Source organism: Hymenobacter arizonensis (assembly GCF_900115775.1).
Classification (GTDB): Bacteria; Bacteroidota; Bacteroidia; order Cytophagales; family Hymenobacteraceae; genus Hymenobacter; species Hymenobacter arizonensis.
The window spans coordinates 1-57,671 of sequence record NZ_FOXS01000005.1 but is presented as its reverse complement, the minus strand read 5'-3'; the positions used below and the strand labels follow the sequence as shown (position 1 = coordinate 57,671).

The following is a 57,671-nucleotide window of genomic DNA, read 5'->3' as shown; positions in this document are numbered from 1 at the left end:
GCGTGGCCGGGTAGCCCGATGGCCGCGGCGGAATCTTGGCAATCAATGCCTCGGGCAGTTGCAACGCGGCCGGCGAAATGGTGGCAAGCAGCGCATCGAACGCCTGCCACTGCACGGCCGGGTCCACCATCTGGGTGGGCGCCTGGCCGTCGTTTTTCACGGCGTGAGTGAAGTACTGCCCACCCAGGGATTTGGCCACGGCCTCCACCTGGTAGCGGTGCAGCAGATAAATCGGCACCAGCACTTCTTCCAGTGTGGCCAGGGGCGCATCCGGGCGAATGGCTTTCTCGGAAAACTTGTCGAGCAGTTCTCGGCGCACCGTCATCAGCGTAGCCAGCTGCGCTACGGGGTCAGTGCCTTCGTCCCACTGGTTGGCGGCCGGGTGAGCGTAGCCGCCAATGTCCGGAATAAAGCGGTGCCCCTGTTGCAGGGTTTCCTGCATGATGCGGTCAAGCGCCTGCTTTTCGTCGGTGCCCTTGGGGAAGTCGGCGTAGCCCCACAGCACCGCGCGTTTGTCCCAGCTGCCGATGCCGGTGGCGTAGGCCTGCGACACGTCGAGTCTACCATCGGGCTGCCAGGTGAAGCGCGGGAACGGGTAATCCATCACCGAAGCCCGCTCCTTGGTGCTGGCCGTGAAGTTGTGGTGTATTCCCAGCGTGTGGCCAATTTCGTGAGCCGACAACTGCCGGATGCGCGCCAAGGCCAACTGCTCCATTTGGTCACTCACAGGCTTGCCGTCTTCGTAAGGCTGCAGCAAGCCCTCCGCAATAAGAAAGTCCTGCCGGTGCCGGTCGGCCCCCAACGACACCACCCCTTTCAGAATTTCTCCCGTGCGCGGGTCCACGTAATTGTACCCGTACGAGTAAGCCCGCGGGCTACCAGACCGGTTTATCCAGTTCACCATGTTGTAGCGGATGTCCATGGGGTCGGCCCCGGTCGGCAGCTCTTTTATTTGAAAGGCATCCTTGAACCCCGCTGCCTCAAAAGCCTGGTTCCACCAGGCGCCGCCTTCCAGCAGCGCTTTTTTGATGGCGGGTGGCGCGCCCCGGTCTACGTAGTACACAATGGGCTTCACGGCTTCGCTAACAGGCGCGGCCGGGTCCTTCTTCTCGAGCCGGTGCCGGACAATAAACCGTTGCGCCAGCGGCTGGCTCATGGGAGCGGCAAAATCCAGATAGCTGAAATCCTGAAAGCCCGAGCGGGGGTCAAACTGCCGAGGCCGAAAGTTCTTGTCCGGCAGCTCAATAAAGGCCTGATGCATCTGCACAGTCACGGCATTCGGGTCCGGAGCCAGGGTTGGGTCGGAGCCCCGGCCGGGCGTACTCGTGAACGTGACCATGGCCTCAAACTCCGTGTTTTTGGGGAAGTTGCGGGTGTTCTCCAGGTACACCGCCGAGCGCGACTCATCGACTCTGTAGCTGCTTGCAGGCCCGCTTCCGGGCCCGCCCATCAGGCTGGCGCCGGGCCCCTGATAGCCGCTCCGGCCCAGTCCTTCGGCAATCTTCTGGCTGTCGCGTACCAGAAACGGGGTCAGGTCTATTAGCACTTTCGTGCCTTCGGTAGCCACCGGCACAAACCCCCAAATGACCGATTTAGCAAAGGCGTTGTCAACGGCCTGTTGTTCATCCGCGTTGCCGTTCACGGCTCGGTACTCGTAGTTGGGCTCAATCAGAAGGACCTTCCCTCCCACTCGGATGAACTTGGCAATAGCCGCATTACTCTGGCCTCTTTCGATGCCTTTGCCTATGCTGCTGGCCAACGACCCGAAATACAAAAACTCCTGGTCAAGCCGGTCAACTTCCAGCAGAATTCTGCCCGTTTTCTGCTCGTAGTAAAACGGAAAGTAGCCGTCAAACTTCTGCATGCCCTTGGTCATCGTTGCCAACACGCCCACGGGTTGGCTCACGGCCGCACGGCGCGCCGGTGCTTTAACAGTTGTCGCCCGTTGAGCAAGAGCGACTGGGCCACACAGGGCCAAAAGACCGGCCAGCGCCGGAGCATATGGATTGAGTAACACGTATTTCATGCACAAGTGAGTAAGGAACGCAGCCAGGCAAGATTACAATACTTTCAGCAATGAATCATGCTTGGGCTGGTTTGGCTAGAACCCGGGCCCATTCTACCGTGGCAGTAGCGGCCCGGAACCTGTCCTTACTTCTTTATCCCTCTTTCGACCTCAAGCGGCAACTCGCGCTTTATGGGGCGCGCTTCAATCCTAACTCTATTCAACACCGTTAGCCCTGGGCCACAGAGGAGCAGGAACACGAAACAGCCGTACAGAGCTGAAACCTGACAAAGACATTGCTAGCCATGTCGATTCAAGTGGTTACACAAGCAAATGCAGCGTTTCAGTTAGTGTTTTATTTTATCTGGAACAGCCACACGGCCTAGAAGCTGCTGAACCAACCGGAGCAGGCCACCACAAGCACCGGGTAGTACCCGTTAGGCCATGTAGTAAAAGCGGAAAGAGAGGCCTCCACCGCCAGAGCAGCAACTACGGATTTACTTGAACCACTGTGGCTGTTGCGAAATCTCCCTGGCGGGCGGAATTCATTGATTTGCCCAGGTAGCCCCTACCTGCCCAGGTAAGCTCCTAGAGCCTCCTTGTTAGCTAGACGCACTCGCTTTTGCGAAACCAACGCAGGCGCTGAGCAGCTTCTGCCACAGCCACGACCGTTTTCTTGAACGTTGATTGACGCCTTGCTGGCTATTTTCTGGATTAGCCAATAGCCTCCCGGAACGATTCTTAGCACTAAGTAGCTCCCGAACACCAATAAGTCGCGGTGGCGGGTAACGGTGCGCTCGTAAGAAAACGTGGGCACCAACGCCTAGCTAATCATTTGTGCACGCTCCGCACGCCGGGGCTGTGGGCTTGGCACCGGCTCGCCGGCAACCCGCTAGTGTTCAACTAAGCGGACTACGGTCTTAGGCGGGTACACCGCGAAACGGGCTTCTTGTTTGACGAGGGAGGCGTCCGCGTCTTCGGCCCAGTAAACGTGCCGGACTTCCCAGCCAATGCGCGTCGTGTCCGCGCCCCCGATTGCGCGCCCCGGGGTGCTGCCCCGCCCGGCCGCGGCCGCAGCCGAATCCTGGCGCGTGTAGGGCTCCACGTCAAACCCAATGGATTTGTAGGCGACCGGGTTGGGGAGGCTGGCCTGGACCTCTTCCCTCACCAGGGACTCGGCAACTTCCTGGGGGGAGGGGTTGGCGCAGCCCGCCAACCCGCTTGCTAAGAGCAGGTAATGAATTTTCATGCCGCCAAGCTACGAAAAAGCACCGGCCCATGAAACAGTCGGGACTGCCCCATTCTCATTCTCACTCAGCGCTACGCAAGGAGAAATTATCAGCAGTAAAAAGAGCGGTGTGAGGGTAGCTGCGCGGGCATAGAGAGGGAGGTGAATGAGCAGGCAGGCAAGCGGGCATCTAAATGGGTAGGCACCGCCCGCTTTCCTGATTAAAAATCTTGATAACCAACTACTAGTAAAAAAGATACAGCCAACGAAACACGTGACCAGTGAAAACGGCTGAATCCTGATTGCCTTTCAAGACTAATGCGAATGCCTCAGCCTGCCGCTGCACGAGAGCCGCGACCATGCATATTACATGGACGTCGAAGGGGAATGGTTTGTCGTGTAGCGCTTACGGACAGCCTTGCCCTCAGCTGTATATCCTACAATTTCACTGAGCAGGACAGCTCCGCCTGCATGCTATTGCTCAACTTTAGCACCCAATAAGCAAGCTTCATAAAGCTTTGAGGGGGCCCCGCGATACAGCGGCTTTCACCACGGGTATGTCGTCCGCCACGAATCGCCCATCTTGTTTCATGCGCGACACGAAGATGGGTTTGAGCTATGCGCGGACTCACAGAGTCCGCGCTACATGGCCTTGTACTCGTTCCAGCTCTTAATCTTCAAATCCTGCAGCTCCAGCGTGCAGAAGGCCTGAATGAAGGCCTTGGCCAGCCGCGCATTGGTCAGCAGCCCGACGCCGAAGTCCACGGCCGTGCGGCGGATTTGGTAGTCGTTGTCGAGCTCGCCTTTCGAGAGGTTTTTGGGGATGTTGATGACCAGGTCGATTTTCTTCTCCTTCAGGTACGTGAGCACGTTGGGCTCCTGCAGCTCGTCGGGCCAGAACACGAGGCGGCTGGGCACGCCGTTGTCGGCGAAGAAGCGGTGCGTGCCCTGCGTGGCGTAAATGGTGTAGCCCTTTTTGACCAGCAGCTCGGTGGGGGCGAGCAGGGCCACCTTGGAGATGATGGGGCCGCCGGAAATCAGCACCGACTGCTGCGGGATTTTGTAGCCTACGCTCAGCATCGCTTTCAGCAGCGCTTCCTCGGCCGTGTCGCCCAGGCAGCCGACTTCGCCGGTGCTCACCATGTCCACGCGCAGCACCGGGTCGGCGCCGGGCAGGCGGGTGAAGGAGAACTGCGGGGCCTTCACCCCCACGAAGGGCAGGTCGTAGACCCGCTCGCTCTCGTCGCGCGCCACTTTCTTGCCCAGCAGCACCTGCGTGGCCTTTTTAATCAGGTTGTGGCCCGATACTTTCGACACGAAGGGGAAGCTGCGCGAGGCCCGGATGTTGCACTCAATCACGCGGATGACGCCGTTTTTCTCCAGGAACTGGAGGTTGAACGGGCCGCTGATTTGGTAGCGCTTGGCTATTTTTTCGGCGATAATTTTCAGCTTGCGAATGGTGCCCACGTACACCCGTTGGGGCGGGTAGTACATGGTGGCGTCGCCGGAGTGCACGCCGGCAAACTCCACGTGCTCGGAAATGGCGTAGCTCACAATATCTCCTTTGTCTGCCACCGCGTCCAGCTCAATTTCCTTGGCTTCCTGAATAAACTCCGACACCACTACCGGATATTCGGCGCTCACGGCCGTGGCGGCTTTCAAAAATTCCTCCAGCTCGAAGTTGTTGGAAACCACGTTCATCGAGGCGCCCGATAGCACGTAGCTCGGCCGGATGAGCACGGGGAAACCTACTTCCTTCACAAATGCAATCATGGCATCGAGCGACGTCAGCTCTTTCCAGCGCGGCTGGGCGATGCCCAGCTCGTCCATGATGCGGGAGAACTTGTGGCGATTCTCGGCTGCGTCGATGCTGGCCGCGGTGGTGCCGAGAATGGGGGCGTTGGCCTCTTCCAGGCGGGTGGCGAGGTTGTTGGGAATCTGGCCGCCAGTGGAGAGAATCACGCCGCTGGGCTGCTCGTAATCCAGGATGTCCATCACCCGCTCGTAGCTCAGCTCTTCGAAATACAGCCGGTCGCTGACGTCGTAGTCGGTCGAAACGGTTTCGGGGTTGTAGTTGATGATGATGGTTTTATAGCCTTCCTCCGCGGCGGTTTGCACGGCTTGCACCCCGCACCAGTCAAATTCCACCGAGCTGCCGATGCGGTACACGCCGGAGCCGAGCACCACCACCGACTTCGCGGTTTCGGGTTCCAAGTCGTTTTCGGTGCCGTGGTAGGTGCTGTAGAGGTAGTTGGTTTTGGCCGGGAATTCGGCCGCCAGCGTGTCAATCTGCTTGATGACGGGCAGCACGCCCAGCGCCTTGCGGCGGGCGCGCACCCGCAGCTCATCGGCCTTCACATCGCCTTCGCCGAGCAGCTTTACCGCAATTTGTTGGTCGGAGAAACCCGCTTTTTTGAGGTCGCGCAGCAAGCCGGTTTCCAGGCCATCCAACCCATTTACGCGTCCTTCGGCAAGCTTATTACCGAGTAGGAAAATGGTGTAGAGACGCTGCAAAAACCAGTGGTCGATGCGCGTCAGCGCGTGCACTTGCTCCAGCGTATAGCCAGCTTCAAACGCGTCATTAATGGCGAAGATGCGCTCTTCGTTTGGCTCGTTTAGCAGCTGGTCTATCGTGGTGGCATCAATGTTTTCGGGCTTGTTGGCCACAAACCCGCGCCTGCCGGTGTCCAGCATCCGCAGGCCTTTCTGGATGGCTTCCTCGAAGGATTTGCCGATGGCCATGACCTCGCCCACGCTCTTCATGGCACTGCCAATCTGCCGGTTTACGCCCTCGAATTTGCTCAGGTCCCAGCGCGGCAGCTTGACCACTACGTAGTCCAGGGCCGGCTCGAAAAAGGCCGACGTGGTCTGCGTCACGCTGTTTTTGAGCTCCGACAGCGAGTAGCCCAGGCTGAGCTTGGCGGCCACAAACGCCAGCGGGTAGCCCGTGGCCTTCGAGGCCAGGGCCGAGGAGCGGGAGAGGCGCGCGTTCACCTCAATCACGCGGTAGTCCTCCGAAACGGGGTCCAACGCGTACTGAATGTTGCACTCGCCCACGATGCCCAGGTGGCGAATGGTGGCGATGCCGATGGTACGCAGCTTGTGGTACTCGCGGTTGCTGAGCGTTTGGGACGGGGCTACCACGATGCTCTCCCCGGTATGGATGCCGATGGGGTCGAAGTTCTCCATGTTGCAGACCGTGATGCAGTTGTCGTACTGGTCGCGCACCACTTCGTACTCCACTTCCTTCCAGCCCTTGAGCGATTCTTCCACCAGAATCTGGTCGGAGGTGGTGAAGGATTGCTGGGCCAATGCCCGCAGCTCGTCCAGGTTGTTGGCGAAGCCGCTGCCCAGGCCACCCAGCGCAAAGGCCGCTCGCACGATGATGGGGAAGCCGATTTTCTCGCCGGCGGCCAGCGCGTCTTCCATCGTCGTCACGGCCACGCTACGGGCACAGTGCACCCCAATCTGGGAAAGCTTATCCTTGAAAATATCCCGGTCTTCGGTGTCAATAATCGACTGCACGGGCGTGCCCAGCACCTGCACGTTATACTTCTCGAACACGCCGCCGCGGTACAGGGCCACGGCGCAGTTCAGGGCCGTTTGGCCGCCGAAGGCCACCAGAATGCCATCGGGCTGCTCCTTTTTGATGACTTCCTCCACGAAGTAGGGCGTCACGGGCAGGAAGTACACGTCGTCGGCCATGCCGTCGGACGTCTGCACGGTGGCAATGTTGGGGTTGATGAGGACGGTGCGGATGCCTTCCTCTTTCAGGGCCTTGAGCGCCTGCGAACCGGAATAATCGAATTCCCCGGCTTCGCCGATTTTCAAGGCGCCGGAACCGAGGACGAGAACTTTGTTGGGTTTGGTCATTTTAAGGGTTAGGTAACAGACCGTTTTTTGAAGTGGTCATGTTAAAAAGAACTTCATGCAGAGCGCAGCGAAGCATCTCGCCCGCTTCTTTGGGAAGTATTAACTGCGCTTCTGTCCGTAAGACATCACGCCAATCATATTGAATTTCATGGCCTTTGTGAATGACGTATTGCAGAGGTATACATCCGTAGTTCTCATCAGCGTGCTGACCTTCTTAAGCGCTTCCTCCAATGTTGATAGGTGTGAATCATGACGACCAATCACTACATACACTTCTGGTTCGTCGAACAACGAGTGAGCGTAACTTGCCACCTTATCAGTTTGGTATTCATTGGCCTGCTCGTGGTCAAGGCCGATATAAATCATTTCTGACCAGTCGAAATTCCGTAGACGATGCTCACTCGAAATGAATATATTTTTCGCGTCCATTGGCTCGTTCGGATCTATGTGTTTGAGTGGTTCATCTTGAATTGGAGTAGTTGGTGTTAACCTCAGGATGCAAATTTCTTCAGCAACTATAGCAACTTCCAGTCCTACACTAGAATCGAATAGGCATTTGATGTTGTTGCCAACTGCTTCAAATTCTAAACCGAAAAGGACGTTTTGGAAACTGAAAAACTTAAAATCTATCTCTTCTATCCCAATAAATTGAAATTCGACGTCGCAGTGTTTAATTAACTTGTAGTAACCTCTCTCATCAACTTCGCTTGTCATTTCGAAAGCGGCAATTACAAAGGTGACAGAGTAACGCCCAGTTGGATGGGTTTCAAAAGTTGCTTTCGTGATTTCGGCGTCATGGAAATCCGGCCAATAACCGAAGTGTTGAATAACCTCTTCAGAATTGATTATTTGGCTGATTATAGAGGCTTCACTTTCGGCCATTACTTTTTATTTTATGCAGACGACGCGGGCAAGATGCTTCGCTCCGCATGACGTTCTTTTATCATTGCTGATTGGCAGTTTTATACTCCGCCACCGCCGTCAAAAAATCATCAAACAGATACTCCGTGTCCTGCGGGCCGCCGGCGGCTTCGGGGTGAAACTGGGTGGAGAAAAACGGCTTGGTTTTGTGTTTGATGCCTTCGCAGGTGCCGTCGTTCAGGTTCTCAAACAGCATGTCCCACTCCTCAGGCAGCGTATCGGTATCCACCGCGAAGCCGTGGTTCTGGCTGGTGATGTAGCAGCGCTGGGTGCCGGTGAGCTTGACGGGCTGGTTGTGGCTGCGGTGGCCGTATTTGAGCTTGAACGTGTCACCGCCGGCGGCCAGGCCCATGAGCTGGGAGCCCAGGCAGATGCCGAAGATGGGCTTGTCCTGCTGCAGGGCGGCTCGGAGGTGGCCGATGGTGGCCTCGCACATCTTGGGGTCGCCAGGGCCATTGCTCAGGAACAGGCCGTCGTAGTTGATTTGGGTGAAATCGTAGTTCCAGGGCACGCGGATTAGCTCCACGTCGCGCTCGAGGAAGCAGCGGATGATGTTGGTTTTGGTGCCGCAGTCCACCAGTACGATTTTGTGCTGGCCGGTGCCGTAGTGCTGCACGCCCGGTTGGCTGACCTGCGCTACTAAATTATCCAGGTTGGGGTCGTGGAAAGGCACGTCGTCGGCGGCCACGATTTTGCCCAGCATGGCGCCTTTCTCGCGCAGCTTCTTGGTGAGCAGGCGGGTGTCGACGTTGAAAATGCCGGGGATGTTGTACTCCTTCAGCCAGTCGCCAAGGCTTTTGGCGGCGTTCCAGTGGCTGTGCTCCTCAGAGTAGTAGTTCACCACCAGCCCGGCAATGTGCACCTTGTCGGACTCAAAAATTTTCGAAATCGACTCGTAGAGCTCCTCGCCGGGCACGCCGTAGTTGCCCACCATGGGGGTGGTGAGCACCAGAATCTGGCCGGCGAAGGACGGGTCGGTCAGGTTTTCGGGGTAGCCGGTCATGGCCGTGCTGAACACGACTTCGCCCGCGACCGAAGTATAGGCCCCGAAGGAAGTGCCCTCGATTTCGGTGCCGTCTTCGAGGATGAGTTTTACTGTTTGGGTCATGTTCTGTTGGTTCGACTAGAAATGATGAACCTATTTAGGAAGTAGGCAGAACGTCATGCGGAGTTTGTTGAAGCATCTCTACCGCTTCATTGCAGCCGGTTGAATTACTTGCGCGGTAGAGATGCTTCGACAAGCTCCGCATGACCGTTTAATGTGACTTTTTGCTAACACAAACGGTTTGTTATATATCGTCCAGTCCCGGCAAGCCGAGCAGGCCAGCGGCGCGCCGCGCCACAGTTTTGACATTTTCGACATCTGGACCAGTGATGGTCAGATGGCCCATCTTGCGGCCTGCGCGCGCCTGCAGCTTGCCGTACAGGTGCAGGTGCATTCCCGGCAGGCTCAGCACGGGGGACCAGTCCGGCTCACGCCGTTGACCGCTGGCATCAAACCACACATCGCCCAGCAGGTTGAGCATAATGGCCGGGGAATGCTGGCGCGGCTGCGGCAAGGGCAAGCCCGCCATGGCGTGGACCTGCAGGTCAAACTGCGACGCGTCGCAGGCGTCCAGGGTGTAGTGGCCGCTGTTGTGCGGGCGCGGGGCCATTTCGTTGACCACCAGACCGCCGTGCTCGCTGCCATCGTCCACCACAAAAAACTCGACGCACAGCACCCCAACGTAGCCAAGATGATGCGCGATGGAAACGGCTGCCTCGCGGGCCCTGGTTGCCAGGGCGGGCGGCATATTGCCTTCGTAAGCGTGGGTAACGGCCAAAATACCATCGACGTGCACGTTGCGCTGCGGCGCGAAGCTGACGACCTGCCCATCCCAGCCGCGCGCCACCAGCACCGAACACTCGGCGGTTAGCGGCAGCATCTTCTCCATCACGCAGGCAACGCCGCCCAGCTCCGCCCAGGCGGCGGCCAGCTCATCGGCGGTCCCGACGCGTACCTGACCCTTGCCATCGTAACCCAGGCGCGCGGTTTTCAGAATACCAGGCAGCAAATCTGCCCTCTCATCCTGGACGGCCTGCAGCTGAGCCGGCGTTTCAATCACCGCATAGGGCGCACAAGTCACGCCCGACACGTCGGCGCAAGCCATGAAGTGAGCTTTTTCCTCGATGCGGTTTTGAGCAATTCCTACCACCGCCGCACTAGGCGCCACGGGTCGGGTCAGCGCCAGCGTTTGCAGGGCTTGGGCGGGCACGTTTTCAAACTCGGTGGTGATGGCCTGGCATAACTGGGCCAGTTGCGCCAGCCCGGCCGGGTCGTCGTAGTCGGTCTGGATGTGGTGGTGGCTCACTAGCCCCGCCGGGCTTTGCGGGTCGGGCTCCAGCACGGCCGTGAAGTAACCCAGGCGCTGGGCGGCATGCACAAACATCCGGCCCAGCTGGCCGCCGCCCATCACCCCCAGGGTGGCCCGCTGGCCCGCGGCGTCCTCACTGCCCGGGAAAACCGGGGTCATGGCTGTATCGTGCATACTGTCGTTCATACCGGCAAGGTCATGGCGCGAGCGGCTTCGGTTTGTTCAGCGCGAAACGCTTGCAGCTTGGTCGCGAGGTCAGAGTCGTGCAGGGCCAGCATGCTCACCGCGAACAGCGCTGCGTTGGCTGCCCCGGCGTTGCCAATGGCAAAAGTGGCCACGGGCACCCCTTTGGGCATTTGCACGATGCTGTGCAGCGAATCCACCCCCTGCAAATGGCGACTGGCCACCGGCACCCCCAGCACGGGCACCGTGGTTTTGGCGGCCATCATGCCCGGCAGGTGAGCGGCCCCACCCGCACCGGCAATAATGGCCTGCAAACCGCGCGGGCCGGCCTGTTCGGCGTAGGCAAACAAGTCATCGGGCATGCGGTGGGCCGACACCACGCGTGCTTCGTGGGCCACGCCAAAATGCGCAAGCATCTGCACGGCATGCTGCATGGTGTCCCAGTCGCTGCTGGAGCCCATGACCACGCCGACTCGGGGCTTGGTCGGAGCGGCGCTGGCGCTAGGGGTGTCGGAGGGGTGAAGGGTACTCATGGTAAAGTAAGCTTTATAGAACGTCATGCAGAGCGCAGCAAAGCATCTCGTGTGCATTCACTAACTCAATCGATTGGATTACTCAAGGCATGCGAGATGATTGGCTTCGCCGACCTTCGGTTCGCTGCGCTCTGCATGACCACCTTTTTATTTTTTGGACAGCTCAACGAACGGTTCGCGCTCAAGCAGAACTTCCGTACCTAAAACGACTAGGTCTACCCGGCCTTTCAGCGTCTGGTCGATGAAGGGCGTGTTGTGGGATTTGGATTTCATGAATTCCCGCGTGAAGGTGGTTTCCGCTTCGGTATCGAACAAAAGGCAATCGGCTTGTTGGCCGACTTCGATGGCGGCTACCGGCAGGCCCATCAGGCGGCGCGGCTCCGCCGAATAGCGCTTCACCACCAGGTTCCACCCGAATTTCCCCGGCTCGACGAAGTGGTGATAGAGCGACACCAGGGCAGTATCCAGGCCGGTGATGCCATTGGGTGCGCTGATGAAATCTTGTGCTTTTTCGAACGGCGTGTGCGGCGCATGGTCGGTGGCAATGAGGTCGAATACGCCCTCGATGAGTCCCTCAAGCAGCGCATCACAATCGGCCTGCGTCCGCAGCGGTGGGTTCATCTTATAGTTCGTGTCGTAGTCCCCGATGTGCTCGTCGGTGAACATCAGGTGGTGCGGGGTCACTTCCGCCGTAACCTTCACATCGCCGCGGGACTTCCACCAGCGGATGGTTTCCATGCCGAGCTTACTGGACACGTGCTGGATGTGAACGTGCGCGCCCGCTGCGTGGGCCAACCGGATGTCGCGGTCGATGATGATTTCCTCCGCGCACGCCGGCGAGCCCTTGATGCCGAGCCGATAACTCATTACCCCTTCGTTCAGGGCGCGTGGCCCGGCCAGCTCCGGCACCTCGCAGTGGCTGGCGAAAAACATCCCAAACTCGGTGGCGTACTGCATCGCCCGCAGCAGCACCGCCGGGTCGGCAGTGGTGTCCCCGTCGTCGGTGAGCATTTTTACCCCAAGCTCGCGCATGCCCTCGATTTCCGCCAATTCCTTGCCCTCGCGGTTCTTGGTGACGCAGCCGGAGGTGTACACCGGAATGCGGGACCGGTGCTTGGCATTTTCCAGCACGGTGTCTATCGCGGTTGCCGAGTCGAGGGCCGGGCGGGTATTCGGCATCATGACCACGCCGGTAATGCCGCCGTTGATGGCCGCTTCGCTCCCCGTGGTGATGGTTTCCTTGTTCTCAAATCCGGGGGCGCGGAAATGGACGTGGGCGTCAAACATGGCCGGCATCAGAATGCGACCACGCGCGTCGATAACCCGGGCGCCCTCGGGAATGGCTAGGTTGTGACCGATGTACTGAATTTTTCCTTCGACAATCAGGACATCGCTCTCGACAAGCACGGGTGAATTTTCGGAGGCGATGCGGGCGTTTTGAAGGAGGAGCATGGATGGAGGAGTGCTGTAAACCGGCAAGAGGTATGGGGCTATTCTGGCTGTTGAAAATGAGAATACACGGGCGGAACCAGCCGCCGCGTGCGGCGTTTAGGGCATTATCACCGTGGAGCTGGCTCGCTGCTGTGCAGCATACGATTCCTGCCGCGGAAATTCTCCGCCCGGAGTGAGCCAGTCGAGCACGGCCATTCGAACAGAAATCCCGTTTTCGACCTGGTTGGTGATAAGGCTGCGCTCGTAGTCCATGACAGCGTCGCACAGCTCGACCCCCCGGTTCACGGGGCCGGGATGCATGATGTAGAGGCCGCGGTCGCTGATTTCCGCCAGCCGGGCGTTGGTGATGCCGTAGACCCGGTGGTATTCCCGGACGTTGGGGAAAAACTGCACGTCCTGGCGCTCCATCTGCACGCGGAGCAGGTACACCACATCGGGCGCCCAGGCCATGGCCGCCTCGTAGTCGGTGAAGCGGCGGATGCTTACCGGGATATACTTGGGCACCAGCGAGCCCGGGCCGAGGTAAGCGACTTCTACGCCTAGCTTTTGCAGCAGGGTACTGGTGGAGCGCGCGACGCGGGAGTGAAGGATATCGCCGATGATGAGGACTTTTTTGCCCCTCGGGTCGGGAAATTTTTCCTTGATGGTGAAGGCGTCCAGCAGGGCCTGCGTGGGGTGCTCGTGCGCCCCGTCGCCGGCGTTAATGACCGACGCCGTGGTTTGGCGGGCAATCATGCCGGGCAGGCCGGGGTGACTGTGGCGGACGACGATGTAGTCGGTGCGCATGGCCTGGAGCGTCTCGATTGTCTCGCGCACCGACTCACCCTTGGTGATGGAGGAGTGGGCGACGTCAAAATTCGTGACCTCCGCCGAGAGGCGTTTGGCGGCGACCTCGAAGGAGGAGTGCGTCCGGGTGCTGGCCTCATAGAACAGCATGAGCACGGACTTGCCCTCGAGGGCGGGAATTTTTTTCACCGAGCGGGTGAACAGTTTCTTAAAGGACGTGGATTGGTCGAGCAGAAACTCGATTTCCTCACGGTGAAGGGATGCGATGTCGAGCAGGTCTTTACGTGCCATACCGGAGTTGAGGAAAAGTGAGGTTTTCTAGCTAAAACGAATGGAGGAAATTTTATCTGTCACTACCCATGATGGACCCAAGGGCTGCCGGTGTAGGCCGAGCCGCTGGCGGCAAATGACGAACTCAATGGACATAAAAAAACCGTTTCGAAATCCGAAACGGTAGCGGGGCAACACCCAAAAAAAACAACGGAAATACCAGAGGCAAAATCGGAAAAACCGATGGTGGCGAAGACCTTCCGGTCCACTCGCGGCTCCTTGCTGAGCAAGGTTCCGCGCTTCATCAACAAGGTTTTTGGTTGAAGCATGATGCAAAAATACGGCATTGTCAAGCCCGGCTATTCATCAGCAATGTTGATTTTTTTTCGCACCGCTTTTTTCAAATTTTATTTTCGACCTAACGGGCTAAACCACGCACATTTTATCGTGCTTTTCGCCATCAAAAAAAATTGTGGCGCCCGTAACCAATTGCTTTGCAAGCACAATCCACCCTAACTTTGGCTCTTTATTCCGCCCTCCTCAGTTGGCGGGCTGCCGCTCTCCGGCAGCAAGCAGCCCATGAAGTACTTGATATTTCATGGGCTGCTTTGTTTTCGGCCGGCACAATCAGTGAGGTGGTTTAGCTAAGCCGAACAGGGTTGTGACGTGTTTTGCCGATGGGTTTCGCAGGGAGTGGGGCATGGTAGCCAAGGGACGAAGGGCGGTGTGGGGCGTTGAGCGGCGGCTGCTTTCCAGCCGAGCCGCGGCCAGCCCAGGAACGTGGCCGCCGCTCGCCCTTGTAGGCCTCGTCTTGTTGACGCCCTTGGTCGGGCCACGTCCCGCTAGAGTTGCTTGTTACAACAGAAGCAATAGACGTCCTTCTTCTGTCCATCATCCCTAGACCACCTAATAAAGAACTTGTTAGCGCTGCTGCAGTGGCTCAGCGGGGAAGAGGCACTCGTTAAAGCAACGCGTGAAACTGCTTTTATTAGCCCCGTTAGAAATACCACATAGCCCGCACTGGGGGCAAAACCGGGGCAATAAATAAAAAAGGCCACTCACGATATCGTGAGTGGCCTTTTAGCGCTCCCTCCTGGGCTCGAACCAGGGACCCTCTGATTAACAGTCAGATGCTCTAACCGGCTGAGCTAAGGAAGCAATTTCTTGCCCGAAACCCGGTTGTTGTTGTTTCGGACTGCAAACTTACGACCTCTTCTAAAAAAGCACAAGCGCAAAACACTTTTTTTTCTAAAAACTTGCTCCGATACTCAGTTGGTGATGCTGAGCAAAGTGCCTTGCAGGCTCGTGCTGTACTGTTTCAGAGGCCTTTGAGTGGGACCACCCGTAATTTGGCCGCGCAAATCAAATTGCGAATTGCAGCAAGAATCCCGCATAAATAACCGGGAGTTGCGGTCCAGGCTCACCAATGCACAAGCCTCATAGGGCTGGTAAGGGCAGTTGCGCTCGAAAGCCAGAAAGGTATTAGCGCTTTGCCGAACTACGATTACTCCCTTAACGCCGCCATCGCCCGCAGGTCCTCGCACTGGCAGCGTCACGGCCCCGTTGTCTACGCGGAGGGTAGCATACTGCTGATTGGTGATATTGATGCTGAGGTTGACCGGGGCGTAGGGTATCAGTGGCTGGTCGTTGTTCTTGTCGCCGCAAGCGGGCAGCATAAACGCTGACGCTAAGGCAATGCAGAACAAAAACGGGCTTATGGCGGCGCGAAGCGAACAACTCTTCATTTCTGATGCACGATTAGTAATTGTAAAAACCACGCCCAGTTTTACGGCCGTGATGTCCGGCATCTACCTTTTGCTGCTGGATGCGGCTGGGCCGGAACTTGGCATCCTGGTGGAAGGAAGCGAACATGGCGCTGGTCACCGAGAAGTTGGTGTCAACGCCAATCAGGTCCATCAACCGAAACGGGCCCATTTTGAATCCGCTGGCTTCCAGCAATTCATCGACTACCTCGAACGAAGCCACGTTTTCCTCTACAATTTTCAGGCTCTCGACGTAGTAGTGCCGGGCCACGCGGTTCACAATGAAGCCCGGGGCATCGGCGGCCCGCACGGGAGTTTTGCCTAAGCGCCTGGCCAGCGCTTCCACGGCATCGGCTACGGCGGGCGCGGTCGCTACGCCGCTTATCACCTCCACCAGCGGCATCAGGGGCGCGGGGTTGAAGAAGTGCATGCCCACCACCCGCTCCGGGTTCGGCACTGGCGCCGCCAATTGGGTAATGGGCAGCGAAGAAGTATTCGAAGCCAGAATGGTATCGGGACCGTTAAGGGCCGCCAGTTCCCCAAAGAGTTGGTGCTTCACATCGAGCCGTTCCACTACGGCCTCAATAATTAGGTCAGCCTGCACCACGCTCATGTCGGTAGTGGCGGTGAGGCGGGCCAGGGCCGCGTCGCGGGCTTCTGCCGTAAGCCGGTTCTTGTCCACCAGCTTGCCCAGCCCGGCGGCAATAGCCGCATGGGCTTTTTCCAATGCCGCGGGGTTGAGGTCGAATAAAATGGTGGGCAAACCGTGCTGAATACCCAGTTGGGCAATGCCCAGACCCATGGTGCCGGCTCCAACGACGGCAAGCGTTTGAATGTCCTTCATGGCACGAAGGTAAACGGCCCGCACCGCCAAGTACTACTTGGCGGTGCGGGCCGTTGCCTGCTTCTGCTTATTCCGGAAGCTTATTTCTTGAACAGGGAGTTGACGTAGGTGTGCCGGTCAAACAATTGCAGGTCTGTCATCTTCTCCCCCACCCCGATGTAGCGTACCGGAATGCTGAATTGGTCAGAAATGCCAATCACCACGCCGCCGCGGGCTGTACCGTCGAGCTTGGTGATGGCCAGGGCCGTTACCTCAGTGGCTTTGGTAAACTCCTTGGCCTGCAAAAACGCGTTCTGGCCCGTGCTGCCGTCGAGCACCAGCAGTACCTCGTGCGGCGCATCGGGAATCACCTTCTGCATCACGCGCTTGATTTTGCTCAGCTCGTTCATCAGGTTCACTTTGTTGTGCAGGCGGCCCGCGGTGTCGATGATGACCACATCGGCGCCCATTTCCACGCCCTTGCGCACGGCGTCGTAGGCCACGGAGGCCGGGTCGGTGTTCATGCCGTGGCTTACCACGGGCACACCCACCCGTTCGCCCCAAATGATGAGCTGGTCGACGGCAGCGGCGCGGAACGTATCAGCAGCGCCCAGCACTACTTTCTTGCCAGCCGAGTGAAACCGGTGCGCCAGCTTACCAATGGTAGTGGTTTTGCCCACCCCGTTCACCCCCACCACCATGATGACGTAGGGCTGGCCCGAGCTACCGGCGCTGTCGAGCACGGCCGTCGAGCCGGAGTTGTTGTCTTCCAGCAGAGTTGCGATTTCCTCGCGCAGAATGCGGTCCAACTCGCCGGTGCTCACGTACTTGTCGCGGGCCACGCGGGCCTCGATGCGGTCGATGACCTTCACCGTGGTTTCGATGCCCACGTCGGCGTGCACCAGCAGACTCTCCAAATCGTCGAGCACGGACTCGTCCACGGTGTTTTTGCCCACCACGGCCTTGCTCAGCTGTTCAAAGAAATTGGTTTTGGTCTTTTCCAGGCCCGCGTCGAGCGAAGCTTGCTGGGTGGTGCTTTCCTTGTCTTTCTTAAAAAAATCGAAGAGGCCCATTGGGGAAGGGTATGTGGGTAGGAGGGCGTGAGTTTAGGAATTGTTTAGAAAATAGCTGGCGAAACTGCGCCAATGCTACCTCCTACCCTTTTGCCCTCATACCCACGCAAACTAAAAAAGTCCCACGAAGGTGGGACTTTTTAAACTTTTACCAAGCCGAAGCTTGCGGCTTACTTGTTGCCGGTGGCCAAGTACTCCTGCACTTTTTCGAGGAGAACCATTTCCTCGCGGAAGGTGTAAGCGCCGGTCTTCTCCGATTTCACGGCCCGAATCACTTTAGCCCAGTTCTTGGCGTTCTCTGTGGTTTTCAGAGTTGCTACTACTTTCTTAGCCATTGCTCAGGTTATTTAATTTCCTTGTGAACAGTCATTTTCTTGAGGATGGGGTTGAATTTCTTCAACTCGATGCGCTCAGGGGTGTTCTTGCGGTTCTTGGTGGTGATGTAGCGCGAGGTGCCCGGCATCCCCGAGTTTTTATGCTCGGTGCATTCCATGATAACCTGCACCCGGTTTCCTTTCTTGGCCATCTCGACGGGGGTGTGATTTTTAAATTTAGGACTGCAAAGGTACGGGTCTTTTTGGAAACGACAAAGGAAAAGAAACGTCAACTTTCAGTTGGCGAAGCAGAACGCGTCTGAATGGTCGTCTAAACGGCCGCCTGAATGGTCATGCTTGTATAGTCCCAGAGGGTGATGGTGTATTTTCCGGGCTGGGATTTCGCACGAAACTATGGGACAAGTACTCCACGGCAGCGCCCGCACAACGGCGGCGCTACGGCGCGCTATCCAACACAGCCGGGAAAGCTTACAGAGCCTAGCCACGCGCTACAGCATCAATCCGAAAACGGTGGCCAAGTGGCGCAGGCGTCCCGCCGTGTTGGATGCTCGGATGGGACCTACCCCGGTTTCAACGGTGCTCAGCGCCGAGCAGGAGGCCATTGCCGTGGCCTTTCGCCGGCACACGCTCTTGACCCTGGACGATTGCCTGTGTGCGCTGCAGGCCACGATTCCGCACCCGTCGCGCTCGGCCCTGCACCGCTGCTGCCAACGCCACGGCATCCGCCGCCGGCCGCTGAGCGAAGACGGGCAAAGCCCGCCGAAGAAGTAATTCAAGGGCTACCCCATCGGCTACCTGCACGTCGATTTCGCCGAAGTGCGCACCGAAGAAGGCCGCCAGTACCCTCTTCGTCGCCGCCGTTGGCCGCACCAGCAAAGTGGCCTTCGCTGAGTTGAACCCGCGGGCCATGCGCATGGTCGCGGCCGACTTTCTGCGGCGGGTGCTGGACAAGCAGCCCGACAAAGCCCACACGGTACTCACCGACAACGGGGTGCAGTTCACCCTGTAGCCCCACCAGTGGTTTCCGGGCGGGCACAGCTTTGCGCGCATCTGCCGGGCCTTCGGCGTGGAGCACCGCCTGACCAAACCAGCGCACCCGTGGACCACCGGCCAAGCCAAGCGCACGAACCGCACCATCAAAGAGGCCACCGTCCAGCGCTACCACTACCAGACGACCGACGAGCTCAGCGAGCACCTGCAAGCCTTGGTGCGGGCCCACCACCACGCCAAACGATTGCAGACCCTACGCGGGCTGACGCCACACGAATTTGCCTGTGCGCAGTGGCAAAAGAACCCCGCTATACTTACCCGTGACCCGACCCACCTCACGATGGCACTATACAACTAGCTGAGTTCGATTATGACCCCAAAACGCACCCGCCGGCGCTACACGGCCGAGTTCAAAGCTGAGGTGGGCCTGGCCGCGCTCACGGAGCGCCAGCCGCTGGCGAAGTTGGCCGCTCGCTACCAGCTGGCCACGGCCCAAATCACGCGCTGGACGCTACAACTGCGCCAGCAAGCGGCCCAGGTCTTTGCCGAAGCGAGGGCCGCCGCGGCGGTGCCGGACGTGGAGCCCCTGTACGCGGCTATTAGCCGGCTGCAAACGGAAACCGCGCTGCTAAAAAAACGGTGGGCGCATGTCAATAACTCAGCTGCGCGCCCTGGTGGCGCAGGCCGATCCGGGCAGGTCCGTGCAGGAGCGCTGCCAAGTGCTGGGCCCCGCGCTCAGGAGTTTTACTGCCAGCCCGGCGGCGAAAGGGCCGAAAACCTGTTGTTGATGCGCCTGCTCGATGAGGAGTTCACGCAGCAAACTTTCAAGGGCGTGCTCGACCTGCGCGACCACCTGCGCCTGGCCGGGCACGCCGTAAACGAAAAAGCGCGTGCGCCGGCTCGTGCGCCTGATGGGCCACGAGCCGGTCTACCCCCAGCAGCGCCTAAGAAGCTGTTTGAGTTAGCAGAATTTGAGGATTCGGCGAACGTTGGCCCACATTATCCAGGCATTGGCTCGCGTCAAGAGCCGGTCATATTCTTTCGATAAGCGGCGGTTGTCGCTGAGCCAGGCAAGGTGCGTTCCACCAGCCAGCGGTTTTTATGGAGGCAGAAATTTTTCTTTTTCAGCACGATATGCGTCGGTTTTTCAAGCTGCAAGCCGTAGCGCAAGCGCAGGTGCTCGGCGAAGAGCCCGGCAAACGAGCTGTCGCCCATGACGACCTGCACCTGTGCCAACAACGGATGGGCGCCGGCGACCTTGTCCCAAAAGGCGATGGCGGCAGCCGCGTCCGAGACGTGGGCCGGCACGACCCGGCTGGCCAGCACGTTGCCCAGCGTATCAACCAGCCCCAAGCGCTTGCGCCCCTTGACCAGCTTCCCGGCGTCGAAGCCCACCGTGGCCCCGGTGGCCGTAGCCGCATTTTTCACGCTTTGCGTGTCGATAAGGACACAGGTGGACTGTGCTTTTTGGGGGCGTTTTCCCGGCAAGCCATGTTCAGACAAGCGTTTAACGCGTCCAGCACGCCCGCGTCCTGCCAGTTGGCGAAGTACCAGTACACCGTGCCCCACGGGGGGAAATCACCGGGCAAATCGCGCCACAGGCACCCGTTTTTGAGTACGTACAGCACGGCGTTCACGATGCTCAACATGGGCCACTTGCAGCAACGCCTCCAGCCGTTGCCAGTCCCGGGCCGAGAGGTCTGAACTGTACCGTTTACGAGCGGATGGCGCAGCTAACTTTTCCATGACCCGAATTTAACTCAAACAGCTTCTAAGCGTACCCGGGCAGGGCGTCACGCCCTCCCCCTACCTGCTGCGCGAGCGCCCGGCCACAGCCCCAACGAGGTCTGGAGCACCGACATCACCTACGTGCCCGTAGCAAAGGGCTTTCTTTACCTGGCCGCCGTGCTCGACTGGCACGCGCGCTATGTGTTCAGCTGGTAGCTTTCCAACACGCTCGACGTGGGCTTTTGCCTGCAGACGCTGGCCGATGCGTTGCGCATCGCGCCGGCTCAGCACATTTTCAATTCCGACCAGAGCAGCCAGTTTACCAGCCTGGCCTACGAACAAGCCCTGCTGGCCGCCGGCTGCCGCTTCAGCCGCGACGGCCGGGGCCGCGCCACCGACAATGCCTTCATCGAACGCCTCTGGCGCACCGTCAAGTGGAAGCATATTTACCTCAACCCGACCACCGACGGCCATCACGTATTTCTCCAACTTGACGCGTACTCTGCCTATTACAACCACCGCCGACCCCACCAAGGCTTGCGTAGCCAAACGCCCGCGCACGTCTTCACCCAAAGCCCTTCATTCAAACATCAGCATATTACCTAACAAGCCCCGCTAAACTGTCCAGTTTTTGGGGAGTAGTACACTCTTACTTATCGCTACCTATCGCCGGCCTACAAGTTTCAGTTCAGTAGCCGACTTTACCGTCGATAAGCCTTATCCCGTTCGTAAAGAACCGGCGGGAGCGCCGCCGGTAAACCAAGTTGATTTATTTATCGGCCGCCGCTGTGCAGCACCGCGACTTTAGCCTGAGGGCGGGTAGCGCGAGGCCAACTGCCGCTGCCGGGCCGCAGGAAAGTTGGTCCACTGGCTTTGGCGGGCCGTTTGGCAGGCGGGTTTCGGCTAAGTAGGGCGCCAGCAGTCCTTTTGGGTTGAGGGTCCCGTGGTAGTCCTTATCGGTATACTGCCCGCAGGCCGGTCTGGGCCGACAGCGCTTTGCTCGCCGCTGGGGCCCTCGTCTGCGAAACCGGCGGCCTGCTTGTCGACGGCGGCTGGCCTAAAAAATAACGCCGCCGGCTTCCTGCAGCTTACTGGCGTTCTCCAAGTTGAAGTCGTATAAGTAAGGAGAGCGGTGCGGCCCGATTTTTCGGCGTTCGTCCAGTTGCCGGATGACGCCCAAAGCAACCATCTTCTTGCGAAAGTTGCGGCGGTCGAATGGTTTGCCCAGAATAGCCTCGTATAGAGCCTGGATTTCAGAGAGTGTGAATTTCTCCGGGAGCAGATTGTACCCTACTGATTGCTGGTAGAGTTGCGAGCGCAGGGTGAGCAGGGCCTTATCGATTATTTCGTTATGGTCGTACTGCAGCGACGGCACGGCGTTCACGTCTACCCAAGCGTAGTCCACCACTAGGAACTCCGGGGTAACGCTGACCTCGTGGTAGTCAACCAGGGCATAATAGCCCACCGACAAGGTGCGTTTCGAGAGCCAGTGCTCTTCGTCGATGGCCACGTTGGCTTTGGCGTACACCTTGTTGTGGTTGTCCTGAATCTCAATCCGATTCAGGCGCGTGGGACTGTCGCCGAAGGTATAGAACTGCTGCAAGTACAGGTTGGTGAGCTGCGTCTTCTCGCTCAAGATGCGGTGCGCGGCCGCGGTGAGGCCCTCCTGCCGCTCCACGTAGCCACCGGGCAAGCTCCAGTGCTCCTGGTCGTGGTAACGAATCAGCAAAATTTTAAGCTGCTGGTCGTGGTAGCCAAAGATGACGCAGTCAATGGAAAGATGCGGCAGAAAGCGCTGGTGGCCATTATAGATAAAGTCTACAACTTCTTCGGGACTGTTCATAAAAATTTTTATTCTGTAAAGTTTACGCAATAGGGATTTTTGTCTACATTTACCACATACTTCTGGCAAGCGGACACCTGGTCGCGGTGAGGGGGCTGAAAAAGGCATTCCCTAACTACTTGTAAAGATGGCACAAACGCCGGGACGCGGCACAATTGCACCGGTTCCCACAACGCCCGCCACAACTCCGGACGCTAACTCAATTTTTTGTTAAGACACTAATCGAACATTCAGGCAGGCGGAAACAGCAGACAGGTTCCACAATCGTTTCCAGCCGCCGAATTGCCTTGACTTTAATCCCTTTCCCCTCTTGTACTACCGGCCAGTAATTCTGGTTCGGGTGGAGGATTATTGCCCTGTGCACGAAATGATGACTCCATCATTCTGCGCCGTCCCAAACGGCCCGTGCATCCAATGAAGCTTGATTTCTCAGCCCCCGGGCTCCTAAGAAATACCATCAGCTCACTCAAAACTCCCACTTCATTCCATTTCTATGCTTCCACTACCTTACAAGAACCTTCTGCGAAGCGCGGTGCTTCTCAGTGCCGGCGGCCTGCAAACGATTGCTGCGCCCGCTGCGGCCCGCCCCTGGGGGGCCGCGCCAGCCTTGGCCGCTGCGGCTCACGCAGCCGATGTGCCCGTATCGGGCCGCGTGACCGGGGCCACCGGCGAGGGCTTGCCGGGCGTGACGGTGCTCGTGAAAGGCACCTCCATCGGCACTTCCACCGGCCCCGACGGCAGCTTTAGCCTGAGCGTGCCCGAAAACAGTGTGCTGGTATTCAGCTCAGTGGGCTTCACCCGCCAGGAAATACCCGTGACCGGTGCCACGACCAGCTTGGCCATTCGACTGTTAGACGACACCCAGGCGTTGAAAGAGGTGGTGGTGGTGGGCTATGGCACGCAAACCAAAGCCGACGTGACCAGCGCTATTTCTTCGGTATCGAGCCGCGAGATAACCGCGCAGGCGGTAGCTGACCCCGCGCAGGCTATTCAGGGCCGGGCGGCTGGCGTACAGGTAGTGTCCAATGGTGGCTCGCCGGGCGGACAGGGCGGTACCTCTATCCGGGTACGGGGTATAACCTCGGCCGGCAATAACTCGCCGCTATTCGTTGTGGACGGATTTCCGCTACCCGCGGCTTATGACGGCAATGGCAACCCATCGGGCACGGAAATTAACAACATTAACCCGAATGACATCGAAAGTATCGATGTACTGAAGGATGCTTCGGCGACCGCCATTTATGGACTGCGCGCCGCCAACGGCGTGGTGCTGATTACGACCAAGCGTGGCAAGGCTGGAGTTTCCAACATCAACATCGATGCCTACGCGGGCGTGCAGAACGTGTGGCGCCAGCCAGGCCTGCTCAATTCGCAGGATTATGCCAGGCTCAACAACGAGGCCACTGCCAACTGGAATGCACAGAATGCCGGAGAACCAACATTCTCTCCTGCGCTGTTCAACTCCCGGTTTAACACGCCCGCCAAAATAGCGGCCCTGCCCTCCACCAACTTCCTGGACCAGATTTTCCGTCAGGCCAAGATTCAGAACTACTCTGTTTCGGCCACGGGGGGTAGCGAAAAGGCGCGCTACGCAGTAAGCGCAGGTTACTTCCAGCAGGACGGCACCATCATCGGCTCCGATTTTCAGCGCTTCACGCTGCGCACCAACGGCGAGGTTAATTTGTCGAAAGTCCTCAAAATGGGTAGCACACTGGCTCTAAGCCACCAGGAAGAGCGCCCGCTGAACGGCGAAAACGACGAATTTGGCGGGCCTATCCAGTTGGCCATCCAAGCGCCCCCCTTCCTTCCGGTGTACGGCCCTAACGGCGGATTTTATGAATTTGGTAGCACGCCGGAAGACAATTTTGCTGAGGAGAACCCGGTGACCAAAGCGCTGCGCGCCAGCAACAAGAACAATCGCAACCGTGTCACGACCACGTTCTACGCCGAGCTGGAGCCACTGGCCGGCCTGCGTTTCCGCAGCAGCATCGGGGCCGACTTGCAGTTCAACCAAAACGACCAGTTCAACCCTTCCCTAGTGGGGTCGGCGAAATATACCACCCAGAATGCCTCTGCTAGCAGCGGCTCCAACTACGCGCCCAGCTACCTGATTGAGAACACTGCCACTTACAACAAGACCATTGGCACCAAGCACAACCTAATCTTTCTGCTTGGCCAATCGGCCCAACAGTTCGATAACTTCTATCTGGGTGGCAGCCGCACCGGCTACCAAACCAACACCCTTCAGATTCTGGACCAGGGCCCGATTAACGGCCAGATAGCCAACTACGGCGGCAGCAGCCAGAGCCGCCTGCTCAGCTACTTTGGTCGCCTGAACTATGATTTTGCTGGCAAGTACCTGTTCCAGGCCATTGCCCGTTTTGACGGTTCGTCGGCCTTTGGCCGCAAGAATAGCATTGGATTTTTCCCCGGCGTGTCAGCGGGTTGGCGTATTTCGGAAGAAAACTTCCTCAAGGATGTGACCGCCGTCAGCAACCTGAAGCTGCGTCTGGGCTACGGCAAGGTAGGTAACCCCTTGAACGCGGGTGCCTTCGCCTATACGGCCCTCATCAATTCCTCGGTTAGCTCGTATGGTGGGCCAGGCACGGGCTATGTGTTTGGTACGGGCGCCCAAAACCTGTCACAAGGCAGCGTACCAACGCGCTTGCCTAACCCCGACATTGCTTGGGAAAACAACATCCAGTACAACGCGGGTGTGGACCTGGGCCTGTTCCAGAACCGTGTGAGCGCCTCGCTTGACCTATACACCCGTACTTCGCCCAACCTGCTGCTTTTCGTGCCCGCGACATATGTTTCGGGTACCCGCGAGGCAGTGGCGACCAACGCCGCCGCATCCAGAAACCGGGGTGTTGACCTGTCCGTAACCACCAACAACTTCGTGGGTTCCGGCGACGCTTTCACCTGGAGCACTACCCTGAACGTATCGGCCTATCGCAGCGAAATCACCTCGCTGGGTGGTGGCTCGCCCTTCCCTGGGCAGAACATCCGAGGTGGGGGTAGCCTGACGCGCTTCGACGTAGGCCAGGCCGTGGGTCAGTTCTACGGCTACGTGGCCGATGGCCTCATTCAGACGCCGGAGGAGCTAAGAACGCTGAACACAGCGTCGCCCACCGGATTTTACCAAGCCTCGGGCACACGCGCCGGCGACATTAAGTTTAAAGACTTGAACGGTGACGGCGTAGTAAACGGCGACGACCGCACGTTCATCGGCAATCCGAACCCGAGCTTCACCTATGGCCTTAACAACTCGTTCGCTTTCAAAGGCTTCGACCTAAATGTGTTTCTGCAAGGCTCACAGGGCAACGACGTGTACAATCTGAACCGGTACTACCTAGAGGGCTTCGGCCTAGCAGCCGCTTCCAACGGGGGCACCATCACCCAGGAACGCTGGACTGGCCCCAACACGAGCAACTACATTCCCCGGGCTGTGTTGCAAGACCCGAACCAGAACAACCGCGTGTCGAGCCACTTCATCGAGGATGGTTCCTACCTGCGCCTCAAGCTGCTCACGCTGGGCTATACGCTGCCCCAGTCGCTGCTGACGACGCTGCACAGCCAGCGCATCCGCGTCTATGTAACGGCCCAGAACCTGGCCACCATCACCAAGTATACCGGGTTTGACCCGGAGCTGGGCAACCAGGGCAATAGCCTAGGCGTTGACCGCGGCATTTACCCGCAGTCTCGTGTATTCCTGGCTGGGGTAAACATCGGCTTCTAAGCAGGAACCAACGGTTAGTGGCAGGCAATCAATTGGCACATGAGCTGACTGTTTCCCACTAACCGTTACTTCTTAGCTAGCCTCTCCTATTTCTGACCTTTAATTTCCCAAATTGATGAACTCTTTAACTTTAAAAAAGCGAGCCCTAGGTACTGCGCTACTCACGCTGGGGTTGTTTGGCACCAGCTGCACCAAGGACTACTTGGAACTACAGCCTCGCAATCAGGCCTCGACCGAGACGTTTTACACAACCCAGACTGCTGCCATTCAGGCCACTACTGCTGCGTACACGCAGCTGCAACAGGCCGGCTTTGTAAACCACGCGCTGTGGATAATGGACATTATGTCGGACAACTCCACCACCGGCGGCGGGGGCGGCACCGACGGAATCGAGTTTCAGCAGGTAGAAAACTTTTCTATTCCGCCCAACAACGTCAATACCACTGACCTCTTTCAGCGGGCCTACCTAGGCATCGGGGCCGCCAACCAAGTGCTACGGCGCGTACCGAACATTACGGAGATAGACCCGGCTATTAAAAACCGCTGCTTGGGCGAGGCGCAGTTTCTGCGGGCCCTGTACTACTTCTACCTGGTGCGCACCTACGGCGACGTGCCCTTGGTATTGACCCCCGCCGAGAGCCCAGCAGCTGCGGCCAGCGTAACCCGCGACCCAGCAGCGAAAGTGTATGACCAGATTATCATCGACCTGACCGAGGCCACCAAAAACTTGCCTTTGCCCTCGACCTACTCTGGCGACGACATCGGCCGGGCTAGCAAGCTCTCGGCAATGGGTATTTTGGCCAAAGTGTATCTCACACAGGGCGACATGCCCAAAGCGGCCACGCAGGCTGATGCAACCATCACTGCGGCCCTAGCCGATGGCAAAAAGCTGTGGCCCGACTACGCCGACAACTTCAAGCCAACCAACGAAAACGGCCAGGAATCACTGTTTGAGGTGCAGTTCAAAAGTGGCCAGAATGCCTACATTCTCGAAGGACCGGGCTCGGCCATCAACGAATTCTGGGGTGCCCGCTTCTTCGGCAATCCCTACGTGGTGAGCAGCGGCGGTTACGGCTACAATATCCCCGAGAAGGAATTTGTGGATGGCTACGAGGCCGGCGACAAGCGCAAGGCCCCAACCGTATTCGTGCCTGGTGACCTATACACGGACGGCCCTACGGATGCGCAGGGCAGAGTACAGGTGCAGCCCGCAAGCCTGCAGGGAAGCCCCAACGGCTACAACATTCGTAAATTCTACGCCGGTACCTTGTCTACCATCTGGGATTCACCCCTGAACGTGCCCATCCTACGCCTTGCCGAAGTGTACTTGATTAAGGCCGAGGCTGGCGGAGCCGGTGCGCTAAATGCCCTCAACCTAGTGCGCAGTCGCGCGGGCCTACCCGCCGCTACCAATACCAACCAGGCCACTATTCTGAAAGAGCGCCGTTACGAGCTAGCCTTCGAGATGGACCGCTGGTACGACCTGAAGCGCACAAAAACCCTGCTTACCAACCCCACCCTGGTTGCCAAGGGCATTAAGCCGTTCAACGACGTGATGCCCATTCCGCAGGCGGAGCGCGACGTGAACCCCAACCTGACCCAGAACCCGGGCTACTAAGCCAACCCGCTGCCGCCCTTCTCGGTAGCGCGGCTCTGCGGCACTAATTACGCCGGGGCAAAGCAGCCACCCGCCCGCGGTGCTGCTTTTCCCCGGCGTTTTGCTTGCGGCCCGCCGAGGGCCAACAACTCCATTGAAGCCTTCGGCCTCAAGACCTGACAAACTCCTGTTGCCTTTCTCCACCACCCTACTCACGGACCCGATTCGCATGTCTCCTTCCTCTCCCTGCTTTGCCGCCCTGCTGGGCACTGCCCTGGGTTGCCTCGTCACGGGCGCCAGCCTGGCCCAAAGCAAGCCCGCCCCTGCGGCCAAAAGCCCAGCCCCAACCCAGAACAAACAAGCGGCGCTTACCGCCAATGACGCCAAGGTCAACGCCTTGCTCAAGAAGATGACACTGGAAGAAAAGGTGAAGATGATACACGCCAACTCGGCGTTCGCGGCGGGTGGCATTGAGCGGCTGGGCATTCCCGAGGTGATGACTTCCGACGGGCCGCACGGCGTGCGACCCGAGCAGGGCCGCAACTGGAGGCCCCCGGTGGGCGCCAACGATGCTGGCACCTACATGCCCAGCAGCAACGTGCTGGCCTCGAGCTGGAATCCCGAGCTTGGATACGAATTTGGCTCGGTGCTGGGCCGCGAGGCCCGCGCCCGCGGCAAGGACATTATCCTGGGCCCCGGCATCAACATCATGCGCGCTCCCCTGAACGGGCGCAACTTTGAGTACCAGAGCGAGGACCCATTTTTGGTGTCCAAGATGGTAGTGGGTTATATCCGTGGAGTGCAGGACCAGGGGGTAGCCGCCTGCGTGAAGCACTACGCGGCCAACAACCAGGAAACCCACCGCGACGACATCGACGTGGACATGAGCGAGCGGGCGCTGCGCGAAATCTACCTGCCCGGCTTCAAGGCTGCCGTGCAGCAGGGCGGCGTGTACTCGCTGATGGGTTCCTACAACAAGTTCCGGGGCACCTACGCTACCCACAACGACTACCTAATGAACACCGTTCTGAAGGACGAGTGGGGCTTTAAGGGCGTGGTAATGAGCGACTGGGGCTCGGTGCACAATACCATGGAGGCCCTGCGCAACGGCACCGACCTGGAAATGGGCACCGACCTGATGCTGATGAACAAAAGCGTGGACCAAACGGCCACGGCCAGCACCGGAGCGGGCACCCCCGCCCCGGCCAAACCCTTGTACGACCAGTTTTACTTCGGCGACGCGGCGCTGGAAGCCGCAAAAAAAGACCCCACGCTGGTGCCACTCATTGACGACAAGGTGCGGCGCATTCTGCGGGTGATGTACGCCACCAACATGCTGGAGGGCGCCAAGCGCCAACCCGGCGCCTACAACACCGCTGCGCACCAGGCCACGGCCCGCAAAGTGGCCGAAGAAGGCATCGTGCTGCTAAAGAATGAGGCCAACTTCCTGCCGCTGAAGAAGACGGTGAAAACTGTGGCCGTCATCGGGGCCAACGCCACCCGCGAAAACGCCATGGGCGGCGGCAGCGGGCAGGTGAAGGCCAAGTACGAAATATCGGCCCTGCAGGGCCTCAAGAATGAGCTGGGCAGCCAGGTGACCGTCACATACGCCCCCGGCTACACCATAGCGCGCGACCAAAAGGCCGACCCGGCGCTGATTGCCGAAGCGGTGGCCGCGGCCAAGGCGGCCGAGGTAGTGGTGTATGTAGGCGGCTCGTTCCACGGCTACGACTACGGCAAGTGGAGCGACAACGCCTACGACGCCGAAGGCACCGACAAGCCCGACCTGCACCTGCCCTTTGGGCAGGACGAGCTGGTGCAGGCCGTGCTCAAAGCCAATCCCAACACGGTGGTGGTGCTACTGGGCGGCGGGCCCATTGACGTTTCGCCTTGGGCGGCGCAGGCCAAGGGCATCCTCGAAGCCTGGTACCCCGGCATGGAGGGCGGCACCGCGCTGGCCAACATTCTGTTCGGCGACGTGAACCCTTCGGGCAAGCTGCCCGTCACCTTCCCCGTGAAGCTGGAAGACTCGCCGGCTCACAAGCTCGGCGAGTACCCTAGCACACCCGGCAACCCGCTAAAGCAGACCTACAAAGACGACATTTTCGTGGGCTACCGCTACTACGACACCTACAAGGTGGCCCCGCAGTTCGCCTTCGGCCACGGCCTGAGCTACACCACCTTCAAGTACGACCAGCTGAGCGTGACGCCCGGCACCAAGAGTGCCACAGTTAAGCTGCGCGTGACCAACAGCGGCAAAACCGCCGGCGCCGAAGTGGTGCAGGTGTATGTGCACGACGAGCAGTCCTCGGTTAAGCGCCCTGAAAAGGAGCTGAAAGGCTTCCAAAAAGTCTTTTTGAAGCCCGGCGAAAGTAAAACGGTGACCGTGGCGCTGGACTCGGAAGCTTTTCAATTCTACAGCGAAGCGCAGAAGAAGTGGGTGCTCGAGCCCGGTAAGTTTGATGTGCTGGTGGGTAGCTCCTCGCGCGACATCCGCCTCACCGGCAGCCTAACGCTGTAAAGCCTGTCAAAGCGGCCTTTACTACAAGCTCCACCACCGCTTAGGTACTCCCGGAGCGCCCAAGCAGTGGAAGCAAAACCCACCTCTACCCTCTTCACCTGGCACGACCGGCCAGAGCCCCTTGCCGGTCTATTCCCGTGCTTATGTCCCTAACCGTCTTTTCTCATCCCGTTGCCCTGCTAGCGCTGGCGAGCCTGCTACCCGCCCTTCAAGCCACAGCCCAAAAAGCCCAGGTGCTCAAGCAGGCCGATGGCATCGTGATTCACCTGCCCCAGGTCACCCCCGACGCGACCCGGACCCTGCGGCTGCAGGTGGTGTCCAGCAAAATACTCCACGTGCAGGCCAGCCCGCTCGACACGGTGTCGTCGCAGCCAAGCCTGATGGTGGTGCCGCAAACGGGGGCACCCGTGAAGTGGCAGTACCGCGAAAAGAAAGGCCAGGGCCTTCTCAGCACCGACGACCTCACGGCCACGGTATCGCTCACGACGGGCGAAATCCGCTTCGCTGATGCCAAAGGCCAGCCCATTTTGCTGGAGCGGAAAAATGGCGGCAAAACCTTTGCCCCCACCACGGCTGACGGGCAGCGCCTCTACCAAATTGAGCAGGTGTTTGAGTCGCCCCTCGACGAAGGGCTTTACGGGCTGGGCCAGCACCAGAATGGCACCATGAACTACCGCGGCCAGCAGGTAGAGCTGGCCCAGAACAACACCGACGTGGCCGTGCCCTTCTTGGTGTCGAGCCGGAACTACGGCATACTGTGGGACAACTACTCCATCACGAAGGTGAGCGACACGCGCGACTACGAGCCGCTGTCTACCCTGCAGCTGTACGCCGCTGATGGGACTCCGGGCTGGCTCACGGCCACCTACGTGCAGAAGAAAAACCCCAAGCAAGTCATCGTGCAGCGGCCGGAATCGGTGGTTGAGTACGAGTACCTGGAAGACCAGAAGAACTTCCCCGCTGGCCTGAAGCTGGACCAGGCGCTGGCCACCTGGGAAGGCAGCGTGGCCTCGGGCGTGGCGGGCAAGCACCACTTCCTGCTCAAAAACGCGGGCTACGTGAAGCTCTACCTCGACGGGAAGCTGGTAGTGGACAAGTGGCGCCAAGCCTGGAACCCCGGCACCTCGGTGGTGGCCCTGGACATGGTGCCCGGCCGCAAGTATGCCCTGAAAATGGAGTGGGACCCCGACGGCGGCGAGTCCTACCTGGGCCTGAAGTGGCTGGGCCCGCTCGCTGGCCAAAGCCAGCTCGAGTACGGCTTCAAGTCCGAAGCAGGGCCCGACCTAAACTACTACTTCGTGCGCGGCAGCACGCCCGACGAAGTCATTGCTGGCTACCGCCAGCTCACGGGGCCCGCTCCGATGATGCCCAAGTGGGCCCTGGGCCTGTGGCAGAGCCGCGAGCGCTACAAAACCCAGGCCGAGCTGCTGGACGTGGCCGCCGAGTTTCGCAAGCGCCAGATTCCGCTCGACAACATCGTGCTCGACTGGTCTTACTGGAAGCCCGCCGAATGGGGCAGCCAGGAGTTTGACCCCAGCCGCTTCCCCAACCCCGACGGCATGGTGAAGACCCTGCACGAGCGCGACAACCTGCACTTCATGATATCGGTGTGGGCCAAGATTTACGAAGGCATCCCGGTATACAACGACTTCAAGGCCAAAGGCTACCTCTACCCGCGCAACATCGCCAACCGCACCAAGGACTGGATAGCACCGGGCTATACATCCACGTTCTACGACGCCTTCAACCCCAAGGCCCGCTCCGCGTTCTGGGACCTGATGAACACCAAGCTCTTCGCCAAGGGCGTCGACGCCTGGTGGATGGACGCCTCGGAGCCCGACATCTACTCCAACACCAACGTGCGGACCCGCAAGGCGCTGATGGCGCCCAGCATTGGCTCGAGTACGCAGTACTTCAACGCCTTCCCGCTGCAAAACGCCAAGGGCATCTACGAAGGGCAGCGCGCCACGGCACCCAACCAGCGCGTGTTTCTGCTCACACGCTCGGGCTACGCGGGCTCGCAGCGCTACGCGGCCGCCATTTGGAGCGGCGACATTGCCTCGCGCTGGGAAGACTTCAAAAACCAGATTCCGGCCGGCCTCAACTTCTCGCTTTCGGGCATCCCGTACTGGACCTCCGACATCGGCGGCTTTGCCGTGGAGCGCCGCTACGAAAAGCCCAACGCGACCGACCTGGAGGAGTGGCGCGAGCTAAATGCCCGCTGGTTCCAGTACGGCGCTTTTTGCCCCCTGTTCCGGGTGCACGGGCAGTTTCCGTTCCGCGAGATTTACAACATTGCGCCCGCTGGCCACCCGGCCTACCAGAGCATGCTGTATTATGACCAGCTGCGCTACCGCCTGATGCCCTACATCTACTCACTGGCCGGGCAGGCCCACCACCAGCACGGCACCATCATGCGGGGCCTGATGATGGACTTTGGCGCCGACCCATCGGTGAAAAACGTGGGCGACGAGTTCCTGTACGGCCCCAGCCTGCTGGTGGCGCCCGTAACGGATTACCGAGCCCGCAGCCGCGAAGTGTACCTGCCCGCCGGCACTGGCTGGTTTGATTTTCACACCGGGCAGTACCAGGCCGGGGGGCAAAAGCGGACCGTGGAAGCGCCGCTGGAACGCATGCCGCTTTTCGTGCGCGAAGGCTCCATTGTGCCCTTTGGCCCGGCGCTGCAATACGCCGCCGAAAAGGTGGCCGACCCCATTACGCTGTATGTGTACACGGGCCGCGACGCGCAGTTCACGCTCTACGAGGACGAAAACGTGAACTACAACTACGAGAAAGGCGCCTTCGCCACCATCCCGCTGAGCTACAATGAAAAGACGAAAACCCTTACCGTGGGCGAGCGCCAAGGCACGTTTCCGGGCATGGCGGCCCAGCGCACCTTCCGGGTGGTGTGGGTGGGCAAGAATAAGCCCGCCGCTTTCGATGCCGATGCGCAACCAGCGGCTACCTTGTCGTACTCCGGCAGCCCGGTTACGGCTCGCATGGAATAATTAGACACCCTGTTTTTCTGCCTGCGCCCGGTGGTCAAAACGCCGAAGTACAGCCCCGGGCCAGGCACCCACAGTATCCTTGCAGCCGAGCCGATGACAACCTGCCCGAGCTGATTCTTTTCTCAACGCCCGAATGATACGCGCGGCTATCGCCGCTCCAATTCCCTCACCACTTGCTAGCTGAACATGAATAAGAATACGTACGACGCCATTGTCATTGGGTCGGGAATCTCGGGTGGCTGGGCCGCGAAAGAGCTGACCGAAAAAGGCCTCAAAACCATCATGCTGGAGCGGGGCCGCAACATTGAGCACGTCAAGGACTACGTGAACACCCCCAAGGCTCCGTGGGAGCTGCCCCACCGCGGCGGCAAAACCCAGCAGATGATAGAGGACCACCCCGTGCTGAAACGCGACTACACCCTCAACGAAAGCAACCTGAGCTACTGGGTGGACGAAAAACAAAGCCCCTACGTGGAAATAAAGCCCTTCGACTGGTTCCGGGGCTACCATGTGGGCGGCCGCTCCCTCACCTGGGGCCGGCAGTCGTACCGGCTGAGCGACTTCGATTTCACGGCCAACGCCAAGGACGGCATCGCCGTGGACTGGCCCATTCGCTACAAAGACCTGGCCCCGTGGTACAGCTACGTGGAGAAGTTTGCCGGCATCAGCGGCTCGAAGGAAGGGCTGCCCCAGCTGCCCGACGGCGAGTTTATGCCGCCCATGGAAATGAACGTGGTGGAGAAGCACGTGGCCGCCCGCCTCAAAAAACACTACGAGCACCGGCGCATGGTGATTGGCCGCACCGCCAACATCACCCAGCCCCACCACAACCGCGTGAACTGCCAGTACCAGAACAAGTGCTGGCTGGGCTGCCAATTTGGGGCGTACTTCAGCACGCAGTCGGCCACGCTGCCCGCGGCGGTGGCCACCGGCAACCTCACGCTGCGGCCGTTTTCCATCGTCACCAAGATTCTCTACGACAAGGACACCAAGCGCGCCAAGGGCGTGGAAGTGCTAGACGCCGAAACCAACCAGACCTACGAGTACTTCGCCAAGGTCATCTTCCTCAACGCCTCCACGCTGAACTCGACCTGGGTGCTGATGAACTCGGCCACCGATGTGTGGCCCGGGGGGCTGGGCAGCAGCAGCAACGCGCTAGGCCACAACCTGATGGACCACCACTTCCGCGCTGGAGCCCGCGGCGACGTGGACGGCTTCGACGACAAGTACGTGTACGGGCGCCGGGCCAACGGCATTTACGTGCCGCGCTTCCGCAACCTGTTCGGCGACAAGCGCGACTACCTGCGCGGCTTTGGCTACCAGGGCGGCGCCGGCCGCGAGGGCTGGGCCCGCGAAATCCCCGAGATGAACATCGGCGGCGAGTATAAGGACGCACTCAGCGAGCCGGGCAAGTGGACCATGGGCCTGACAGGCTTCGGCGAAACCCTCCCCTACCACGACAACCAGGTGACCCTCGACAAAACCAAGCGAGACAAGTGGGGCCTGCCCGTGCTGGCCATCGACGCCTCCATCCGCGACAACGAGCAGAAAATGCGCATCGACATGATGCAGGACGCCGAGGAGATGCTAGAAAAAGCCGGTCTGAAGAACGTGAAGCCCTACAACAGCGGCTACAACATGGGCGGCGGCATCCACGAGATGGGTACGGCCCGCATGGGCCGGGACCCCAAAACGTCGGTGCTCAACCAGCACAACCAGGTGTGGGACGCTCCCAACGTGTACGTGACCGACGGCGCGGCCATGACCTCGGCCGCCTGCCAAAACCCCTCGCTGACCTACATGGCCCTCACGGCCCGGGCCGTGGACCACGCCGTGAGCGAACTCAACAAGCAAAACCTCTAACTCCTCGCCACTATGAACCGCCGCGACGCCCTCGCCCGCGTTGCCCTCCTGATGGGGGGCACCGTTATCGGAGCCGATTTTTTCCTGAGCAGCTGCTCCTCGCCCACCGCCAAGACCGAGGAGAAAGCCGGCAAGCCCGTTGCCGAAGAAAAGCCCTTCCTCAACCCGAGCCAGGTTAGCTTCCTCGACGAAGTCGGCGAAACCATTCTGCCCACCACCGCCACGCCGGGTGCAAAAGCCGCGCAAGTGGGCAGCTTTATGGCCGTGATGGTGCGCGACTGCTACGCTCCCGCCGACCAGAAAATCTTCCTCGCCGGCCTTACCAAGCTCGATGAGGCGTGCCAGAAGCAGCACGGCAAGGGCTTTCTGGCCTGCGACGCCAAGCAGCGCACCTCCCTGCTCACAACCCTCGACGCCGAGCAAAAAGCCTTCACCGCCAACCAGCGCCCGGACGACCCCAGCCACTACTTCCGGATGATGAAGCAGCTCACGCTGCTGGGCTACTTCACCTCGGAAGTGGGCGCCACCCAGGCCCTGCGCTACCAGCCCGTGCCCGGCCGCTACGACGGCGACGTGCCCTACAAAAAAGGCGACCGGGCCTGGGCTACGTCCTGAGGTAAAAGAACGTCATGCTGAGCGTAGCCGAAGCATCTCGCGTGCAGCAGTAATCTAATCGTTGAACGAAGCGAGCGAGATGCCTCGGCTCCGCTCGGCATGACGTTCACTTGCTTGAACCATCCCCCCCGCCTGATTCGTCCTGCGCCTTCATCACCTTTCCATTCCCAATCCACTTGCCCATGACGCCTACTATCCGCTTCAAATTATCCCTGATGATGTTCCTGGAGTTCTTCATCTGGGGCGCCTGGTTCGTGACGTTGGGGACCTACCTACTCAAGAACCTCAACACCACCGCCACGCAGGTGGGCGCGGCGTTTCTTACCCAGTCCATCGGGGCCATTGTGGCGCCCTTCATTATCGGGCTGATTGCCGACCGGTTCTTTTCGGCGCAAAAAATCCTCGGCGTGCTTCACCTGCTGGGAGCCGCCCTGCTCTGGCTGGCTTCGTCGGCCGCCGACTTCAGCGCGTTCTACCCCTACATCCTCAGCTACATGATAGTGTACATGCCCACGCTGGCCCTGGTGAATTCCATTTCCTTCCGGCAGATGAAAAACCCGCAGAAGGAATTCGCCAACGTCCGGGTGCTGGGCACGCTGGGCTGGATTATTGCCGGCCTCACCATCGGCTGGCTGAACTGGGAGCAGAACGGCAGCCTTGTGCTCACCTTCCGCATGGCGGCCGGCGCCTCGGCGCTGCTCGGGCTGTTTAGCTTCACGCTGCCGCCCACTCCGCCCATCAAAAAAGAAGGCAAAAGCAGCGTGGGCCAGCTCCTGGGCCTGGAAGCCATCGGCCTGCTGAAAAACCGCTCCTACCTTATTTTCTTTCTGGCCTCGGTGGCCATCTGCGTGCCGCTGTCGTTCTACTACGGCTTCACCAACCCCTTTTTGAACGAAGTGGGCATGAAATCGGCCGCCGGCGTGCAGAGCCTGGGCCAGGTGTCGGAGGTGCTGTTTATGCTGCTGATTCCGGTGTTTTTCGTCCGGCTGGGCGTCAAGAAAATGCTGGCCATCGGCATGCTGGCCTGGGTGGTGCGCTACTTGTTTTTTGCCTACGGCGACGGTAACTCGTCCTACTGGATGCTGATTGCGGGCATTGTGTTGCACGGCATTTGCTACGACTTCTTCTTCGTCACCGGCCAGATTTACACCGACAACCTCGCCGGCGAACAGTCCAAGAGCGCCGCCCAGGGCTTCATTACCCTGGCCACTTACGGCGTGGGCATGCTGATTGGCTCGCTGCTCTCGGGCCAGATTGTGGACGCCTACAAAACCACCGCCGACCTACACGACTGGCAAACCATCTGGCTGATTCCGGCCGGCATTGCTGCTGCCGTGCTGGCCGTGTTCCTGCTCCTTTTTAAAGACCAGAATGTGCCAGCCAAAGCCGAAGAAATAAGCTTAGCCGAGGCCAACGTTCGCGTCGAAGTATAGAACGTCTAACTAATATCCTCCTCATGTGACCTCCGCTCAACCGAAGCATCTCTTCAACAAGAGTATGGTGGTATGCTTGATTCGCTGCAACGAATCGGTAGAGGTGCTTCGGCCACGCGGATGCCACATGAGCCTAATGCATTAGACTTGTTTTTAAATAGAAAGAGCACCTTGTCGGGCATGAAAAGACTGTCATGTCGAGCGCAGCCGAGACATGACGCTCGCTTCGTTGCTAGATATCTGTCATGCTGAATTCTGTCATGCTGAGCTTACGAAGCAACTTCTCATGCCTCAACGATTAGCTCTGCTGGGATAAGGTGCTTCGCGAGCTCAGCATGACAGGCAGTTGGATTACCGTTGCACGCAAGATGTCTCGGCTGCGCTCGACATGACGGTCAAGAAAGGACCGGTTTTTTTAATTAAGGAACATGCTTAAGGAATAATACACCCGTAACACTACAAATAACAAGCTTTTATGAAAATACGATTGGGCATGATTGGCGGCGGACAGGGAGCCTATATCGGCGCTATCCACCGCATGGCCGCCGCCCTTGATGGCTTGTATGAGCTCACGGCCGGTGCCTTCAGCAGCGACGCGGAGAAATCCCGCGCCACCGGCCAGCTGCTCGGCCTGGCCCCCGACCGCGTGTACGCCTCCTACCAGGAGCTATTGGCGCAGGAGCAGCAGCGGCCCGAAGCCGAGCGGGTGCAGGTGGTGGCCATCGTCACGCCCAACCACCTGCACTTCGAACCCGCCCGACAAGCCCTGGAAAGCGGCTTCCACGTCATCCTCGACAAGCCCATGACCTTCTCGCTGGCCGAAGCCAAGCAGCTGCAGCAAGTGGCGGCCGGCAGCGGCAAAAAGCTGTGCCTGACGCACACCTACAGCGGCTACCCTATGGTGAAAGAAGCCCGGCAGCTGGTGGCCGCGGGCACGTTTGGGCCCATCCGCAAGGTGTACGTGGAGTACCCCCAGGGTTGGCTTAGCGCTTTTGAGGAAGGCGGCGACAACAAGCAGGCCGCCTGGCGCACCGACCCCGCCCGCAGCGGCGTGGCCGGGGCCATGGGCGACATCGGCACGCACGCCTTCAACCTGCTGGAGTACGTGACCGGCCTGCAAGTGGAGCGGCTCTGCGCCGACATCAACGTGGTGGTGCCCGGCCGCCGGCTCGACGACGACGGGGCCGTGCTGCTCAAGCTCTCGGGCGGCGCCAGTGGCGTGCTGGTGGCCACGCAGGTGGCGGCCGGCGAAGAAAACAACGTGCGCATCCGGGCCTACGGCGAGCGGGGCGGCTTCGACTGGCAGCAGGCCGACGCCAACACCCTGCTAGTGCGCTGGCCCGACCGGCCCGCCGAAATCCGGCGGACGGGAACGGGCTACGTGGGCTCTTTTGCGCAGCACAACGCCCGCACGCCCGCCGGCCACCCCGAGGGCTACCTCGAAGCCTTCGCCAACCTCTACCGCAACTTTGCCCTGACCCTACAGGCCGAGCTAGCCGGTCAGCCAGCCCCGCCCGAGGCGCTCGACTATCCGAGCCTGGAAGAAGGCGTGCGGGGCATGGCCTTCATCGAAAACGTTATTGCCTCGGGCCACTCCGACCAGAAATGGACCGATTTCGCCGTTTAAACTACCTATGAAAACCATCAAAGGACCCGCTGTTTTCCTGGCCCAGTTCATGGGTGCCCAAGCGCCATTCAACACCCTGGAAGGCATTTGCGCCTGGGCTAAAAACCTGGGGTTTCAGGGGGTGCAAATCCCGACCAGCGACCCCAGCTTCATCGACCTGCGAAAGGCGGCCGAGAGCAAAACCTACGCCGACGAAATCAAGGGCGTGGTGAACGCCGCAGGCTTGGAAATCACCGAGCTTTCGACCCACCTGCAGGGGCAGCTGGTGGCCGTGAACCCGGTGTACGACCAACTGTTCGACGGCTTTGCGCCCGAGCCCTACCGCAATAACCCCGCCGAGCGGCAGAAGTGGGCCGTGCAGCAGCTGAAGTACGCCGCCAAGGCGTCGCAGAACCTGGGCCTGCAGGCCCACGCCACGTTCAGCGGGGCGTTGCTGTGGCCCACGGTGTACCCCTGGCCCCAGCGGCCGGCCGGGCTGGTGGAAGCCGGCTTCGCGGAGCTGGGTCGTCGCTGGACGCCCATCCTCAACGCGTTTGACGAGTGTGGGGTGGATGTGTGCTACGAAATCCACCCCGGCGAGGACCTGCACGACGGCGTGAGCTACGAGCTGTTTCTGGATGAAGTCAACCAACACCCGCGGGCCTGCCTGCTCTACGACCCCTCGCATTTTGTGCTGCAGTGCCTCGATTACTTGGCGTACATCGACATCTACCACGAGCGCATCCGCATGTTCCACGTCAAGGACGCCGAGTTTAACCCCACGGGGCGGCAGGGCGTGTACGGCGGCTACCAGCCCTGGCTGAACCGGGCCGGTCGCTTCCGCTCGCTCGGCGACGGACAGGTTGATTTCAAGGCCATTTTTAGCAAGCTGGCGCAGTACGACTTCCCCGGCTGGGCCGTGCTGGAGTGGGAATGCGCCATCAAAAATTCGGAAGACGGAGCCCGCGAAGGCGCCGCCTTCATCCGCGACCACATCATTCGGGTCACCGACAAGGCCTTTGACGACTTTGCCGCCACCGCCCCCAACCCCACCCTCAACAATACCGTGCTCGGTATCTAGCGTCCGCGTGCCATGAAAAAAATTACCCTATTCCTCGGCCTTTGCGCCGCCCTTGCCGCCTGCAACTCGGGCTACCAAAAAGACGGCCCCGACCAGGCCCGCGGTGAGCAAGAAGCGTCGTCGTTGCCATTGAAGGCCGACAGCACCGCGGGCGCCAACACCGCCGCCGTGGCCCACCAGCCGCAGGCCGACACCAGCGTTACCAAGATTGGCACCGAGCGCTCGGGCGGGCTGCTGGCCCCCGGCGCCAAGCTCATCGCGGCGTCCGACTGCCTGAGCTGCCACAAGGAAAACGAGAAGCTGGTGGGCCCCGCCTACGTGGCCGTGGCCGAAAAATACCCCGACAACGAAGCCAGCATTGCCATGTTGGCGGGCCGCATCATCAAGGGCGGCGCCGGCAACTGGGGCGCGGTGCCCATGACGCCGCACCCGAACATTTCCGAGGCCGATGCCCGCGAGATGGCGAAGTACGTGCTGAGCTTGAAGTAAGCTCCGCGCCGTTTATTTCGAGTGTATTGTGGAACCCCGTCCTGTCGAGCGCAGCCGAGACATCTCGCTCGCTTCGTTGCTAGATATCTGTCATGCTGAGCTTGCGAAGCACCTTATCACGCCTCAACGATTAGTTCTGCTGGGATAAGGTGCTTCGCGAGCTCAGCATGACAGACAGTTGGGTTACTACCCCACGCGAGATGTCTCGGCTGCGCTCGACAGGACGGGGTTCTCGTACATAGTGGGTTAAAGATTTCACACGACGGCCCAAAGTATCCACGTTGTATTCTTCACGCTTTTCGCCACATCAGTACTCGCACATGCCCACGCCTCCTTCGCGCCGCACAGCCATCAAAACCATCCTGACCAGCACGGCGGCGGCCGGTGCCGCGGGCAGCCTGAGCTCGTTTGTGCCCGAAAACAAGGAGCCCGAGAACGTTGCGCTAAAGGGCAATATCAACCATTCGGTGTGCCGCTGGTGCTTCCAGGACTTGTCGGTGGAGCAGCTGTGCGTGGCAGCCAAAAGCATTGGCATTAAGGGAATCGACCTGGTGGGCCCGACCGACTGGCCCACCCTGAAAAAGCATGGACTGGACTCATCGATGTGCAACGGCGCCGAAATCAACCTAACCGATGGGTTCAACGACCCGCAGTTTCACGCCACGCTGCAGAAGAACTACGCGGCCATGATTCAGCGGGTGGCGCAAGCCGGCTACACGAATCTGATTTGCTTCAGCGGCAACCGGCGCGGCATGAGCGACGAAACCGGCCTGGCCAACTCCGTGAAAGGCCTGGCGCCGCTGGTGGAGCTGGCGGCCAAGCACAAGGTGGTGCTGGTGATGGAGCTGCTCAACAGCAAGGTCAATCACAAAGACTACCAGTGCGACCGCACCGCCTGGGGCGTGGCGCTGGCCAAAAAGCTGGGTTCCCCGCACTTCAAGCTGCTGTACGACATCTACCACATGCAGATTGACGAGGGCGACGTCATCCGCACGCTCACCGACCACCACGCCTACATTGCCCATTACCATACCGCGGGCGTGCCCGGCCGCAACGAAATCGACGACACGCAGGAGCTGAATTATCCGGCCATTATGCGCGCCATTAAGGCCACAGGCTTCAAAGGCTACGTGGCCCAGGAATTTATTCCCAAGCAAGCCGACAAAGTAGCTTCGTTGCGCAAGGCCGTGCAGCTGTGCGACGTGTAGCCGGCCGGTTTGCCCGCGCCTCGTACTACTCGCGTTTCCACTTTTTCCTTCTCCGCATGCATATCCGCCTCGTTCTCCTCGCCGCCCTAGCCGTCGGTGCTCACGCTGTTCGCGCCCAGCAAACCGCCAAGCCCGAAGATACCGAAGTGCATGAGCCCGTTCCGAAGGTGGTGACGCCCGGCCGAACCATCGCCGACCCGCCAGCCGATGCTGTGGTTCTCTTCGGCGGCAAAAACCTGGACCAGTGGGTGTCGACGGAAAACCGCAGCGCCCCCGCCAAGTGGACAGTGGGCAGCGGCGGCGTGTTCACGGTAAACAAGGCAGAGGGCAACATCGAAACCAAGCGCAGCTTCGGCAACTACCAGCTGCACCTGGAGTGGCGGGTGCCCGCCAACATCAGCGGTACGGGCCAAGTGCGGGGCAACAGCGGCATCTTTCTGGCATCGTTGGGCAAAGGCGACCTGGGCTACGAGCTGCAGATACTGGACGCATACCAAAACCAAACGTACGTCAACGGCATGGCGGGCAGCATCTACAAACAAGCTGCGCCGCTGGCCAACCCCGCCCGCAAACCCGGCGAGTGGCAGACCTACGACGTGGTATGGACCGCGCCCACCTTCACGGCTGCGGGCGCCGTGGCCACGCCCGCCTACGCCACGGTGTTTTTCAACGGCGTGCTCGTGCAGAACCACGTGGCCCTGGCCGGCCCCACGCAGTACATCGGCAAGGCTTACTACCAGCAGACCCACGGCCCAGCGCCTATCAAGTTGCAGGCCCACGGTGACAAGAGCGAGCCCCTGAGCTTCCGCAACATCTGGGTGCGGGAGTTGCCGTAGCGTAGTAGCGCGACGAAGCTCCGCAGAAAAAAGAACGGTCATACTGAGAGGGGTCGGGGGTGAGGTTCCCCGGCTCCGCTCAGCATGACCGTTCTTTTAGTTAACTGTTCTCTCTAGGCCAACCTATTTACACCAGGTTTTTCTTGATGTAGGCCATGCTTTTGGTCACGCTATCGAAGGGCGAGCCGGGCGTGGCATCCTGCTCCACGAAGAAGTACTGCAGGCCCGCAAGCTGGGCCTTGGCAAAAATCTTTTTGAAGTCGATGCTGCCGTTGCCCACTTCGGTGAAGAATTTCTTCTCCGTGCGGTCCATGTCCTTCACATGCCAGAGCGGGAAGCGGCCCGGGTGCTTGGCAAACAAATCCAGGGGGTCTAGGCCGGCTTTGGTTACCCAATACAGGTCCAGCTCTATTTGCACCAGCTTTTTGTCGGTGGCCAGGAGCACGTCCATGGGCAGCTTGCCGTTTTGGGCCACAAACTCAAAATCGTGGTTGTGGTAGCAGAGCTGCAGGCCGGCCTTCTGGCAGCGCTCGCCGGCTTTGTTGAGTTGGTCGGCTACGTACTTGTACTGGTCGAGGGTGCCGCGCTCGGGCTCCGACAGGTACGCGCACACCATGTACTTCACGCCGGCCGCGGCGGCATCGTCCACGGCGCGGTCCCAGTCGTGCAGGATGGTGCCTTTGGTGGGGGCGCCGTTGGTGAGCTCCTGGCCCAGGCGGTAGTGGCTGCTGGGCATAATCATACCGTTCCGCTTTAGCAGGGCCGCGAATGCCTGGGGCGTCATCCCGTAAAACTTCTGGCTGCCGGTGTAAGTGGCGCCCTCCACCGAGTTATAGCCGATTTTGGCCAGCTGGGCCAGGGTACCGGCCGGGTCTTTTTCCATGGCTGCCCGCACGGTGTACAGCTGCAAGCCGATGTAGCGCTTTTTGGGAGCCGCCAGCAAAGCGGGCGACACCAGGGCGCCGGCGGAAAGCAGCGCGGCCGAGGCCAGGAAATTTCTACGAGAAATCATGTGCGGGTGGGGTTAAGTGAAGTAGAAAAAATGAGAAAAATGAAGTCGATGATTTACTGGGAATCGGCTGCTTACGCCGGGGCTTGCACTCCTAAAACCTTGCCAACGCGGGCGTCACCAGTGGCAGGGCCCAGTCGAGCAGCAGCACGCCCAGCAGGCCCATTATTGAGACGATGGTTTCCATGGCCGACCACGAGCGCAAGGTGTCGCGCACCGAAAGGTTGAAGTACTCCTTGAATAGCCAAAAGCCGCTGTCGTTGAAGTGGGAGAACAGCAGGCTGCCTGCCCCAATGGCCAGCACCAGCAGGTTGGGGTTTACCGCCGAATGGGCCATGGTGGGCAGCATGACGCCCGCCGCCGTAAGGCCCGCCACCGTGGCCGAGCCGATGCACACCCGGATGAGGCCCGCCAGCAGCCAGCCCAGCACCAGCGGCGGCAGCCCCGTGCCGCCTAGGCCCGCCGCAATGGCCAGGCCGGCCCCGCTGGCCACGAGTACCTCCTTCAGGGCCCCGGCGCCCCCGATGATGAGCAGCAGCATGGCCACGTCGCGAACGGCTGCCCCGTAGGTGTCCATCACGGCACTCGTGCTTTTGCCCTGGGCGCGGCCCAGGCTGACCGTGGCCACCAGCACCGAGAGCAGCATCACCATGCCAGGGTCGGAGAGAAACGCCAGCACCGGCGCTGCGGCGCCGCCCGCCGGCAGCCCGGCTTGCAGCCCATACACCCCGGCCAGCACCAGTACCGGCAGCAGCGACGACAGGAAGCTGTTGAGCCGCCCCGGCAGTTCGTTGGCAGGGCGAGGCGCGCTCGCAAACCCGGCCAGCGGCACCGTAACGATGCCGCGCAGCGTGCGCGCATACAGCGGCCCGGCCACCACCACGGCGGGCAGCGCCACCAGCAGCCCGTAGCCAAACGTGAGCCCCAAGTTGCCATGGAACAGGGCCACCAGCGCCGTGGGCGCCGGGTGCGGCGGCACGAAACCATGCAGCACCGACAGCGACGCCAGCAGCGGCAGGCCCACGTACACGGCCGGCAGCCGGTACTGGTACACCACCGAAAATATCAGCGGGACCATGAGTAGAAAGCCCACGTTGTAAAACAGCGGAATGCCGATGATGAAGCCGGTCGTCATCATGGTCCACTGAATGTTTTTTGCCCCGAACGCGCCCATCAGCACGGCCGCAATCTGCTGGGCGGCGCCGCTTTCGGCCACCAGCTTGCCTAGCATGGCCCCCAGCACCACCACTAGCGCCACCGAGCCCAGCGTGTCGCCCAGGCCCTTCTGCACCGCGGCCAGCACCTGCGTAGGCGAAAGCCCCAGGGCCAGCCCCGCCGGAATGGTCACCAGCAAAAACGCCAGGAAAGCATTCACCTTGCCCCAGCTGTTGAGGACGATGAGCGCCAGCACGGCCAGCAGGATGATGAGTAGGGTCATGCAGGAAGGCGACGGCCTAAGTGGGGGTTATTGGGCGGGCGGCCCTGGCCATTAGCTTTTAGATAGGCCAGCGCGTCGGCGACCAGCGCGTCGGGCGCGGCACCGATGGGCAGATGCAGCCCGTAGGCGGGCACCTCCAAGGCGGCCAGCTGCGAGTCGAGCAAGGCGGCTCCCATGTAGTGGCCCGGCCGGTCCTGCAGCCTCGCGGCCAGCAGCTCTTTTTCACCGTGCAGCACCACCCAGCAAATGGGCGCCGCCACAGTCCCCTGCAGCACCGCCCGGTACCGTTCCTTCAGGGCAGAGCAGGCCAGCACGGCGCCCCCGGCCGTTTCCCACGCCCCCAGGCCCGCGGCCAATGCGGCCAGCCAATCGGTCCGGTCATCGTCGGTGAGGGGGGTGCCGCCGCGCATTTTGGCCACGTTGGCCACCGAATGAAAGTCGTCGGCGTCGTGAAACGGCAGGTGCAACGCCTGCGCCAGCCGGCGCCCCACCGTCGTTTTGCCACTCCCCGAAACGCCCATGACAACGACAATCATACTGGTAGCGGCGCCCGGCGGACGTTAATGGCGGTTAGTTGAAATACTTGGCGTACTCGGCCGGCATGGCGGCGAGCGGCTTGATGAGGATGTCTTTGTAAAACACCTCCGCGGCCTCGCTTTGCAGCTGAATTTTACCGTGGGTAAGCGGCTGGCGCTGCCCATTGGCGGCAGTGAAGCCCGACTTGTCCAGGGCCAGCACCACGTGGCCATTTACGAGGTGCACGCTCTGGCCGTTCACGTTTATCAGCTCCAGCTCCGTCCATTCCCCCTTGGGCGACTCATAGTTGGCCGAGGCCTGGCAAAAGTTGCGGCCCTCCTTGCCCATGACCACCGGCGCCGCCGTGGGGTTGAACTTCAGCGTGTCTTTGGTAGCGTCGTAGGCGGCCCGGATGTCGCCCGTTGAGTTGGCAATGCACCAGAAGTCGCCCATGGCGTTGCCCTTCTGGTATTCCGACACCTGAAATTCCTGGCTGAGCATCCAGCTATGCCAGTAGTCCACGCCGGGCTCCCCCTGGCTGTTGTAGAGAATGCCGCTATCGCGCGGCTCGTCGAGGCGCGGGACCCACTTTTTATTGCCCCACTTCACCTTGAGCTTGAGGGCGTAGTTGGCATAGTCCTGCTTGGTGAAAATGCAGCCATAAATCTCGCCGCTGATGCGCAGCACGGGCTCCCCCTTTTGCATCACCACCGAGAAGACGTTCGCTTCGTTCTTATCGTAGCCAATGGGAGCCAGTAACTGGCCTTGCGCATCAAGCGGCTGTTTGCCGCGGTAGCCCAATTGGTGGCGGTAGCTCTCGTAGGTGCGCCACTTGCTAAGCTTTTTATCGAGCAGCGGCTCCCAGCCGGGCGCGGCATGAAACGAAGTGGTGGTTGCTGCCAAGACCACGCTTAGCGCAAAGGCTGTCCATTTTCTCATGTTGCAAAGCCCGCGTTGATATAGCCCGGAAGTCAAATCTAATGATTTATTGTGTAAAATATACGCAATGGCCCGAACAATTGCTTTATCATCTATTCTTCAGTATGTTATAACTAAATACAGGCGGCGCTGCGGCACACATTTTTGGTGGTGACCACGGTGCCCCATTTCCCCACGTGCACGGGGTTTACCTTCGTGAGCCAGACGTGGCGGTAGAGGCCGCTGCCGGGATACCAGCGCGCGGAGCCCGGCGGGTTGTCCAGACGGATGGCCAGCTGGTTACTCGCACCGGGCTTGAGGTAGGGCGTGAGGTCGACGCGCCAGGAAGCGTAGCCGTAGCCAGCCGCCCACCAGCTGGCCGTTCAGCCACACCATGGCATACGACATGGCCCCGTCGATGTCGAGGTAAATGGTTTTACCTGCGTCGGCGGCCGACACCGCCAATTTTTTGCGGTAACACGCTACGCCCTGCACCCGCAGCCGGCCCATGCCCCCACCAATGGGCACGTCCTCGCCCACGTAAAAAATGGCCCTTCACCGCCCAGGTCCTGTCGTCGAACTGCGCTTGCACAAACGGGAAGCGGCTGCCCGGCTAGGCAGCGGGCCGCACGTGCCGTTTAGCGGGGTCTTTCACGAGAGCATCACCCGTCGGAAAAATCTAGGATTTCAGCCCGGTTTGGGTCGCGGCCACGGTCACCGCTTCGGTGGGCCGGGAGTCGGCAGCTTTGTCGTCGCGCTCGTTGCGCACTTCCGGCCGAACGTCGTAAAACAGGCTGTCCGGCTTCACATTCGGGCCATAGCGGAAGAAGCGCCAGCCTTCGTCAAAGGAAATACGCTCCCGGCCACCCGTTTTGGCGGGCGGGGCAGGCAGTGCTTTGCCCGATAAAGGGAACCGAGCAGGCTGGCCGAGGTCACCGGCAATATGACGTGGCCCCAACCGAGTGGTAGCCGAACTAGCCGCTTGGCTGCTTTTACTGGCAGCGGGAGCCAGCAATAGTGAGAGGACGCAAGGCAATAACGCGGCTATTCTTCGCATGGGCGGAAATTCTGAAGGGGTTGACAACTGGTGCAGTTTATGGCATGGGCACAGTGAAGGAGTATTACAGAGACGGCTTGACTTCAAAAACGGCTCTGGCCGCACCTGCCTGGCCGTTAGTGCCCAGGCCCTGCACCTACTTCTTACCCGCGGCCAGCTACACTTCGGTCGTGTAGGCAGCCCCCGGTGATGCCGGCGTGAGCATGAAGCTGTTGAGGCCAAATTTTAACGTTCGAAACGTGGCCACGACGCTGCCCTGAGCGTCGCGCACGCTGCCAGTGGCCGCTTGACAGCGGCAGGCCGCATCGGTCACCCGAAAGCTTCCCCGAACGGACACGCCCTGCACCGGCGCTATTTGGGCTTCCCCCTGAGAAATTCCCAGCGATAACCCCACTCCCAGGAGCAGCCATTTCAGATGCAAAAGCATGTTGACTTACAAGGTTAGCTAACTGGTCACGAAGGGGTTTGCAAGAATGGGGTAGAGACGCAATATTTTGCGTCTCCGGGACCGCGCCATTGAGTTGTGCTAGTCAAGTCGTTCAACAGTCGTTCAACGACGAGACGCAACAGATTGCGTCGCTACCTCCGCCAGCCGATTTCCGCATTTCACTTCGCGGTATGTAGTATAACTATGAATTAGCTGTGTGACGCGGGTATTACCAGAGGCTGAGATTCAGCGGTTGCTTAGTCCATCACCACCGGCTTTCCGGTCAGCAGCACGTCAGCTTTCAGCACCTTGCTGGCGGCTACTGCCGCAGCCAGCGGCTGCCCTCCGCCCACAAACAGCTGCACCTTTTCGGCATTTTCGACCCGCTGGGCCTGCTCGGTGAGGCGCGAGAGCTGGCGCGGCGTGAGCGTAAACTGCACGGTTTGCCGGGCGCCGGGGGCGAGGTTTAGCCGGCGGAATCCTTCCAGGGCGTGGCGTGCTACACGGCCCGATGCGCCGGGGTGGCGCACGTAGAGCTGCACCACCTCATCGCCGGCCCGGGCGCCGGTGTTTTGCACGTCCACGCTCACCCGAATGGGTTGGCCGGTTACGGGTTTCGACAGCACCTTCAGGTTGCTGTATTTGAAGGTGGTGTAGCTCAGGCCGTGGCCGAACGGGAAGAGCGGCTCACCGGTGAAGTAGCGGTAGGTGCGGCCCTTCATGTCGTAGTTGTCGAAGGGCGGCAGCTGAGTTTCCGACCGATAAAACGTCACTGGCAGGCGGCCGGCGGGGTTGTAGTCGCCAAACAGCACGTCGGCCAGGGCTGTGCCGGCGGCCTGCCCACCGTACCAGGTGTTCACGATGGCCGGCAGGTTGGCGGCCTCCCAGGGCGTGGCAATGGCGCTACCCGTCATCAGGGCCAGCACCACGGGCTTGCCGGAGCTGTGCAGCACCTTGAGCAAATCGGTTTGCACCTGGGGCAGGCCGATGGTGGTGCGGTCGCCGCCGCTGAAGCCGGGCACCTTCACGTTCATCTCCTCCCCTTCCAGCTTGGGCGAGATGCCGCCCACCATCACAATGGCGTCGGCGTCTTTTACCCGGGCCAGGATGTTGGCCGCGTTCATCGGCACCACTTTCGCGCCGGTGAACTTGAGGATGGTGCGGCGGTCTACCTGCAGGTACTCCAGGCGCAGGTTCAGCTTCTGGCCGGCGGTCACGTTCAGCACGTGCTGGTTGGTGGAGAAGCCGCGGCCCTGCCAGGCATCAATCACGAGCTTGTCGTCCACGAACAGCCGGTAGCCGTCGTCGCCGTTGATTTGCAGGGCCAGTTCCTCGGTGCTCGACGGGGTGAAGGTGGCCTGGTAGCGGGCCGAGAAATTTTCGGCGGGCAGGCCGGGGGCCACTTCCATTTTCACGTTGGCCAGGTAGCGGTCCAGGCCGGCTTCCTGGCGGGTGACCACAGCCTTGCCTTCCAGGTTGGTGCCCTTGAAGTATTCGGCCTGAAAGCCCGGCTGCCCGTTGTGCGCCAGGCTTTTGTTGATGTCGAGCGGCTCGTAGACAATGTTGCTAGCATAGTCCACACCCTGTATGTACACCACCTCGGTGCCGGGGCCCACCTTGGCCCGAATGCCCTCCAGCGGCGTCACAATGTCCGTGGCAAAGCCGTTGTAGTTGCCTAACTGTACGTCCTCGCGGTCGGCGTTAGGACCGAGCACGGCTATCTTTTTCAAGTTTTTGCGCAGCGGCAGCGTGTTCTTGTCGTTTTTGAGCAGCACCACCGACTCGCGCGCCATCTTGAGTGCGTGGGCTTGGTGCGGGGCGCTTTCTACCACGCTCATCGGAATGCGGGCGTACTTCACCCGGTCCACGGGGTCGAACATGCCCAGCTGAAAACGCAGCTTGTACAGGCGCTTCACCGACACGTCGAGCTGCTGCTCGGTGATGAGCTTGCGCTGCACCGATTCCAGCAGCGAATTGTAGGTAAACAGCTTGCCCGTAGCGCACTCCAAGTCGGTGCCGTGCAGCACGGCATTAGCGGCCGCAGTGGCAGCGTCTGGGTCGGTTTTGTGGTTTTGCCAGAAGTCGTTGATGCCGTCGCAATCGGAGGTGACGTAGCCCTTGAACTTCCACTTATCGTAGAGAATCTCGTTCATCAGCTTGTCGCTGCCGCAGCAGGGCTGGCCCGCGTAGGCGTTGTAAGCGCACATCACGCCGGCCACTTTGGCGTCCACTATCAGGTCGCGGAAGGCGGGCAGATACGTATCCCAGAGGTCATAATCACTGATTTGGGCGTTGAATACGTGCCGCGACGATTCCGGCCCGCTGTGCACGGCAAAGTGCTTGGCGCAGGCCGTCACCTTCATGTACTTGGGGTCGTCGCCCTGGAAGCCTCTTACCAAGGCCGCGCCCAGCTGCCCGGTCAGATAGGGGTCTTCGCCGTAGGTTTCCTGGCCCCGACCCCAGCGCGGGTCGCGGAAAATGTTGATGTTGGGCGTCCAAAACGTGAGGCCCTGGTAGATGCCTCGCTCGCCGCGCCGCGCAAACTCGTGGTGCACGGCCCGGGCCTCGTCGGAGGTGATGGTGGCCATGCGCAGCATGGCGGCCTGGTCGAAGGTCGCGGCCATGCCGATGGCCTGCGGAAACACCGTTGTTTTCAGGCTGGTACGGGCCACGCCGTGCAGGGCCTCATTCCACCAGTTGTAGGCCGGAATGCCCAGCCGGTCGATGCCGGGCGAGGCGTTCAGCATCTGCGACACTTTTTCGGGCAAGGTCAGGCGGCCCACCAGGTCATCGACGCGCTGGTCGATGGGCAGGTCGGGGTTCTGGAAAGGGAATTCGGCAACCGGCCCCGAGCCTGGGGTGGCCAATGGCTGCGCCCCGCTGGTGAGCAAGAGCAGGCCGAGTAATGCAGTAGTAAGCTTCATAGAAATGGGGATGGGATTAAGAATCAATCGGTTTTTTAAGCAGCGGGGGGTACTAAGCAAGGTGTGGTTAAAGTCTGACCACGTTCATGCTGAGCGCAGCCAAACCAGGTGCTGGGTTTTACTCGAAGCGCACCCAGTCCACTTCCACGGCACCCGCGCCGGACTTCGGCGCTACATACAGCGCGTGCGTGCCGGACTTGAAGGCCAGTACCGGGGCTTTCACCTCTTGCCAAGCGGCGCCCTTCGGCACGGTAACTTCCGCTACCACCGGCCCCGATGCATTGTCCAACCGGATTTGCACGGTGGCCCCGGCGCTGGATGTTCCGCGGAGCGAAACGGTTTTCAACTTTTGCTGACCGAATGCGACGCCGTTGTACTGCACCCAGCCGCCGCCACCGGAGAAGACGGTTTTCCAGCCCTGGAACTTGTTGGCTGTGTCGAGGAAGGCAATGGTGGCGCCTTGCTTGCTCAGGCGGCTGTAGCGGTCCAGCTGAATTTTCTGCTGAGCACTGGTGAGGCCCACGCCGCGCAGGGTGGGCTGCACTTTATTGATAGACCCATCGGCGGCAAAGGACAGGCTGTCGATTCGGACGGAGCGGTTCTTGTCGAAGTTTGGCGACAAGTCGTTGTGGTGGTAGAACAGGTACCACTGGTTTTTGAATGGCAGTAGCGAGTGGTGGTTGGTCCAGCAGCCGGTCGGCGACTCATCCATAATCACGCCCTTCACCGTGAACGGCCCGAGCGGGCTGGTGCTGGTGGCGTATTCCAGGCGCTCGGTCTTGTTCTCGACGTGCGGATAGGTGAGGTAGTAAATCCCCTTGCGCTCAAACACGTAGGGGCCTTCCTTCAAACCTTTGGTGGGCAACTCGCTCAGGGTTTTGGGCTCGGCGGCCAGCTCCAGCATGTTGTCCTTGAGCTTGGCCCCGTAGATGTTGCCCTGCGACCAGTAGAGATAGGCTTGGCCATCTTTATCAATAAGCACGTTGGGGTCGATGCCGCGCACGCCCTTGATGGGCAGCGGCTGCGGCACAAACGGGCCGGTGGGCTTATCGGCCACGGCCACCCCGATGGTAAAGCCCCGGCCGTTGATGGTCGTGTCTTTGGGGGTGGTGGGGAAGTAGAAGAAGTACTTGCCGTTGCGCTGGATGCAGTCGGGCGCCCACATGCTGTAGCTGTCGGGCTTCACCCAGGGCACTTTGTTTTGGGTAACGATGACGCCGTGGTCGGTCCAGTCGATGAGGTTGGCCGACGAGAAAACGTGGTAGTCTTCCATGACAAACCAGCCGGCCCGCCCGCGCCCTGGAGCAGCCGGAATATCATGCGAGGGGTACACGTACACCCGGTCGCCGAACACGCGGGCCGTGGGGTCGGCGGTGAACTGGTTGGTGATGAAGGGGTTTTGGGCGTGGGCGGACTGGAGACCATATAGGGCCAGGGCAGTCAGCAGCCAGGGTTTTAAGTTTTGTATCATAGGTTGGAGCAATGGTATTTGTTCTGGCGGGGCGCCTCACCCCCCGGCCCCCTCTCCACCGGAGAGGGAGAGCCTGACGTTTGCATCGTTGAACTCACCCCTCTCCACCGGAGAGGGGCGGGGGGTGAGGCGCCCCGCCAGCACGGTCTTATTTGGTCAGTTTATCAGTAATGCGGAAGTAGTCGAAGTCGGCGTAGCCGCCCGTGGCTTGGGTGGCGTAGTTGAAGAGGCTAAAGCGGTAGCCCATGAAGTGCGGCAGCGTGTAGGCCATTTTGAGGGGGCCGCCTATAGGCTGCCAGGATTTGCCATCGAGGCTGTAGAAGAAGGTGGCAACGTCCTTTCGGTCCTGGAAGTCACACTCGATTTTGAAGTACACCTTGTCCTGCGTGAGCGGAATCCGCTGCAGCTCCACCGGCTTCTCCGACTCGGCACTGACCATCACAATGGCCTTCGCGCCCTGGCTGGCCTGCACGCCCACCAGCCCGTAGCGCCGCTGCAACACCCCGAGGCCGGCAAAGTCACCTGCTTTCAGGTGGGCTACATCCAGGGCCGTGGTGCCGGCGCACACCGGCCCGATAGTGCGCTGCGTGAGGGTGTTGCGGGCCAGCACAAACGACGTATCGACCCGGCCGGTAGTGAGGCGCAGGTAGCCGGGGCGCTGGCTCACCGCCCACAGCTTGTTGTCGGGGTTGTGGTTCCACTGCCATACCAAGGGCAGGGCCGGCTCGCCCTTGCGCCGGGTGAATTCGTCGGAAGCCACGATGCCTGGAATCAGGCTTTTGTTGGCGGGCAAGGGCAGGGTTTCGGGCACTTTGCCCGATGGGCTGCCTAGCACCGGCCAGCCACTCTCCCACTGCACCGGCACCAGGTATGGAATGCGACCCACCGCCCCATAATCTCGGAATAAGTAGGAATACCACTTGCCGTCGGGTGTGTCGATGAGACCGCCCTGGGCCACGCCCAGGTCTTGCAGGGCCACCCGGCCTTCGTAGGGGCCGGTTATCTTATCGGCCCGGTGCACCACCACCGTGCGCATGCCGTCCTTCGGCCACGTGATGTTGAAGAGGTAGTATTTGCCGTTGACTTTGAATAGCTGCGAGCCTTCGGCCTGCAGGTTGATGGCGCTGGGCGGACCGGCCGGGGCGCTGGCATTCTCGATGATGGTTTGCGGGGAGGTGCCCGGCTTTAGCCCCGACACGTCGGCCGTGAGCTCGGCCATCTGGATTTTGCCTGCGCCATACAGCATGTACACGCGGCCATCGTCGTCGAAAAACAGCGAATGGTCGTGTAGGCTGGGCCGGAAGGAAACAGCCTTCCAGGGTCCTTTTTCGATGTTTTTGGTGGCATACACGTGGGTACGGCCTGAGGTTTGGGCAAACGTGCTGACGTAGTAGGTGCCCTGGTGGTAGCGCAGGCTGCTGGCCCAGGAGCCGCGTCCGTAGGTGCTCTTGCCATTGGCCAGCGTCATGGCGTCGACATTGGTCAGGGTGTCGTAGGCGTAACTCACCAGTTTCCAGTTCACCAAGTCCGTCGATTTCATGATGGGCACGCCGGGGCTCATGTGCATGGTGGTGCTGCTCATGTAATAGGTTTTCCCCACTCGAATCATGGCCAGGTCGGGCACGTCGGCATGCACAATGGGGTTGCGGGCCGTCGGGGCTTGGGCCTGCACCGCCGGCCTGGCCCACGGGCTGCCGAGTGCCATCAACAGAAAAAGGAGCTTCTTCATTTTGCGCGAGGCGTCTGGGCTATCTGGGGTTTGATAATCTGGTACTTGCCACTCAGGTGCATGAGACTGAACAGGTACAGCAGGCCGTCGTAGTAAGGGTCGAAGTAGCCGTCTTCGTAGGGCGCCAGCTTGGCGTTCCAGAGGGCGTGCACGAAATCGAGCTTGCATGGGTCCGGGCTCATCAGCGACGCCGACGCCGAGGTAGCCACCAAACCCAGCGAGTGGCGCAGCTTCTTCACCTTGCCGGCCGGCAGAATAAAGTCGGGCCGCGAGCCGTCCACGTTGAACTGGTCCTCGAATGTGTTCAGGCCCTTGCTGCGCAGAAAACACTGGAGGCGTTGCGCGTACTGCTGCTGCCAGGCCCGGTCCTTGCCGAACCACACGTAGTCCATGGCAATGTTCATGGGCACGCGCCAGGAGTCGTAGCGAAACGCGGCCGGCGCCCACTTGGTGGGGTGGGGCTTCCCGCTAAACTCGGTGTAGTCGTAGTTGAGGCCGGTGGGCGCGGCGCAGGCGCGGTGCAAAAACACGCGTGACGTGTCGGCGCAGTCGCGGTAAAACTGCTCGTGCCCGTCCTTGGCGTATTCGGCCCACACTTCCAGAAAAGCCGGTACGTGGTACGAGGGGTCGGTCCAGTTGTACATCTCCCCCACCGGCACGAAAGTTATCTGCTTGGCTTTGGTATTGAACAGGTTGTAAACATCGCCGGTGCCGTTCTTCTTCCAGGATGCGTCCAGGATGCGGCGGGCCTCCTGGTAGTAGTTGATGCCCGTGTCGTTGCCCCAGCGGTTGGCCGCAAACAGCAGGCTGGTCACGAAGTACAGCTCGCCATCCGAAGCCGGCCCTTCTGAATTGCGCTTCATGGTGGCCGTGTTAATGCTCCAGGCAAAGTAGCCTTCCAGCGGCCCGCTCTGGTGCTGCAGGTACTTCTTCGACCAACGCCAGAGGCGGTCAAACACCTCTTTCTTATCCATCTGCACGGCCACCATCAGGCCGTAGGACATGCCTTCGGTGCGGGCGTCCTCGTTCTTCACGTCGGAAACGTAGGCCATGGAGTCGCCCACGGCAAAGTACACCTTATTCGGGCCTTCGAACACGTCGTGGTAGGCCTGGGTTACTTTCCGGTCGATGTCGGCCTGGCTGTAGCCGGCTTCCCGCAGCAGGTTGGGGTACTTGTTGGTGTAAAAAGCCGCCGTATTCACGGGCTTCTTCGGCGAGCTAGGGCGCTGGCCGAAACTGGGCTGAGTGCTGGCGGCTAGCCCCAGCGCAACGAGCAGGGCCGCATACCGAAAAGACTTAGGCATAAGTGCAGGGGAAGAAAAGACAACGTGGAGAGGCTGCGAGAAGCTGGCTAGGTAAGCGAAATGACTAGGGCTGGCGGGGTGGCCGCGGGGGCCGGGGCGGCGTATCGTTGGCAATGAGGGTTTCCAGCGTGTGCATGGGCGGCTCCACAGCGGCCGGGATGGGCATGCGGCTGAACTGCTGGAAGTACAGCAAACAGGCATCTTTCCACACCACGGCGTTGCCGCTTTGGGCGCGCAGCTTGTTTTGGACCACCGCAAACCGCTCGGCATCCACGTAGGGCTGGGCCTGGTCCCAGGTGCGCTGAAACCCGCGCACTTGCTGCACGCCGTGGTCGTAGTGCAGGGCTAGCTCGTCCCAGAGTGTGCGGCCGCTTCTCATCTTGAAATCCCAGGGCAGGTGGTGAAACCACAGCAGGTACTCGTCGGGGCAGGTGGCGGGGTTGTTGAACTGCGAAGCCAGCGGCTCGTGGTACTGGCTCACGGCGTCGCTGCCGGTTTTGGTGCGGTCGAAGCCCACGCCGTTGGCGGCGGCCTGGTGGTAGTAGGGCGGCGTCCAGTCGGCGCGCATGCCAGTGGGGCCCCACCACGGCCCCGGCCCGTAGTGATGGTAGGTTGCCGACATAATGTGGTGCAAGCCCAGCGGCATGGAATAGTCGACGATGGCCTCGCGGCTCGCCAGCATCAGCTGCGTCACGGGCGTCAGGAACTTGGCGTTCCAGTCGGCCGCAGCTGGTGGGGTTGCGCCGCCGGCCGCGTTCTGGAAGGTCAGCTTCAGCCACTCCTCGGCTATTTGGGCGCTTTTGGCGCTGCTGTTCCAGGCCAGCCGCCCGAAAGCGTACCAGTTGGCCTGGGCAAAATCGTGGCCGGTCCAGTTGTTATCCAGGCCCACGTTGGACACGCCGGCCATGGCCGAGTGGGCCTGGCGGTACACGCTGCCGTTGGTGCAGCGGGCCACGGTGCTGCCGGGACCGGCCTGGTAGGTATCACTTTGCAAACACTCTTCCCACATTGGCGCCAGATACGCCAGGTCGATGGCGTGCCCGAGGTACTCCTGGGTGATTTGAAACTCGGGCATCACGGCCGTCTTTTTCATCGCCCCAAACAGTGGGCTGAACGGCTCCCGGGGCTGAAAATCAACTGGCCCGTTTTTCACTTGAATGATGACGTTGTCGCGGAATTTGCCGTCCAGCGGCACAAACTCGTTGTAGGCCTGCTTGGCGCGGTCTTTATCGTTGGGGCTGTACACGAAGGCGCGCCACATCACCAGGCCGCCGTAGGGCCGCACGGCATCGGCCAGCATGTTAGCGCCGTCGGCGTGGGTGCGGCCGTAGTCCTGCGGACCGGGCTGGCCCTCGCTGCTGGCTTTCACCAGGAAGCCGCCAAAATCGGGCACCAGCCGGTATATCTCCTGCGTCTTGCTTTGCCACCATTTCCGCACGGCGGGGTCCAGTGGGTCGGCGGTTTTCAGACCGCCCAGCAGCACCGGTGAGGAAAACTTCACCGAGAGGTAGGTCTTCACGCCGTAAGGTCGCAGCACGTCGGCGATGGCTTTCACGCGGCCGAGGTACTCGGCCGAGAGTATCATCGGCGAGGCATTCACGTTGTTGAGCACGCTGCCGTTGATGCCCACCGAGGCGTTGGCTCGGGCGTACTCCTGCCACAGGGTTTTGTCGCGGGCGGTTACTACCAGGGCGCTGTCCTTGCGCCAGAAGATGGACTTGCCGGCGTATCCGCGCTCTACTGAGCCGTCGGGGTTGTCCCAGTGGTTGAGCAGGCGGTGCTCGTACGAGGGGTTGGAGGTTTCCGCAGCTACCGGCTGGCCGGTTTGCTGGCGCCGCAGCAGCTCGAACACGCCGTAGAGGAGGCCCCGCTCGGTGGCGGCCTGCACTCCCTGGGCACTCAGCCGGAATCCGTCGTACTTAAGAGCCTTGTCCTTTTTGAGCGTTAGGATTACGGTGGCCCCGGCGCTACCCTGCCAGCCTTGCTGCAACTCCTGCCTGGCCGTGGCGAGCAAGGCTGAATTTTTGGTGGGCGCCACCACCGTGACCGGCGCGGCCGGGTGCGGACGCAGCCAGAGCCGGTGGCCGTCCTCGGCGTGCAGGCCCAGCGTAGCCCCGAGGAAAAGAATGGGAATGAGAAGCGTTTTCATAGGTTAAATGGCTAGGGTAGTATTTCGGCGGCTAGAGTAGCGCGGACAGTAGCGCGGCCGTGCCCGGAGGGACTTTGTAGTCCGCGTCCCCGGCGGAAACCCGAACGATTTTAACGGCGCGGGGACGCGGACTACAAAGTCCCTCCGGGCACGGCCGCGCTACTGTTCGCGGTACTGCTTGCTTTCTGTACTCACTTGACCGGTGCTACGCCTTTCGTCGTCTGCACAATGGGCTGGATGGTGCCGTCCGGGTTGTAGTACATGTAATCCACGCAGATGGAGCGCCGGTAGTTGCCACCGGTGGGCAGGGCGCCGTTGTGGTAGAAGAAGTAGCTCTTGCCCTTGTAGTCGATGATGCCGGGGTGCGTGGTGAAGCTGTTGGGCACGTTCTCCTGGATGATGCCGCGGTACGTCCACGGGCCGGTGGCGCTGGGGGCCGTGCAGTATTCTATCATTTCGGGCTTGGTGCCGGCGCTGGCGTACACGAGGTAGTACAGCTTGTTGCGCTTATACACCCAGGGCCCTTCGATGTAGTTCTTGGGCGTAATCACATTAATGGGGCCCGCCAGCTCT

Annotated in this window: 45 protein-coding genes, 1 tRNA gene and 2 pseudogenes (1 of these 48 running past the window's edge); 16 read left to right on the top strand and 32 right to left on the bottom strand. The window is 60.4% G+C overall.

The annotated features are described in order from the left end of the window. The 16 genes from BMZ66_RS16800 to rpmG form a co-directional block, all read right to left on the bottom strand. Positions 1–2,026, bottom strand: partial view of a zinc-dependent metalloprotease gene (locus BMZ66_RS16800; RefSeq protein WP_234795135.1) — the 5' portion only. 512 nt of this gene lie to the left of the window's left edge; 2,026 of the gene's 2,538 nt are visible here — the first part of the coding sequence; the start codon lies at positions 2,024–2,026; its stop codon lies off the left edge, out of view. 871 nt (positions 2,027–2,897) lie between these two features. Beyond that, positions 2,898–3,254 carry a hypothetical protein gene (locus tag BMZ66_RS16795; RefSeq protein ID WP_092676314.1) on the bottom strand — a complete coding sequence of 119 codons (357 nt, stop codon included), beginning with the start codon at positions 3,252–3,254 and terminating at the stop codon, positions 2,898–2,900. A 621-nt stretch (positions 3,255–3,875) separates the two neighbouring features. After that, positions 3,876–7,106: a carbamoyl-phosphate synthase (glutamine-hydrolyzing) large subunit gene (carB, locus tag BMZ66_RS16790; RefSeq protein WP_092676311.1), complete on the bottom strand. Its 3,231-nt coding sequence runs from the start codon at positions 7,104–7,106 to the stop codon at positions 3,876–3,878. 99 nt (positions 7,107–7,205) lie between these two features. Then, entirely contained in the window at positions 7,206–7,988 is a 783-nt protein-coding gene (locus tag BMZ66_RS16785; protein ID WP_092676308.1) for an Imm50 family immunity protein, read from the bottom strand. Between the two features lie 61 nt (positions 7,989–8,049). Further along, complete coding sequence (gene carA, locus BMZ66_RS16780; RefSeq protein ID WP_092676305.1) at positions 8,050–9,135, bottom strand: glutamine-hydrolyzing carbamoyl-phosphate synthase small subunit; 1,086 nt, start codon at positions 9,133–9,135, stop codon at positions 8,050–8,052. A 181-nt stretch (positions 9,136–9,316) separates the two neighbouring features. Next, positions 9,317–10,567, bottom strand: coding sequence for a 5-(carboxyamino)imidazole ribonucleotide synthase (locus BMZ66_RS16775; RefSeq protein WP_214607018.1), 1,251 nt, complete (start codon positions 10,565–10,567; stop codon positions 9,317–9,319). Continuing rightward, positions 10,564–11,097, bottom strand: coding sequence for a 5-(carboxyamino)imidazole ribonucleotide mutase (gene purE, locus BMZ66_RS16770; RefSeq protein ID WP_092677098.1), 534 nt, complete (start codon positions 11,095–11,097; stop codon positions 10,564–10,566). The genes BMZ66_RS16775 and purE overlap by 4 nt, the downstream gene beginning before the upstream one ends. Positions 11,098–11,244: 147 nt before the next feature. Beyond that, complete coding sequence (locus BMZ66_RS16765) at positions 11,245–12,549, bottom strand: dihydroorotase (RefSeq protein ID WP_092676301.1); 1,305 nt, start codon at positions 12,547–12,549, stop codon at positions 11,245–11,247. Positions 12,550–12,645: 96 nt separating this feature from the next. Beyond that, positions 12,646–13,626 (bottom strand): aspartate carbamoyltransferase catalytic subunit, encoded by a 981-nt coding sequence (locus BMZ66_RS16760; protein WP_092676298.1) that lies wholly within the window; start codon positions 13,624–13,626, stop codon positions 12,646–12,648. Positions 13,627–13,688: 62 nt separating this feature from the next. Further along, positions 13,689–13,934 carry a hypothetical protein gene (locus BMZ66_RS25200; RefSeq protein ID WP_143080254.1) on the bottom strand — a complete coding sequence of 82 codons (246 nt, stop codon included), beginning with the start codon at positions 13,932–13,934 and terminating at the stop codon, positions 13,689–13,691. A 755-nt stretch (positions 13,935–14,689) separates the two neighbouring features. Further along, positions 14,690–14,763: transfer RNA gene (locus BMZ66_RS16750), tRNA-Asn, on the bottom strand. A 110-nt stretch (positions 14,764–14,873) separates the two neighbouring features. Beyond that, positions 14,874–15,281 (bottom strand): hypothetical protein, encoded by a 408-nt coding sequence (locus BMZ66_RS16745; RefSeq protein ID WP_092676292.1) that lies wholly within the window; start codon positions 15,279–15,281, stop codon positions 14,874–14,876. Between the two features lie 82 nt (positions 15,282–15,363). Beyond that, positions 15,364–16,212 (bottom strand): 3-hydroxyacyl-CoA dehydrogenase NAD-binding domain-containing protein, encoded by an 849-nt coding sequence (locus BMZ66_RS16740; protein ID WP_092676289.1) that lies wholly within the window; start codon positions 16,210–16,212, stop codon positions 15,364–15,366. Positions 16,213–16,292: 80 nt separating this feature from the next. Then, on the bottom strand, positions 16,293–17,264 hold the full coding sequence (ftsY, locus tag BMZ66_RS16735; RefSeq protein ID WP_092676287.1) for a signal recognition particle-docking protein FtsY: 972 nt from the start codon (positions 17,262–17,264) through the stop codon (positions 16,293–16,295). 170 nt (positions 17,265–17,434) lie between these two features. Next, complete coding sequence (locus BMZ66_RS16730) at positions 17,435–17,599, bottom strand: DUF4295 domain-containing protein (RefSeq protein WP_092676284.1); 165 nt, start codon at positions 17,597–17,599, stop codon at positions 17,435–17,437. Between the two features lie 8 nt (positions 17,600–17,607). Then, entirely contained in the window at positions 17,608–17,790 is a 183-nt protein-coding gene (gene rpmG, locus BMZ66_RS16725; RefSeq protein WP_046245291.1) for a 50S ribosomal protein L33, read from the bottom strand. A gap of 202 nt (positions 17,791–17,992) precedes the next feature. Between rpmG and BMZ66_RS16720 the strand changes: the two are divergent. Together BMZ66_RS16720 and BMZ66_RS16715 are read left to right on the top strand one after the other, a co-directional pair. Beyond that, positions 17,993–18,947 (top strand): annotated as a pseudogene (locus tag BMZ66_RS16720) (DDE-type integrase/transposase/recombinase). A 12-nt stretch (positions 18,948–18,959) separates the two neighbouring features. Further along, entirely contained in the window at positions 18,960–19,637 is a 678-nt protein-coding gene (locus tag BMZ66_RS16715; RefSeq protein ID WP_092676281.1) for a hypothetical protein, read from the top strand. Here BMZ66_RS16715 and BMZ66_RS16710 read toward each other — a convergent pair. After that, positions 19,610–20,092: a transposase gene (locus BMZ66_RS16710; RefSeq protein WP_234795134.1), complete on the bottom strand. Its 483-nt coding sequence runs from the start codon at positions 20,090–20,092 to the stop codon at positions 19,610–19,612. The genes BMZ66_RS16715 and BMZ66_RS16710 overlap by 28 nt on opposite strands. Next, a complete protein-coding gene (locus tag BMZ66_RS26455; protein WP_369407604.1) occupies positions 20,014–20,322 on the bottom strand; it encodes a transposase in 309 nt (102 codons plus the stop codon). Before BMZ66_RS26455 ends, BMZ66_RS16710 begins: the two co-directional genes overlap by 79 nt. Before the next feature lie 109 nt (positions 20,323–20,431). On the opposite strand from BMZ66_RS26455, the pseudogene BMZ66_RS26450 reads away from it, so the two are divergent. Next, a pseudogene (locus BMZ66_RS26450) lies at positions 20,432–20,533 on the top strand (hypothetical protein); the annotation flags it as partial. An 18-nt stretch (positions 20,534–20,551) separates the two neighbouring features. Then, entirely contained in the window at positions 20,552–20,923 is a 372-nt protein-coding gene (locus tag BMZ66_RS16700) for an integrase core domain-containing protein (protein WP_092676272.1), read from the top strand. A 451-nt stretch (positions 20,924–21,374) separates the two neighbouring features. Here BMZ66_RS16700 and BMZ66_RS16695 read toward each other — a convergent pair whose 3' ends face one another. After that, positions 21,375–22,160 (bottom strand): NUDIX hydrolase, encoded by a 786-nt coding sequence (locus BMZ66_RS16695; RefSeq protein ID WP_092676269.1) that lies wholly within the window; start codon positions 22,158–22,160, stop codon positions 21,375–21,377. Positions 22,161–22,653: 493 nt separating this feature from the next. On the opposite strand from BMZ66_RS16695, the gene BMZ66_RS16690 reads away from it, so the two are divergent. From BMZ66_RS16690 to BMZ66_RS16635, 12 genes are all read left to right on the top strand, one after another. Further along, entirely contained in the window at positions 22,654–25,899 is a 3,246-nt protein-coding gene (locus tag BMZ66_RS16690; RefSeq protein WP_092676267.1) for a SusC/RagA family TonB-linked outer membrane protein, read from the top strand. Between the two features lie 115 nt (positions 25,900–26,014). Next, the gene (locus BMZ66_RS16685) at positions 26,015–27,517 is read left to right on the top strand and encodes a RagB/SusD family nutrient uptake outer membrane protein (protein ID WP_092676265.1); all 1,503 of its coding nucleotides are present in this window, start codon (positions 26,015–26,017) and stop codon (positions 27,515–27,517) included. A gap of 208 nt (positions 27,518–27,725) precedes the next feature. Continuing rightward, entirely contained in the window at positions 27,726–30,017 is a 2,292-nt protein-coding gene (locus BMZ66_RS16680) for a glycoside hydrolase family 3 C-terminal domain-containing protein (protein ID WP_177204772.1), read from the top strand. A 143-nt stretch (positions 30,018–30,160) separates the two neighbouring features. Further along, a complete protein-coding gene (locus tag BMZ66_RS16675) occupies positions 30,161–33,025 on the top strand; it encodes a TIM-barrel domain-containing protein (RefSeq protein WP_092676263.1) in 2,865 nt (954 codons plus the stop codon). Between the two features lie 186 nt (positions 33,026–33,211). Then, the gene (locus BMZ66_RS16670) at positions 33,212–34,888 is read left to right on the top strand and encodes a GMC oxidoreductase (protein ID WP_092676260.1); all 1,677 of its coding nucleotides are present in this window, start codon (positions 33,212–33,214) and stop codon (positions 34,886–34,888) included. A gap of 12 nt (positions 34,889–34,900) precedes the next feature. Then, positions 34,901–35,503, top strand: coding sequence for a gluconate 2-dehydrogenase subunit 3 family protein (locus BMZ66_RS16665; RefSeq protein WP_092676257.1), 603 nt, complete (start codon positions 34,901–34,903; stop codon positions 35,501–35,503). Positions 35,504–35,685: 182 nt separating this feature from the next. Further along, the gene (locus BMZ66_RS16660; protein WP_092676254.1) at positions 35,686–36,936 is read left to right on the top strand and encodes a nucleoside permease; all 1,251 of its coding nucleotides are present in this window, start codon (positions 35,686–35,688) and stop codon (positions 36,934–36,936) included. Between the two features lie 475 nt (positions 36,937–37,411). Then, complete coding sequence (locus BMZ66_RS16655; RefSeq protein ID WP_214607017.1) at positions 37,412–38,563, top strand: Gfo/Idh/MocA family protein; 1,152 nt, start codon at positions 37,412–37,414, stop codon at positions 38,561–38,563. A 7-nt stretch (positions 38,564–38,570) separates the two neighbouring features. Then, on the top strand, positions 38,571–39,623 hold the full coding sequence (locus BMZ66_RS16650; protein WP_092676250.1) for a sugar phosphate isomerase/epimerase family protein: 1,053 nt from the start codon (positions 38,571–38,573) through the stop codon (positions 39,621–39,623). Between the two features lie 12 nt (positions 39,624–39,635). Then, positions 39,636–40,112, top strand: coding sequence for a c-type cytochrome (locus BMZ66_RS16645; RefSeq protein ID WP_092676246.1), 477 nt, complete (start codon positions 39,636–39,638; stop codon positions 40,110–40,112). Positions 40,113–40,432: 320 nt separating this feature from the next. Next, complete coding sequence (locus tag BMZ66_RS16640; protein WP_092676243.1) at positions 40,433–41,320, top strand: hydroxypyruvate isomerase family protein; 888 nt, start codon at positions 40,433–40,435, stop codon at positions 41,318–41,320. Positions 41,321–41,376: 56 nt separating this feature from the next. Continuing rightward, a complete protein-coding gene (locus BMZ66_RS16635) occupies positions 41,377–42,156 on the top strand; it encodes a 3-keto-disaccharide hydrolase (RefSeq protein WP_092676241.1) in 780 nt (259 codons plus the stop codon). 127 nt (positions 42,157–42,283) lie between these two features. Here BMZ66_RS16635 and BMZ66_RS16630 read toward each other — a convergent pair whose 3' ends face one another. The 13 genes from BMZ66_RS16630 to BMZ66_RS16570 form a co-directional block, all read right to left on the bottom strand. Continuing rightward, the gene (locus BMZ66_RS16630; RefSeq protein WP_092676238.1) at positions 42,284–43,168 is read right to left on the bottom strand and encodes a sugar phosphate isomerase/epimerase family protein; all 885 of its coding nucleotides are present in this window, start codon (positions 43,166–43,168) and stop codon (positions 42,284–42,286) included. 91 nt (positions 43,169–43,259) lie between these two features. Next, the gene (locus BMZ66_RS16625; protein WP_092676236.1) at positions 43,260–44,603 is read right to left on the bottom strand and encodes a gluconate:H+ symporter; all 1,344 of its coding nucleotides are present in this window, start codon (positions 44,601–44,603) and stop codon (positions 43,260–43,262) included. Next, positions 44,600–45,139, bottom strand: a complete 540-nt coding sequence (locus BMZ66_RS16620; RefSeq protein ID WP_092676233.1) for a gluconokinase — start codon at positions 45,137–45,139, stop codon at positions 44,600–44,602. Before BMZ66_RS16620 ends, BMZ66_RS16625 begins: the two co-directional genes overlap by 4 nt. A gap of 34 nt (positions 45,140–45,173) precedes the next feature. Continuing rightward, on the bottom strand, positions 45,174–46,058 hold the full coding sequence (locus tag BMZ66_RS16615; protein WP_092676230.1) for a 3-keto-disaccharide hydrolase: 885 nt from the start codon (positions 46,056–46,058) through the stop codon (positions 45,174–45,176). A gap of 279 nt (positions 46,059–46,337) precedes the next feature. Continuing rightward, entirely contained in the window at positions 46,338–46,577 is a 240-nt protein-coding gene (locus tag BMZ66_RS16610; RefSeq protein WP_092676228.1) for a hypothetical protein, read from the bottom strand. A 139-nt stretch (positions 46,578–46,716) separates the two neighbouring features. After that, positions 46,717–47,052: a hypothetical protein gene (locus BMZ66_RS16605; protein WP_092676225.1), complete on the bottom strand. Its 336-nt coding sequence runs from the start codon at positions 47,050–47,052 to the stop codon at positions 46,717–46,719. A 199-nt stretch (positions 47,053–47,251) separates the two neighbouring features. After that, positions 47,252–47,521: a hypothetical protein gene (locus tag BMZ66_RS16600; RefSeq protein WP_092676222.1), complete on the bottom strand. Its 270-nt coding sequence runs from the start codon at positions 47,519–47,521 to the stop codon at positions 47,252–47,254. A gap of 257 nt (positions 47,522–47,778) precedes the next feature. Continuing rightward, positions 47,779–50,445 carry a glycoside hydrolase family 3 C-terminal domain-containing protein gene (locus BMZ66_RS16595; RefSeq protein ID WP_092676219.1) on the bottom strand — a complete coding sequence of 889 codons (2,667 nt, stop codon included), beginning with the start codon at positions 50,443–50,445 and terminating at the stop codon, positions 47,779–47,781. Positions 50,446–50,563: 118 nt separating this feature from the next. After that, positions 50,564–51,916, bottom strand: coding sequence for a family 43 glycosylhydrolase (locus tag BMZ66_RS16590; protein WP_177204771.1), 1,353 nt, complete (start codon positions 51,914–51,916; stop codon positions 50,564–50,566). 148 nt (positions 51,917–52,064) lie between these two features. Next, entirely contained in the window at positions 52,065–53,621 is a 1,557-nt protein-coding gene (locus BMZ66_RS16585; RefSeq protein ID WP_234795158.1) for a glycoside hydrolase family 43 protein, read from the bottom strand. Positions 53,622–53,641: 20 nt separating this feature from the next. After that, the gene (locus tag BMZ66_RS16580; RefSeq protein ID WP_092676213.1) at positions 53,642–54,949 is read right to left on the bottom strand and encodes a family 8 glycosyl hydrolase; all 1,308 of its coding nucleotides are present in this window, start codon (positions 54,947–54,949) and stop codon (positions 53,642–53,644) included. Positions 54,950–55,013: 64 nt separating this feature from the next. Continuing rightward, a complete protein-coding gene (locus tag BMZ66_RS16575; RefSeq protein ID WP_092676209.1) occupies positions 55,014–57,098 on the bottom strand; it encodes an alpha-glucuronidase in 2,085 nt (694 codons plus the stop codon). Between the two features lie 191 nt (positions 57,099–57,289). After that, the coding region (locus BMZ66_RS16570) for a family 43 glycosylhydrolase (RefSeq protein WP_177204770.1) at positions 57,290–57,671 on the bottom strand (382 nt) is incomplete at its 5' end.

Excerpts from the sequence above, each read along its gene's own strand:
- BMZ66_RS16640 (WP_092676243.1), top strand. The coding sequence starts at position 40,433 with ATGCCCACGCCTCCTTCGCGCCGCACAGCCATCAAAACCATCCTGACC.
- carA (WP_092676305.1), bottom strand. The coding sequence starts at position 9,135 with ATGACCCAAACAGTAAAACTCATCCTCGAAGACGGCACCGAAATCGAG.
- BMZ66_RS16740 (WP_092676289.1), bottom strand. The coding sequence starts at position 16,212 with ATGAAGGACATTCAAACGCTTGCCGTCGTTGGAGCCGGCACCATGGGT.
- BMZ66_RS16580 (WP_092676213.1), bottom strand. The coding sequence starts at position 54,949 with ATGCCTAAGTCTTTTCGGTATGCGGCCCTGCTCGTTGCGCTGGGGCTA.
- carB (WP_092676311.1), bottom strand. The coding sequence starts at position 7,106 with ATGACCAAACCCAACAAAGTTCTCGTCCTCGGTTCCGGCGCCTTGAAA.
- BMZ66_RS16635 (WP_092676241.1), top strand. The coding sequence starts at position 41,377 with ATGCATATCCGCCTCGTTCTCCTCGCCGCCCTAGCCGTCGGTGCTCAC.
- BMZ66_RS16600 (WP_092676222.1), bottom strand. The coding sequence starts at position 47,521 with ATGCTTTTGCATCTGAAATGGCTGCTCCTGGGAGTGGGGTTATCGCTG.
- BMZ66_RS16765 (WP_092676301.1), bottom strand. The coding sequence starts at position 12,549 with ATGCTCCTCCTTCAAAACGCCCGCATCGCCTCCGAAAATTCACCCGTG.
- BMZ66_RS16615 (WP_092676230.1), bottom strand. The coding sequence starts at position 46,058 with ATGAGAAAATGGACAGCCTTTGCGCTAAGCGTGGTCTTGGCAGCAACC.
- BMZ66_RS16630 (WP_092676238.1), bottom strand. The coding sequence starts at position 43,168 with ATGATTTCTCGTAGAAATTTCCTGGCCTCGGCCGCGCTGCTTTCCGCC.
- BMZ66_RS16595 (WP_092676219.1), bottom strand. The coding sequence starts at position 50,445 with ATGAAGCTTACTACTGCATTACTCGGCCTGCTCTTGCTCACCAGCGGG.
- BMZ66_RS16775 (WP_214607018.1), bottom strand. The coding sequence starts at position 10,567 with ATGAACGACAGTATGCACGATACAGCCATGACCCCGGTTTTCCCGGGC.
- rpmG (WP_046245291.1), bottom strand. The coding sequence starts at position 17,790 with ATGGCCAAGAAAGGAAACCGGGTGCAGGTTATCATGGAATGCACCGAG.
- BMZ66_RS16795 (WP_092676314.1), bottom strand. The coding sequence starts at position 3,254 with ATGAAAATTCATTACCTGCTCTTAGCAAGCGGGTTGGCGGGCTGCGCC.
- BMZ66_RS16785 (WP_092676308.1), bottom strand. The coding sequence starts at position 7,988 with ATGGCCGAAAGTGAAGCCTCTATAATCAGCCAAATAATCAATTCTGAA.
- BMZ66_RS16645 (WP_092676246.1), top strand. The coding sequence starts at position 39,636 with ATGAAAAAAATTACCCTATTCCTCGGCCTTTGCGCCGCCCTTGCCGCC.
- BMZ66_RS16730 (WP_092676284.1), bottom strand. The coding sequence starts at position 17,599 with ATGGCTAAGAAAGTAGTAGCAACTCTGAAAACCACAGAGAACGCCAAG.
- BMZ66_RS25200 (WP_143080254.1), bottom strand. The coding sequence starts at position 13,934 with ATGCTTCAACCAAAAACCTTGTTGATGAAGCGCGGAACCTTGCTCAGC.
- BMZ66_RS16655 (WP_214607017.1), top strand. The coding sequence starts at position 37,412 with ATGAAAATACGATTGGGCATGATTGGCGGCGGACAGGGAGCCTATATC.
- BMZ66_RS16625 (WP_092676236.1), bottom strand. The coding sequence starts at position 44,603 with ATGACCCTACTCATCATCCTGCTGGCCGTGCTGGCGCTCATCGTCCTC.
- BMZ66_RS16620 (WP_092676233.1), bottom strand. The coding sequence starts at position 45,139 with ATGATTGTCGTTGTCATGGGCGTTTCGGGGAGTGGCAAAACGACGGTG.
- BMZ66_RS16675 (WP_092676263.1), top strand. The coding sequence starts at position 30,161 with ATGTCCCTAACCGTCTTTTCTCATCCCGTTGCCCTGCTAGCGCTGGCG.
- BMZ66_RS16660 (WP_092676254.1), top strand. The coding sequence starts at position 35,686 with ATGACGCCTACTATCCGCTTCAAATTATCCCTGATGATGTTCCTGGAG.
- BMZ66_RS16575 (WP_092676209.1), bottom strand. The coding sequence starts at position 57,098 with ATGAAAACGCTTCTCATTCCCATTCTTTTCCTCGGGGCTACGCTGGGC.
- BMZ66_RS16760 (WP_092676298.1), bottom strand. The coding sequence starts at position 13,626 with ATGGCACGTAAAGACCTGCTCGACATCGCATCCCTTCACCGTGAGGAA.
- BMZ66_RS16650 (WP_092676250.1), top strand. The coding sequence starts at position 38,571 with ATGAAAACCATCAAAGGACCCGCTGTTTTCCTGGCCCAGTTCATGGGT.
- purE (WP_092677098.1), bottom strand. The coding sequence starts at position 11,097 with ATGAGTACCCTTCACCCCTCCGACACCCCTAGCGCCAGCGCCGCTCCG.
- BMZ66_RS16590 (WP_177204771.1), bottom strand. The coding sequence starts at position 51,916 with ATGATACAAAACTTAAAACCCTGGCTGCTGACTGCCCTGGCCCTATAT.
- ftsY (WP_092676287.1), bottom strand. The coding sequence starts at position 17,264 with ATGGGCCTCTTCGATTTTTTTAAGAAAGACAAGGAAAGCACCACCCAG.
- BMZ66_RS16665 (WP_092676257.1), top strand. The coding sequence starts at position 34,901 with ATGAACCGCCGCGACGCCCTCGCCCGCGTTGCCCTCCTGATGGGGGGC.
- BMZ66_RS16685 (WP_092676265.1), top strand. The coding sequence starts at position 26,015 with ATGAACTCTTTAACTTTAAAAAAGCGAGCCCTAGGTACTGCGCTACTC.
- BMZ66_RS16695 (WP_092676269.1), bottom strand. The coding sequence starts at position 22,160 with ATGAACAGTCCCGAAGAAGTTGTAGACTTTATCTATAATGGCCACCAG.
- BMZ66_RS16745 (WP_092676292.1), bottom strand. The coding sequence starts at position 15,281 with ATGCTGCCCGCTTGCGGCGACAAGAACAACGACCAGCCACTGATACCC.
- BMZ66_RS16690 (WP_092676267.1), top strand. The coding sequence starts at position 22,654 with ATGCTTCCACTACCTTACAAGAACCTTCTGCGAAGCGCGGTGCTTCTC.
- BMZ66_RS16680 (WP_177204772.1), top strand. The coding sequence starts at position 27,726 with ATGTCTCCTTCCTCTCCCTGCTTTGCCGCCCTGCTGGGCACTGCCCTG.
- BMZ66_RS16670 (WP_092676260.1), top strand. The coding sequence starts at position 33,212 with ATGAATAAGAATACGTACGACGCCATTGTCATTGGGTCGGGAATCTCG.
- BMZ66_RS16715 (WP_092676281.1), top strand. The coding sequence starts at position 18,960 with ATGACCCCAAAACGCACCCGCCGGCGCTACACGGCCGAGTTCAAAGCT.
- BMZ66_RS16585 (WP_234795158.1), bottom strand. The coding sequence starts at position 53,621 with ATGGCACTCGGCAGCCCGTGGGCCAGGCCGGCGGTGCAGGCCCAAGCC.